This window comes from Pseudomonas syringae, assembly GCF_002157375.1.
GTDB lineage: Bacteria > Pseudomonadota > Gammaproteobacteria > Pseudomonadales > Pseudomonadaceae > Aquipseudomonas > Aquipseudomonas syringae_T.
The window spans coordinates 115343-173013 of sequence record NZ_MTSA01000001.1 but is presented as its reverse complement, the minus strand read 5'-3'; the positions used below and the strand labels follow the sequence as shown (position 1 = coordinate 173013).

General features: G+C 57.7%; 47 protein-coding genes, 1 tRNA gene and 1 riboswitch (2 of these 49 running past the window's edge). Of the genes, 32 read left to right on the top strand and 16 right to left on the bottom strand.

Annotation, left to right across the window (positions count from 1 at the left end; all coding sequences use genetic code 11):
• Both ygfZ and BW686_RS00690 read left to right on the top strand, forming a co-directional pair.
• Nucleotides 1-720, top strand: the 3' portion of a protein-coding gene (ygfZ, locus tag BW686_RS00695; protein WP_179149128.1) for a CAF17-like 4Fe-4S cluster assembly/insertion protein YgfZ. 222 nt of this gene lie to the left of the window's left edge; the window shows 720 of its 942 coding nt (coding positions 223-942); its start codon lies beyond the left edge, outside the window; its stop codon occupies nucleotides 718-720.
• A gap of 114 nt (nucleotides 721-834) precedes the next feature.
• A complete protein-coding gene (locus BW686_RS00690) occupies nucleotides 835-1656 on the top strand; it encodes an HDOD domain-containing protein (RefSeq protein WP_084913754.1) in 822 nt (273 codons plus the stop codon).
• 12 nt (nucleotides 1657-1668) lie between these two features.
• On the opposite strand, the gene BW686_RS00685 is transcribed toward BW686_RS00690, so the two are convergent.
• Entirely contained in the window at nucleotides 1669-3051 is a 1383-nt protein-coding gene (locus tag BW686_RS00685; RefSeq protein ID WP_084913753.1) for a sensor histidine kinase, read from the bottom strand.
• Nucleotides 3044-3715 (bottom strand): response regulator, encoded by a 672-nt coding sequence (locus tag BW686_RS00680; protein ID WP_084913752.1) that lies wholly within the window; start codon nucleotides 3713-3715, stop codon nucleotides 3044-3046. The genes BW686_RS00685 and BW686_RS00680 overlap by 8 nt, the downstream gene beginning before the upstream one ends.
• A 461-nt stretch (nucleotides 3716-4176) precedes the next feature.
• Here BW686_RS00680 and BW686_RS00675 point away from each other — a divergent pair, with 461 nt between their 5' ends.
• The 4 genes from BW686_RS00675 (at nucleotide 4177) to BW686_RS00660 (ending at nucleotide 8224) form a co-directional block, all read left to right on the top strand.
• Nucleotides 4177-5160, top strand: a complete 984-nt coding sequence (locus tag BW686_RS00675; RefSeq protein WP_179149138.1) for a Bug family tripartite tricarboxylate transporter substrate binding protein — start codon at nucleotides 4177-4179, stop codon at nucleotides 5158-5160.
• Nucleotides 5161-5222: 62 nt separating this feature from the next.
• Entirely contained in the window at nucleotides 5223-5681 is a 459-nt protein-coding gene (locus BW686_RS00670) for a tripartite tricarboxylate transporter TctB family protein (RefSeq protein WP_084913750.1), read from the top strand.
• A gap of 1 nt (nucleotide 5682) precedes the next feature.
• Nucleotides 5683-7197, top strand: a complete 1515-nt coding sequence (locus BW686_RS00665) for a tripartite tricarboxylate transporter permease (protein WP_084913749.1) — start codon at nucleotides 5683-5685, stop codon at nucleotides 7195-7197.
• Nucleotides 7190-8224 (top strand): AbrB family transcriptional regulator, encoded by a 1035-nt coding sequence (locus tag BW686_RS00660; protein WP_084913748.1) that lies wholly within the window; start codon nucleotides 7190-7192, stop codon nucleotides 8222-8224. Before BW686_RS00665 ends, BW686_RS00660 begins: the two co-directional genes overlap by 8 nt.
• 29 nt (nucleotides 8225-8253) lie before the next feature.
• Here BW686_RS00660 and ung read toward each other — a convergent pair whose 3' ends face one another.
• Nucleotides 8254-8946, bottom strand: coding sequence for a uracil-DNA glycosylase (gene ung / locus BW686_RS00655; protein WP_084913747.1), 693 nt, complete (start codon nucleotides 8944-8946; stop codon nucleotides 8254-8256).
• A gap of 181 nt (nucleotides 8947-9127) precedes the next feature.
• Nucleotides 9128-9493, bottom strand: coding sequence for a hypothetical protein (locus BW686_RS00650; protein WP_179149127.1), 366 nt, complete (start codon nucleotides 9491-9493; stop codon nucleotides 9128-9130).
• 246 nt (nucleotides 9494-9739) lie between these two features.
• Between BW686_RS00650 and BW686_RS26740 the strand changes: the two genes are divergently transcribed.
• The 14 genes from BW686_RS26740 (at nucleotide 9740) to BW686_RS00580 (ending at nucleotide 27337) form a co-directional block, all read left to right on the top strand.
• The gene (locus BW686_RS26740) at nucleotides 9740-9991 is read left to right on the top strand and encodes a hypothetical protein (RefSeq protein WP_179149126.1); all 252 of its coding nucleotides are present in this window, start codon (nucleotides 9740-9742) and stop codon (nucleotides 9989-9991) included.
• Nucleotides 9985-10087: riboswitch (guanidine-I (ykkC/yxkD leader) on the top strand. Its footprint overlaps the gene before it by 7 nt.
• 63 nt (nucleotides 10088-10150) lie before the next feature.
• Nucleotides 10151-11218 (top strand): putative urea ABC transporter substrate-binding protein, encoded by a 1068-nt coding sequence (locus BW686_RS00640; RefSeq protein WP_084913745.1) that lies wholly within the window; start codon nucleotides 10151-10153, stop codon nucleotides 11216-11218.
• Between the two features lie 27 nt (nucleotides 11219-11245).
• Nucleotides 11246-12061, top strand: coding sequence for an ABC transporter permease (locus BW686_RS00635; protein WP_084913744.1), 816 nt, complete (start codon nucleotides 11246-11248; stop codon nucleotides 12059-12061).
• Nucleotides 12058-12840 (top strand): ABC transporter ATP-binding protein, encoded by a 783-nt coding sequence (locus tag BW686_RS00630; RefSeq protein ID WP_084913743.1) that lies wholly within the window; start codon nucleotides 12058-12060, stop codon nucleotides 12838-12840. The genes BW686_RS00635 and BW686_RS00630 overlap by 4 nt, the downstream gene beginning before the upstream one ends.
• The gene (locus tag BW686_RS00625) at nucleotides 12837-13562 is read left to right on the top strand and encodes an urea amidolyase associated protein UAAP1 (RefSeq protein ID WP_084913742.1); all 726 of its coding nucleotides are present in this window, start codon (nucleotides 12837-12839) and stop codon (nucleotides 13560-13562) included. Before BW686_RS00630 ends, BW686_RS00625 begins: the two co-directional genes overlap by 4 nt.
• An 11-nt stretch (nucleotides 13563-13573) precedes the next feature.
• Nucleotides 13574-14191: an urea amidolyase associated protein UAAP2 gene (locus BW686_RS00620; protein ID WP_084913741.1), complete on the top strand. Its 618-nt coding sequence runs from the start codon at nucleotides 13574-13576 to the stop codon at nucleotides 14189-14191.
• A gap of 109 nt (nucleotides 14192-14300) precedes the next feature.
• Complete coding sequence (locus tag BW686_RS00615; RefSeq protein WP_084913740.1) at nucleotides 14301-18197, top strand: urea carboxylase; 3897 nt, start codon at nucleotides 14301-14303, stop codon at nucleotides 18195-18197.
• 35 nt (nucleotides 18198-18232) lie between these two features.
• Complete coding sequence (gene atzF, locus BW686_RS00610) at nucleotides 18233-20047, top strand: allophanate hydrolase (protein WP_084913739.1); 1815 nt, start codon at nucleotides 18233-18235, stop codon at nucleotides 20045-20047.
• Nucleotides 20048-20188: 141 nt separating this feature from the next.
• On the top strand, nucleotides 20189-23506 hold the full coding sequence (locus tag BW686_RS00605) for a dermonecrotic toxin domain-containing protein (protein WP_084913738.1): 3318 nt from the start codon (nucleotides 20189-20191) through the stop codon (nucleotides 23504-23506).
• 30 nt (nucleotides 23507-23536) lie between these two features.
• The gene (locus BW686_RS00600) at nucleotides 23537-23773 is read left to right on the top strand and encodes a cysteine-rich CWC family protein (RefSeq protein ID WP_084913737.1); all 237 of its coding nucleotides are present in this window, start codon (nucleotides 23537-23539) and stop codon (nucleotides 23771-23773) included.
• 35 nt (nucleotides 23774-23808) lie between these two features.
• Nucleotides 23809-24501 carry a pseudouridine synthase gene (locus BW686_RS00595; protein ID WP_084913736.1) on the top strand — a complete coding sequence of 231 codons (693 nt, stop codon included), beginning with the start codon at nucleotides 23809-23811 and terminating at the stop codon, nucleotides 24499-24501.
• A 295-nt stretch (nucleotides 24502-24796) separates the two neighbouring features.
• Nucleotides 24797-25678 (top strand): alpha/beta fold hydrolase, encoded by an 882-nt coding sequence (locus BW686_RS00590; RefSeq protein WP_084913735.1) that lies wholly within the window; start codon nucleotides 24797-24799, stop codon nucleotides 25676-25678.
• A 251-nt stretch (nucleotides 25679-25929) separates the two neighbouring features.
• Nucleotides 25930-26003 (top strand) — tRNA-Gly (locus BW686_RS00585).
• Between the two features lie 440 nt (nucleotides 26004-26443).
• Nucleotides 26444-27337 (top strand): ribonuclease H1 domain-containing protein, encoded by an 894-nt coding sequence (locus BW686_RS00580; protein WP_084913734.1) that lies wholly within the window; start codon nucleotides 26444-26446, stop codon nucleotides 27335-27337.
• Nucleotides 27338-27555: 218 nt separating this feature from the next.
• On the opposite strand, the gene BW686_RS00575 is transcribed toward BW686_RS00580, so the two are convergent.
• Entirely contained in the window at nucleotides 27556-28857 is a 1302-nt protein-coding gene (locus BW686_RS00575; protein WP_057420172.1) for an FRG domain-containing protein, read from the bottom strand.
• A gap of 147 nt (nucleotides 28858-29004) precedes the next feature.
• A complete protein-coding gene (locus tag BW686_RS00570) occupies nucleotides 29005-31143 on the bottom strand; it encodes an AAA family ATPase (RefSeq protein ID WP_084913733.1) in 2139 nt (712 codons plus the stop codon).
• A 317-nt stretch (nucleotides 31144-31460) separates the two neighbouring features.
• Here BW686_RS00570 and BW686_RS00565 point away from each other — a divergent pair, with 317 nt between their 5' ends.
• Both BW686_RS00565 and BW686_RS00560 read left to right on the top strand, forming a co-directional pair.
• Complete coding sequence (locus BW686_RS00565; RefSeq protein ID WP_084913732.1) at nucleotides 31461-32135, top strand: hypothetical protein; 675 nt, start codon at nucleotides 31461-31463, stop codon at nucleotides 32133-32135.
• Nucleotides 32136-32143: 8 nt separating this feature from the next.
• Nucleotides 32144-33766: a hypothetical protein gene (locus BW686_RS00560; RefSeq protein ID WP_256897914.1), complete on the top strand. Its 1623-nt coding sequence runs from the start codon at nucleotides 32144-32146 to the stop codon at nucleotides 33764-33766.
• Nucleotides 33767-33908: 142 nt separating this feature from the next.
• On the opposite strand, the gene BW686_RS00555 is transcribed toward BW686_RS00560, so the two are convergent.
• Both BW686_RS00555 and BW686_RS00550 read right to left on the bottom strand, forming a co-directional pair.
• The gene (locus BW686_RS00555; protein ID WP_179197219.1) at nucleotides 33909-35279 is read right to left on the bottom strand and encodes a GrpB family protein; all 1371 of its coding nucleotides are present in this window, start codon (nucleotides 35277-35279) and stop codon (nucleotides 33909-33911) included.
• A 333-nt stretch (nucleotides 35280-35612) separates the two neighbouring features.
• Complete coding sequence (locus BW686_RS00550; RefSeq protein WP_084913730.1) at nucleotides 35613-37556, bottom strand: AAA family ATPase; 1944 nt, start codon at nucleotides 37554-37556, stop codon at nucleotides 35613-35615.
• 230 nt (nucleotides 37557-37786) lie between these two features.
• Between BW686_RS00550 and BW686_RS00545 the strand changes: the two genes are divergently transcribed.
• Genes BW686_RS00545 through BW686_RS00530 form a run of 4 tightly spaced genes read left to right on the top strand, consistent with a single transcriptional unit; the run spans nucleotide 37787 to nucleotide 40596 of the window.
• Nucleotides 37787-38128 carry a hypothetical protein gene (locus tag BW686_RS00545; RefSeq protein ID WP_057420033.1) on the top strand — a complete coding sequence of 114 codons (342 nt, stop codon included), beginning with the start codon at nucleotides 37787-37789 and terminating at the stop codon, nucleotides 38126-38128.
• Between the two features lie 2 nt (nucleotides 38129-38130).
• Nucleotides 38131-39333 (top strand): PfkB family carbohydrate kinase, encoded by a 1203-nt coding sequence (locus BW686_RS00540; RefSeq protein WP_057420027.1) that lies wholly within the window; start codon nucleotides 38131-38133, stop codon nucleotides 39331-39333.
• Nucleotides 39330-39932 carry a 7-cyano-7-deazaguanine synthase gene (locus BW686_RS00535; RefSeq protein ID WP_057420028.1) on the top strand — a complete coding sequence of 201 codons (603 nt, stop codon included), beginning with the start codon at nucleotides 39330-39332 and terminating at the stop codon, nucleotides 39930-39932. The genes BW686_RS00540 and BW686_RS00535 overlap by 4 nt, the downstream gene beginning before the upstream one ends.
• Nucleotides 39913-40596, top strand: a complete 684-nt coding sequence (locus tag BW686_RS00530) for a hypothetical protein (RefSeq protein ID WP_057420029.1) — start codon at nucleotides 39913-39915, stop codon at nucleotides 40594-40596. Before BW686_RS00535 ends, BW686_RS00530 begins: the two co-directional genes overlap by 20 nt.
• Here the strand turns inward: BW686_RS00530 and BW686_RS00525 are convergent.
• Nucleotides 40593-41363, bottom strand: a complete 771-nt coding sequence (locus tag BW686_RS00525) for an 8-oxoguanine DNA glycosylase (protein WP_057420030.1) — start codon at nucleotides 41361-41363, stop codon at nucleotides 40593-40595. The genes BW686_RS00530 and BW686_RS00525 overlap by 4 nt on opposite strands.
• The gene (locus BW686_RS00520) at nucleotides 41363-42130 is read right to left on the bottom strand and encodes a DNA adenine methylase (RefSeq protein WP_256897910.1); all 768 of its coding nucleotides are present in this window, start codon (nucleotides 42128-42130) and stop codon (nucleotides 41363-41365) included. The genes BW686_RS00525 and BW686_RS00520 overlap by 1 nt, the downstream gene beginning before the upstream one ends.
• 902 nt (nucleotides 42131-43032) lie before the next feature.
• Here BW686_RS00520 and BW686_RS00515 point away from each other — a divergent pair.
• Nucleotides 43033-44145 (top strand): hypothetical protein, encoded by a 1113-nt coding sequence (locus BW686_RS00515; protein WP_084913729.1) that lies wholly within the window; start codon nucleotides 43033-43035, stop codon nucleotides 44143-44145.
• A 153-nt stretch (nucleotides 44146-44298) separates the two neighbouring features.
• Here the strand turns inward: BW686_RS00515 and BW686_RS00510 are convergent, their stop codons facing one another.
• The 4 genes from BW686_RS00510 to BW686_RS00495 form a co-directional block, all read right to left on the bottom strand.
• The gene (locus BW686_RS00510) at nucleotides 44299-45579 is read right to left on the bottom strand and encodes a pectate lyase family protein (RefSeq protein WP_084913728.1); all 1281 of its coding nucleotides are present in this window, start codon (nucleotides 45577-45579) and stop codon (nucleotides 44299-44301) included.
• Between the two features lie 119 nt (nucleotides 45580-45698).
• Entirely contained in the window at nucleotides 45699-46145 is a 447-nt protein-coding gene (locus BW686_RS00505) for a GNAT family N-acetyltransferase (protein WP_084913727.1), read from the bottom strand.
• A 25-nt stretch (nucleotides 46146-46170) separates the two neighbouring features.
• Entirely contained in the window at nucleotides 46171-47319 is a 1149-nt protein-coding gene (gene yiaY, locus BW686_RS00500) for an L-threonine dehydrogenase (RefSeq protein ID WP_084913726.1), read from the bottom strand.
• A 148-nt stretch (nucleotides 47320-47467) separates the two neighbouring features.
• Entirely contained in the window at nucleotides 47468-48688 is a 1221-nt protein-coding gene (locus tag BW686_RS00495) for a class I SAM-dependent methyltransferase (protein ID WP_084913725.1), read from the bottom strand.
• A gap of 296 nt (nucleotides 48689-48984) precedes the next feature.
• Here BW686_RS00495 and BW686_RS00490 point away from each other — a divergent pair, with 296 nt between their 5' ends.
• Both BW686_RS00490 and BW686_RS00485 read left to right on the top strand, forming a co-directional pair.
• Nucleotides 48985-50205, top strand: a complete 1221-nt coding sequence (locus BW686_RS00490; RefSeq protein ID WP_084913724.1) for an alpha-xenorhabdolysin family binary toxin subunit A — start codon at nucleotides 48985-48987, stop codon at nucleotides 50203-50205.
• A complete protein-coding gene (locus tag BW686_RS00485; RefSeq protein ID WP_084913723.1) occupies nucleotides 50202-51218 on the top strand; it encodes an alpha-xenorhabdolysin family binary toxin subunit B in 1017 nt (338 codons plus the stop codon). Before BW686_RS00490 ends, BW686_RS00485 begins: the two co-directional genes overlap by 4 nt.
• 55 nt (nucleotides 51219-51273) lie before the next feature.
• On the opposite strand, the gene BW686_RS00480 is transcribed toward BW686_RS00485, so the two are convergent.
• Nucleotides 51274-51891: a TPM domain-containing protein gene (locus BW686_RS00480; protein ID WP_084913722.1), complete on the bottom strand. Its 618-nt coding sequence runs from the start codon at nucleotides 51889-51891 to the stop codon at nucleotides 51274-51276.
• A 27-nt stretch (nucleotides 51892-51918) separates the two neighbouring features.
• Nucleotides 51919-52602: a TPM domain-containing protein gene (locus BW686_RS00475; protein ID WP_179149137.1), complete on the bottom strand. Its 684-nt coding sequence runs from the start codon at nucleotides 52600-52602 to the stop codon at nucleotides 51919-51921.
• Nucleotides 52603-52930: 328 nt separating this feature from the next.
• Here BW686_RS00475 and bglX point away from each other — a divergent pair, with 328 nt between their 5' ends.
• The 3 genes from bglX to BW686_RS00460 all read left to right on the top strand — a co-directional run.
• Nucleotides 52931-55228 carry a beta-glucosidase BglX gene (gene bglX / locus BW686_RS00470; RefSeq protein ID WP_084913721.1) on the top strand — a complete coding sequence of 766 codons (2298 nt, stop codon included), beginning with the start codon at nucleotides 52931-52933 and terminating at the stop codon, nucleotides 55226-55228.
• 70 nt (nucleotides 55229-55298) lie between these two features.
• A complete protein-coding gene (locus tag BW686_RS00465) occupies nucleotides 55299-57059 on the top strand; it encodes an ATP-binding protein (RefSeq protein WP_084913720.1) in 1761 nt (586 codons plus the stop codon).
• Between the two features lie 6 nt (nucleotides 57060-57065).
• Nucleotides 57066-57671: the 5' portion of a sigma-54-dependent transcriptional regulator gene (locus tag BW686_RS00460; protein ID WP_084913719.1), read on the top strand. The gene runs 729 nt beyond the window's last position; only the first 606 of its 1335 coding nucleotides appear in the window; it begins with the start codon at nucleotides 57066-57068; its stop codon lies off the right edge, out of view.

Below are 57671 nucleotides of genomic sequence, written 5' to 3'. Positions count from 1 at the left end.
GAGCTGATCGAGCCGCAACTGCTGGACCTTCGCAAATACGCAGTGTTCTCCAAGTCCAGGCTGACCGATGAGCGCGCAGCCTGGGTGCGTTTCGGCCTGCAGGACGGTGATGGCGCACTGGCCAGCCTCGGCCTGGACCTTCCCCAGGAAACCGATACGGTCGTACGGGCTCAAGAGCTGATCGCGATTCGCGTCTCCCCCGCCCGCGCCGAACTCTGGGTGCGCGCCGAGCAGGCCGACAGCGTCCGCTCACGACTGGCTTCGCAACTGGCAGAAGGCCCGCTGAACGACTGGTTACTGGGACAGATCCGCGTCGGTATCGGTCAGGTGTTCGGCAGCACCCGCGAAGAGTTCATCCCGCAGATGATCAACCTGCAGGCGGTCGGCGGTGTCAGCTTCAAGAAGGGCTGCTACACCGGCCAGGAAATCGTGGCGCGCATGCAGTACCTTGGCAAACTCAAGCGCCGGCTTTACCGCCTGACCTTGCAAGGCGATGAAATTCCGGAGCCTGGCACCGCCGTGTTTTCGCCCGTGCATGCCAGCGCCGTAGGCAATGTTGTCATCGCTGCACAGGCCGATCAGGGGATCGAACTGCTCGCCGTGCTGCAGGGCGATGCTGCCGAAGACGGGCGCATACACCTGGGTTCGCCTGAAGGCGCAGCGTTGCAAATGAGTGACTTGCCCTACCAGCTGGACAGCAAACTCGAAACTCTGCGCTGAGCCCGGCGAACACATTCAGGTTCCTACTGTCTCTAGAGCGATCCAGCGAACATGCTGGCGCCCTCCGGGGCGCGCGAACGACGCTGGACACCCCCAACGGCTGCGAGAAGCAACATGAGCAAGATGGCTGACGAGGTGCAGAGAAATTTGATCAAGGCCATCGACAGAGATGCCTTGTTTCTGCCTACCCTGCCGGAAGTAGCACTGAGAATTCGCCTTGCCGCCGAAGACACTGAAATCAGTATTTCGGCCCTGAGCAAAGTCATCGGTAGCGATACAGCCCTTTCCGCACGCCTGATAAAGGTCGCGAACAGCCCACTGCTGCGCCCGAATTTTGAGGTCAGCGACGTCAATACAGCGATACGCCGGCTGGGCGTCAACTACACCTGCAACCTGGCCATCGGCCTGGTGGTCGAGCAGATGTTCCACGCCAAATCCCCCGTTATCGAGCAGAAGATGCGCGATATCTGGAAACAGAGCCTGCAGGTCGCCGGTATCAGCTACGCCCTGTGCCAGCGCTACACCCAGCTCAAACCCGACCAGGCCACGCTCGCCGGGCTGATCCACCTGATCGGTATTCTGCCGATCCTGACTTACGCTGAAGACCATTACGAACTGCTGGCCGATCCGATCAGCCTCAACCATGTGATCGACAGCATTCACCCGGTCATCGGCGAACGCCTGTTGCGCTCATGGGATTTTCCCGAGCCGCTTTCCTGTGTGCCGGGGCAGTTCCAGAATTTCGCACGCATTTCCAGAAGCCCGGACTACACCGATCTGGTCCAGATCGCCACAGTACATATCCACAAGAACACCGAGCACCCCTTCAGCCTGATCGAAATGATCGACCTGCCGGCCTTCAGCCAGCTTGGCCTTGCCAGGGCCGGCGACCTGCTGGATGTTCAGATGGACGAAGCCAAGAGCATGCTCTACTAGGCTCGACCCGCGTCAGGACATGCTGAAACTGACTCGTACCTTGAGGCCTCGCTCGGCGCCGTCATGCAACGTGATTCTAGCCAGATGCGCACGACAGATTTCTCCCACGATAGCCAACCCGAGCCCCGCCCCGCTGCCCTGCTGGCCACGACGGTAGAAGCGCTCGAAAACCCGCTCGCGCTCATCGGGCGGAATGCCAGCCCCGTCATCCTCGACCTCAAGCACGCCGGGCGCATACACCCGCAACACCACGTTGCCGCCGGGGGGCGTGTGGGCCAGCGCGTTATCAATCAGGTTGCTCAGCAATTCGTTCAGCAATGTCGGCTCGCCGCGCAGCCAGACCGGCTCGTCAGCCTCCAGCGCCAATGCGACGCCGCGTGAATGGGCCAGCGGTGCCATGGCCATGCCCAGCTCCCTGGCCAACTGGCTGAGGTCCAGTTGTTGCGCGCCGCCTTCGGCGATGGCCCTGGCACCGTTTTCAATCCGCGCCAGCGACAGCAATTGATTGGCCAGATGCGTGAGTCGGTCCGTGCCCAACGCTGCGGATTCCAGCGTGCTGCGCCACTGTTGCGGATCACGCTCGCGCAAACCCAGCTCGACCCGAGCCTTCAGGGCCGCCAGCGGCGTGCGCAATTCATGGGCCGCATCGGCAATAAACTGCGCCTGACGCTCGAATTGCAGCCGCAGCCGTTCGGTAAAGTGATTGAGTGCGCCCACCAGCGGACGCAACTCATGCTGCACCTCAACCATCGGCAGCGACCGCAGATCGTCAGGCTGACGCTCTTCGACCGCCGTGCGCAAGCGTTCCAGCGGTCGCAGTGCCGCGCTCACCGTGAACCAGACCAACAGCAGCGCGCCGCCTCCCAGCATGCCCAGGCGCAGCAATGTGTCGGCCATCAGGCTGCGTGCCATGCCCTTGCGCGCTTCCTGGGTTTCCGCCACGCGAATTTCGGCAGTGCCGTTCATCCCCGGGTCGGTCACGGGTTTGAGAAGGCTGACCACTCGCACGTCCTGGCCCTGATAAATGCCGTTATAGAACTTGGCCAGTGCGGGATAATCATCCGTGCGCAGGGTGCCGGGAGGCGGTGAAGGCAGGTTCTCATAACCGGAAATCAGCTTCTGGTTGATATCGTTGACCTGGTAATAGATACGTCCTTCGCTGTCGTAGGCAAAGGTGTCCAGCGCCACATAAGGAATGTCGGCGCTCAAGGTCCCGTCGCGCTGGGTCAGGCCGGCGGCGATGGTGCGGGCCGAGGCCAACAGCGTGCGGTCGTAGGCCGTATCGGCCACTTCTCGCCCATTCCAGTAGGCGCTCATGCCGCTGGCCAGCATCAGTACCACCAGCAGCAAGGCCAGATTCCACAGCAACCGCCAGCGCAGGCTGTCGTTAATCATCGCGGCTTTCAAGCAAATACCCCAGGCCCCGGAAGGTCACAATGGCCACAGCATGCCCGTCGAGCTTCTTGCGCAGTCGATGAACATAAATTTCGATGGCGTCAGGGCTGGCCTCTTCATCCAGGCCAAAGACCTGCGCCGCCAGCTGTTCTTTACTCATTACCCTGCCGGGCCGAGCGATCAGCGCTTCCAGCACGGCCTGCTCGCGAGACGTCAGTGTCAGCAGCTCATCGCCGAGCGTAAAACGCCGTGTATCCAGATCGTAGGTCAGCACGCCACAGCGCTGCTGCCGTTCACCGCCCAGCACACTGCGACGCAGCAAGGCCTTGACCCTGGCTTCCAGTTCGGAGAGTTCGAAAGGTTTGGCCAGGTAATCGTCGGCACCCAGATTAAGACCATGAACCCGATCCTTGACGTCGCTGCGAGCGGTGAGCATCAACACCGGAAGGTTTTTGCTGCGCGCCCGCAATCGGGCAAGGACTTCAAAACCGTCCATGCGCGGCAACCCCACATCGAGAATCGCAACCGCATATTCCTCGCTGCTCAGCGCCAGGTCGGCGGCCACGCCATCGTGCAGCACATCAACGGTCAACCCTGCGCCCTTGAGCGCCTGCGCGACACTTTCAGCCAATTGCAGATGATCTTCCACAAGAAGAACACGCATCGCCGTCTCCTGATAGTCACGGTTATTGTCAGGGTTTGTGGCAGCGGAGTTTACAGACAGACCGCCTTCTGTGAAGCCCGGAAACCACTCGCCACCCCACCACTGCGAATTGAAAGGTAGCTGAAAGGTTTGCGAAAGGTTGGTCGTTTAGCATCGCAGTACGGCCCGACAAACGGGTACGTAAAAAACAGGCGCCCGGATGCGTCTGGAAAATAAAAACAATAAATCAGTAAACGGAGTCACCCATGTCTACGCCAGCCCAGGCTCGCCCGTTCGTTGACCGCGTTTTATCCGCCACTTGCGCACTGCAAGCACTCCCACGACAGCCCCCTTCTCGAATCGCCCGCGCCATTCCCTGTACCCATGACGCCTCTCTGTCATTGAACAGTATTTCGCCCTGCGCCTGACAAAAAGCGATTGTTGACAGCTTCTCTCATCCAAAAACAAAAAATCTCTGGAGACTGAACATGAAATTTTCCCTGCGTCAGATAGCGGCCACCGCCGGATGCATGCTGATTGCCAGCCAGTTGCTCGCCGAGCCAAGACGCCCGGAGTGCATCGCGCCAGCGTCGCCAGGCGGCGGATTCGACCTGACCTGCAAGCTGATACAAAGCGCATTGATCAACGAGAAGATCCTGTCCACCCCTATGCGCGTGACGTACATGCCCGGGGGCGTCGGGGCGGTCGCGTATAACGCGGTGGTCGCTCAGCGTCCGGCTGACGCAGGCACGCTGGTCGCGTGGTCCAGCGGTTCGCTGCTCAATCTGGCGCAGGGCAAATTCGGCCGTTTCGATGAAAACGCAGTGCGCTGGCTTGCTGCGGTCGGCACCAGTTACGGCGCTATCGCAGTGAAAAGCGACTCGCCTTATAAAAACCTTGATGACCTGGTTCAGGCGCTCAAAGCCGACCCGAGCAAAGTCGTGATCGGCTCCGGCGGCACGGTCGGCAGTCAGGACTGGATGCAGACCGCCTTGATCGCCAAGGCCGCAGGTATCAACCCACGCGCCTTGCGCTATGTCGCGCTGGAAGGCGGCGGCGAAATCGCCACGGCACTGCTCGGCGGTCATATTCAGGTGGGCAGTACCGATATCTCCGACTCCATGCCGCACATTCTGAGCGGTGACATGCGCCTGCTTGCGGTGTTCGCCGACAAGCGTATCGACGAACCGGAAATGAAAGACATCCCCACCGCCAAAGAGCAGGGCTACGACATCGTCTGGCCGGTGGTGCGTGGTTTCTATCTCGGGCCGAAGGTCAGCGACGAAGACTACAACTGGTGGAAGGCCTCGTTCGACAAGATCCTGGCCTCGGAAGATTTCGCCAAACTGCGTGACCAGCGCGAGCTGTTCCCGTTCGCCATGACCGGTGCGGAGCTGGACACCTACGTCAAGAAGCAGGTAGCCGATTACAAAATGATGGCCAAGGAATTCGGCCTGATTCAGTGATTGAACACACTTGACTGACTTTCAGTTGCGCCTGCACCGCGGGCGCAGCTCAGGAGCTTCTCATGGTCATACAACGCATTTTCGCAGCCACATTATTGCTGGCCTGCGCAGGCCTGGCCCTTATGGCCTGGCCGTATCAGGCACCTTTTTCCTATGAGCCGGTCGGACCACGCGCCTTTCCCTTGCTGATGCTCGGGCTGATGGGCGTCGCCCTGCTTTACCTGTTGATTCGTCCTACCGCCATCGTCCACACCGAAGAGGAACCTGCGCTGGATCGCGAAACACTGGTCAAGATCGGCCTGTGCATCGTCCTGTTGCTGATCTTCGCCGGGCTGTTCGAACCGCTGGGCTTCATCCTCAGCAGCATCCTGATCGGTATTCCCATGGCGCGCCTGTACGGCGGGCGCTGGATGCCCAGCGTGGTGGTGGTGATTCTGATGAGTGTCGGCCTTTACCTGCTGTTCGACAAAGCAATGGATGTCCCCTTGCCTTTGGGCCTGCTTCGCGTTCTGGAGAACTGACATGGATACTTTCAGCTACCTGGGTCAGGGCTTCGGCGTCGCGCTCACCCCGTATAACCTGATCACCGCGCTTTCCGGCACGCTGATCGGCACCGTCGTCGGCCTGTTGCCGGGGCTGGGCCCGATCAACGGCGTGGCCTTGTTGATACCCATCGCGTTTGCCTTGGGCCTGCCGCCCGAGTCAGCGCTGATTCTGCTGGCCGCCGTTTACCTGGGCTGTGAATATGGCGGGCGCATCAGTTCGATCCTGCTGAACATTCCGGGTGAAGCCTCGACAGTCATGACCACGCTGGACGGTTACCCGATGGCCCGCCAGGGGTTGGCCGGGGTTGCGCTGTCGCTGTCGGCGTGGAGCTCGTTCATCGGTGCGTTCATCGCCACCTGCGGCATGGTGCTGTTCGCGCCCCTGCTCGCCAAATGGGCGATTGCTTTCGGTCCGGCGGAATATTTCGTCCTGATGGTGTTTGCGATTGTCTGCCTGGGCGGAATGGCCGGCGACAGGCCACTCAAGACGTTCATTGCTGCGCTGATCGGTTTGTTTCTGTCCGCCGTGGGCATTGACGCCAACAGCGGCGTGTACCGCTTTACCGGCGACAACATTCACCTGACCGACGGCATCCAGTTCGTGGTGCTGGTTCTGGGACTGTTTTCGATCAGCGAAATCCTGTTGCTGCTGGAGAAAACCCATCGCGGCCAGGAAGCGGTCAAAGCCACCGGGCGCATGATGTTCAATTTCAAGGAAGCGGCTTCGGTGTTCGTGGTCAACATTCGCTGCGGGCTGCTGGGCTTTATCCTCGGCGTGCTGCCGGGTGCCGGGGCAACGCTGGCCAGCGCGGTCGCCTACATGACCGAAAAACGCATCGCCGGGGCAACCGGCAAGTTCGGCCAGGGTGACATGCGCGGTCTGGCCGCACCGGAAACCGCCATCGGTGCAACCGCCTGTGGCGCACTGGTGCCGATGCTGACCCTGGGCGTTCCGGGTTCAGGCACCACGGCGGTGATGATCGGCGCGCTGTCGCTGTACAACATCACGCCCGGCCCGATGCTGTTTCAACAGCAGCCGGACATCGTCTGGGGCCTGATCGCGTCGCTGTTCATCGCCAACATCATGCTGGTGATCCTCAACATCCCGATGATCCGCATCTTCACCCGCATCCTCGCCGTGCCGAACTGGGCGCTGGTGCCCGTGATCGCGATCATCACCGGCATCGGTGTGTATGCGGTGCATGCCACCACCTTCGACCTGTTCCTGATGGTCGGCATCGGCATCTTCGGCTACATCCTTCGCAAGCTGGATTTCCCGCTCTCGCCGATCCTGCTCGGTTTCATCCTTGGGGGCCTGATGGAACAGAACCTGCGTCGTGCCTTGTCCATCTCCAACGGCGAACTGGGGATTCTCTGGTCCAGCCCGATCACCCTCGGGGTCTGGGTCGTGACCGTGTTCATGCTGCTGTTCCCGCTGTTCCGTATCTGGCGCAAACGCGCGAAACAGCAAGCTGCCGCGACACATGGCTGATTCGCCTCTGCGCCAATGGTGGGCAACGTCACTGGTCGGCCTGCTGGGCGGATACCTCGCCAGTCAGGTCGGCTGGCCGCTGCCGTGGATGGTTGGCTCGTTGCTGGCAATCATCCTTGTGCGTTGCCTGACACCGTGGCAGTTGGCGCAGATTCCAGGCGGGCGCAAATGCGGTCAGCTGATCATTGGAATCGGTATCGGCCTGCACTTCACGCCGGTGGTCATCGAACAGGTACTGGCTCACTTCGGGCTGATTTTCATCGGTGCGCTGATCACCAGCCTGTCGTGCCTGGTCGGCGTCTGGCTGATGCTGCGCACGGGAGAAGACCGCGCGACCGCGTTTTTTTCCAGCATGCCGGGCGGCTCCGGGGAGATGGTCAACCTTGGCGCACGCAACGGCGCCAGGCTCAGCAGTGTCGCTGCCGCGCAAAGCCTGCGGGTCCTGGCGGTGGTGCTGTGTGTACCGGCGATCTTCAAATACCTGTTGGGTGACGGTGCGCCGGTGTTGCACGCCACCGCGGTCGACTGGCGCTGGCTGGCCTTTCTGCTGCCGTTCGGCGCCGCACTGGCCTGGCTGTGGCAACGTCTCAAGCAGCCCAATCCGTGGCTGTTCGGCCCGCTGTTGCTCAGCGCCGTGGTCAGTGTGGTCTGGGACCTGAGAATCGGCTTGCCCAATGGCGCGAGTCAACTCGGCCAGTTGCTGATCGGCAGCGGGCTGGGTTGCCATTTCAATCGGGAGTTCTTTCGGCGAGCACCGTCGTTTCTGGCGCGCACGCTGCTGGGTACTGCGCTGACGATGCTGATCGCGGCACTGGCGGCTCTGGGCCTCAGCGCCCTCACCCACCTGGACTTGCGCTCATTGACGCTGGGCATGATGCCCGGTGGCATTGCCGAAATGAGCCTGACCGCCGAGGTGCTGCAACTGTCGGTGCCGCTGGTCACGGCCATGCAGGTCATGCGCCTGCTGTTCGTGCTGTTTCTCGCCGAGCCGCTGTATCGACGCTGGAACAAGCGGCTCGCTGACTGAGCGCGTCGGTCAGCATCAGAAGCACTTGGTCAGAGCGCGGGCAGCCGCCAGTCGATCGGTGCCAGACCGTTTTGCTCAAGGTACTTGTTGGCCCGCCCGAAATGACCGTTGCCCAGAAAGCCTTTGTAGGCTGACAGCGGTGAAGGATGGACGGACGTCAGCACCAGATGCTTGGTCGCGTCGACCAGCTTCTGCTTGCTTTGCGCATGAGCGCCCCACAACAGAAACACCAGATGCGGCTGATGCTCGCTGACCACCTGAATGATGCGGTCGGTGAAGTGCTGCCAGCCTTTTCCCGCATGCGAGGCCGCATTGGCGCGCTCCACAGTCAGCGTTGTGTTGAGCAACAGCACGCCCTGATCAGCCCAGGATTGCAGGCAACCGTGATTGGGGATGTCGATGTTCAGGTCACGTTTCAGCTCTTTGTAGATGTTGACCAGCGACGGTGGCGTCGGCACGCCGGGCTGCACCGAAAAGCACAGACCGTGGGCCTGATTCGGACCGTGATACGGGTCTTGACCGAGGATCACGACCTTCACGTTATCCAGCGGCGTCGAGTTCAGCGCATTGAAAATCAGCGGCCCCGGCGGATAGATTTCCTTGCCTGCCCCATGCTCCTGACGCAGAAACTCACGCAACTGCGCCATGTAGGGTTGTTCGAATTCGTCACGCAGGGCCTCTTTCCAGCTTGGCTCAAGCTTGATGCGGTCGTCGCTCGTCATGGTTACATCCGGTAAAAACAATGGGCGGACACTAGGAAAGCTCGGCGGCAAAGTCAATGCCGGTTGCGGTTTGCGCATTCAGGAGGGACGCAGAGCGTCGAGAAAAGCATGCCGACGCAGAGCGTCGGCACGCTAGTCGATAGAGATCAGGATGGTCGATCCAGATACAGGAGCCCTTCAGCTACCGATGACCGCCACGACCGTCGCCGCGTCCGCCTCTTCCGTGATCACGGCCATCGCGCCCGCCTCGTCCGCCGTGGTCATCCCAGCCGCGGTTGCCACGGTCTCCGCGATAGTTACCACGGTAGCCATCGTTCCCGCGGAATCCGTCATTCCTCCAGCCATAGCCCGGTGGACGGCCTGGCTGGTAGTAGCGCGGGACGGGCGGCGGCGCGTAGTAACGCGGTGCCGGGGCGTAATAGCGCGGCTGATTGTAATAGCGCGGTTGAGGCGCCACGTAGATGCGCCGCTCCTGGTAATAAGTGGAGCGGTAGCCGTTGTCATACGCGTAAGCGCCGCCGACGACAGTTGTCGGCTGCGTGTACACATCAGATTCGTAGTATCCAGGGCCTCCGTAGCAACCAGCAAGGAAAAGGGTCAGCAACGTGATAAGCAAGGGTCTTCGATACATGGCGGCCTCCTGGACCGCGATTGGGCACAAACCAGCGACGCTGGTCGGCGTCCGCCAAAGCGGTTGGCGGACGAAAAATCAGACAGCAAAAACGCGTTCTAGTGCCCTGGGTCCAGCAGTGGCAGCGTCTCATACGCCATGCCGATCAGGCCGGAAAAAGCTGTGAAAACAACACTTTCGATGCTGTTCCGGTTTTTTACAAAGATGCTACAAAACATTTCACCACAGCAGTCACTGCTTCGCTTCATCCCGGTGCAGCCCCGCACCAGCACAAGGCAGCTCCAAGCCTGCCGATCCGCTGCAACCTTGCCTGTGCCCCTCAAAACCAACGGTTTCAGCGAGTTGGCACAACTCTCGCTTGATGAGTGGCGTGCAGGAGTCAACACAGGTTCGCGGCACCACAATTTGCAATAGCCGACTAGGGTTCCGGCTTGCCGACAGGCAAGTGGCTGGTCCGAGAGTTGGCGACCTCCAGTAGAGGTTACACGGCGGGACAAAAGCCCGGGAGACAGGGACACCAGTGGTGTCACGTTGCTCCTGGCCGCCTTTTTTCACTACTGGAGATTTCTCAACATGCAAAAGTCTCGTCTTTTCGGCCTGCTCACCGCAGGCCTGCTTGCTGCGTTGAGCCTCTCGGCGAATGCCGCCCAGAAAGATCACTTCAACGTCTGCTGGACTATCTATGCAGGCTGGATGCCTTGGGAATACGCAGGCAGCCAGGGCATTGTCGACAAATGGGCGAAAAAGTACGGCATCAAAATCGATGTCACTCAGCTCAACGACTACGTCGAATCCATCAATCAATACACCGCCGGCCAGTTCGATGGCTGCACCATGACCAACATGGACGCCTTGACCATCCCGGCCGCAGGGGGCGTAGAAAGCACCGCGTTGATCGTCAGCGACTTCTCCAATGGTAACGACGGCATCGTGCTCAAGGGCGAAGGCAAGAAAGTTGCCGACCTGAAAGGCATGGACGTCAATCTGGTCGAGCTCTCGGTGTCTCACTACCTGCTGGCCCGCGCACTGGACACGGCCAGACTCAGCGAGAAAGACCTCAAGGTCGTCAACACCTCGGATGCTGATATCTCTGCCGCCTTCAACACCGATGACGTTCAGGCAGTCACCACCTGGAACCCGATGCTGTCGGACATCAAAGCCAGGCCCGGCGTGACCGAAGTGTTCAACTCCAGTCAGATCCCTGGCGAGATCATGGACATGATGGTCGTCAACACTCAGACCCTGAAAGACAACCCAGCCCTGGGCAAAGCCCTGACCGGCGCATGGTTTGAAGTGGTCGCGCTGATGAATGCCAAAAATGCCCAGAGCAAGGCCGCACTGGAACACATGGCCAAGGCATCGGGCACTGATCTGGCCGGTTTTCAGGCGCAACTGGACACCACCAAGCTGTTCGCCACGCCTAAGGAAGCCCTCGAATTCGCCACCAGCAAACAACTGCCCGAGACCCAACGCAAGGTCGCTGACTTCTCGTTCGCTCACGGCTTGCTGGGCGAAGGCGCGCGGGATGCCAATGCCGTCGGCATGTCGTTCGCCAACGGTGTGATCGTGGGCGACAAAGCCAACCTGAAGCTGCACTTCGACCCCAGCTACGTGCAGATGGCCGCCGACGGCACGCTGTAAATCACGCTCAGTAGAAAGGTCATTGCCATGCGCTTGATAAACCGTCATCCGGATCGCGCCGGTCGCCTGATTCTGGTGATCCTGCCGTTCGCCTTGTTGCTGTTCGCCTATTTCATGGGTTCGGCCACCCGGCTTGCGGAAAACCCCACCGACAAACTGCTGCCCAGTGCGGTGCAGATGGCCGATGCGGTGAAACGCGTGGCATTTACCGCCGACGCCCGAACCGGCGATTACCTGCTGTGGCAAGACTCGGCGTCGAGCCTCAAGCGCCTGGCAATCGGCCTCGGAATCAGCGCATTGCTGGGGCTGTGTCTGGGTATTGCGGCGGGTGCCCTGCCACTGTTCAGTGCGCCGTTGTCGCCCTTGCTGACCGTGCTGTCGATGGTGCCGCCGCTGGCGATCCTGCCGATTCTGTTCATCGTCTTTGGCTTGGGCGAGCTGTCGAAAGTGATGCTGATCGTGATCGGTATCACGCCGATTCTGGCGCGTGACCTGGAACAGCGCGCTCGGGAAATTCCGGTCGAACTGCTGATCAAGGCACAGACGTTGGGTGCCAACACCTGGACGCTGATTCTGCGGGTCATCCTGCCGCAGTTGCTGCCACGTCTGTTGATTGCCCTGCGGTTGGTACTCGGGTCGGCGTGGCTGTTTCTGATTGCGGCCGAAGCCATCGCATCGACTGACGGTCTGGGCTACCGGATTTTTCTGGTGCGGCGCTATCTGGCGATGGACGTGATTCTGCCGTATGTGGTGTGGATCACCCTGCTCGCCTGGCTGATGGACTGGGGCCTGAAAGCCCTGACCCGACGCGCCTTTCCCTGGTACGAAGGAGCCCGCGCATGAGCTTTATCCGTGTGCGCAACGTCTGGCAGCAATACGGCGATCAGGTGGTGCTTGAAGGCTTGAATCTGGACGTCGCCGAAGGTGAGTTCTGCACGCTGGTCGGCGCGTCGGGTTGTGGCAAATCGACCTTCCTGGGTTTGCTGCTGGGTCAGGAAACCCCGAGCCGCGGCCTGATCACACTGGACAGCGAGGCACTGGCCCATGAACCGGATGCCAGCCGGGGCGTGGTCTTCCAGCGCTACTCGGTCTTCCCGCATTTGTCGGTGCTCGACAACGTGGCGCTGGGCCTGGAGCTGCCCCGTGCCGCATGGCTGGGCCGTTTGTTCGGTCAGGCCAAACGCGAGGCTCGCGAGCAGGCCGCGCACCTGCTGAACAAAGTCGGCCTGAGCCACGCGCTGGACAAGTACCCGACGCAGTTGTCCGGCGGCATGCAACAGCGGCTGGCGATTGCCCAGGCGCTGATCATGAAACCCCGCGTTCTGCTGCTGGACGAGCCGTTCGGTGCCCTCGACCCGGGCATCCGCAAGGACATGCACCACCTGCTGCTGGAGCTGTGGCGCGAGACGAAACTGACGGTGTTCATGGTCACCCATGACCTGTCCGAAGGCTTCAACCTCGGCACCCGCCTGCTGGTGTTCGACAAGGTGCGCCATGACCCGCATGAACCCGGCGCGTATGGCGCGCGCATCACTTACGACATCCCCCTCAACAGCGAACGCCGCGCCGAACGCGCCGCCATCGACTCGCTGCTTACCGTTTCAGAGGAGCCCGCTCAATGACTGACTCGACCACGCTGTACCCGGTTTTCGCCGAAGAACGCCTGCCCGGTGGCGGCCATCGCTCGTTCATCCTCAAACGTGGCGAGCTGCTGCGTCTGACTGACCTGCACGGCAATGCCAACGTCAGCCTGACCTTGCTCAACGCGCACGAAAAAACCGAACGGCTGAACCTGCCCGACAGCCTCAAATGCCAGCACACCGCCAGGTTGAGCAAAGGCCACTGCCTGTATTCGGACATGGGGCGCGTGCTGGCCGCCATCGTCACTGACACCTGTGGCTGGAGCGACAGCATTGGCGGCGTGCTCAACGCCCAGGAAGTCGCTGAAAAATACGGCCAGGGTCGCTATCAGGAACTGCGTAACGGTTTCTTCCGCAATGGCGTCGACAACCTGCTGGTCGAGCTGGGCAAGTGGGGGCTGGGGCTGTCGGACCTGCTGATGACGCTCAACCTGTTCAGCCGCGTCGATGTCGACGATACGGGCGCGCTGCATTTCGTGCCGAACAATTCGAAAGCCGGTGACTGTATCGAACTGTATGCGCCGATGGACACGCTGGTGGTCCTGACCGCGCTGCAACACCCGATGGACCCCAACCCGGAATATGCGCCGCAACCGCTCAAGCTCAGCTGGATGAAAGCCGACGCCAGCGTTGCCGAACACTGCCGAACCTCGCGCCCGGAAAACGAGCGCGGTTTCATCAACACCGATCGCCTGTTCGCCTGAGGAGCCCTGTCATGAACTCACACCATCATCATTGCTGCGACGCGACCATCCCGGCCGGCGAGCCGTTTCTGGCCGAAGTGAAGGCCGGGCAGACCGTGCGCATTCTCGATCTGGAAGGCAATCAGGCCGTCGACACGCTGTTTTTCAGCCTCGCCAACCCGCGTGAACGCTACGACGTGCAGCGCACCTTACGCCGTCAAAACAGCGTTTACCTGACCACCGGCAGCGTGCTGTTTTCCAACCTCGGCCAGCCGATGCTGACCCTTGTCGATGACACCTGCGGCCGCCACGACACGCTGGGTGGCGCGTGCGCCCAAGAGAGCAACACCGTGCGTTACGCCCTGGAAAAACGCTACATGCACAGTTGCCGAGACAACTACCTGCGCGCCTGCCTGCATGACGGACGCCTGACCAAAGCCGACATCGGCCCGAACATCAATTTCTTCATGAACGTGCCGGTGACCGCCGAGGGCGGCCTGACCTTCGAAGACGGTATTTCAGCGCCCGGCAAATACGTCGAGTTGCGTGCCGAGATGGACGTGATCGTGCTGATCTCCAACTGCCCGCAACTCAACAACCCCTGCAACGGCTACAACCCGACGCCCGCGCAGCTGCTGATTCGCGACTGACCCGGCACCCGCCCTCAGCAACGGACGACCGTTGCGTAGACAGATCAATAGCGGGACGGCCCGCTTCCCATCACGAAACCGAGCGCGGCTGGGTTTCCGGGGTTATGCCATGTTCGACAAACTGCTGATCGCCAACCGTGGCGCCATTGCCTGCCGCATCCTGCGGACCCTGTACACATTGCAGGTGAAAGGCGTGGCGGTGTATTCCGAAGCCGACGCCGCCAGCCTGCACCTGATGCAGGCCGACGAAGTCCACAGCCTGGGCGAAGGCGGCGCGGCCGGGACGTACCTGGCGGTGGACAAGATCCTCGCCATCGCCCACACCAGCGGCGCCAAAGCCATTCATCCCGGCTACGGCTTTCTCTCTGAAAATGCTGCCTTCGCTCAAGCCTGTGAAGACGCCGGTATCGCTTTTGTCGGCCCGACGCCGGAGCAATTGCGCGTGTTCGGCCTCAAGCACACCGCCCGTGCGCTGGCCCGACAGCACGGCGTGCCGTTGCTGGAAGGCACCGAGCTGCTCGACAGCCTTGAATCGGCCATCGCCGCTGCGCGCGGCATTGGCTATCCGGTCATGCTCAAAAGCACCGCTGGCGGCGGCGGTATCGGCATGCGTGTGTGCCGCAGCGCAGAGGAACTGGCGGACTCGTTCGAAGCGGTAAAACGGCTGGGCCAGAACAACTTCAGCGACGCGGGCGTGTTCATCGAGAAATACATCCAGCGCGCCCGCCACCTGGAAGTCCAGGTGTTCGGTGACGGCCAGGGCGAGGTTTTGGCCCTCGGCGTGCGCGACTGCTCGGTGCAACGCCGCAACCAGAAGGTGCTGGAAGAAACCCCGGCCCCGAACCTGCCGGCCGGCATGGCCGATGAGCTGTGCGCAACGGCGATCAAGCTGGCCAGGGCGGTCAACTACCGCAGCGCCGGAACCGTTGAATTTGTCTTCGACAGCGAAGATCAGCGTTTCTACTTTCTGGAAGTGAACACCCGCCTGCAGGTCGAACACGGTGTGACCGAACAAGTGTGGGGCGTGGATCTGGTCAGCTGGATGGTGCAACTCGCGGCGGGTGATCTGCCGCCGCTCGACCAGTTGCAGGCCCGTCTGAAACCGGTCGGGCATGCGATTCAGGCACGACTGTACGCTGAAGACCCGGGCCGTGACTTTCAACCTTGCCCTGGCCTGCTGACAGCGGTGAGTTTTCCGCCTGCCGATGGCCATGCGCTGCGCATTGATACCTGGGTCGAGGCCGGTTGCGAGATACCGCCGTACTTCGATCCGATGATCGCCAAGCTGATCAGTTGGGCGCCGACCCGTGATCAGGCCAGCACCGGGCTGGCCGCCGCGCTTCATGACACGCGCCTGTATGGTGTGGAGACCAATCGCGATTACCTGCGCCAGATCATCGACGACCAGCCCTTCGCCAGCGGCCAGCCGTGGACCCGCTGCCTGGAAGGCCTAGTGTATCACGCTGATACCTTCGAGGTGTTGAGCGGCGGAACGCAGACCAGCGTGCAGGACTACCCCGGTCGGCTGGGTTACTGGGCGGTCGGTGTGCCACCTTCCGGGCCAATGGACAGCCGCGCCTTGCGTCAGGGTAACCGCCTGCTGGGCAATGCCGAAGGCTGTGCCGCGCTGGAAATCACCATGAGCGGACCGTTGCTGCGCTTCAATACCGATGCAGTGATCGCCGTGACCGGCGCGGTTATCCCGATCACGCTGGACGGCGAGGCCCGCGCCATGAACACCGCGCTGCTGGTGCGTGCAGGTTCAACCCTTGCGCTGGGCACGATGGCCGGTGCCGGCGTGCGCAGTTACCTGTGCGTGCGTGGCGGGCTGGACGTGCCGGATTATCTGGGCAGTAAAAGCACCTTCACCCTCGGCCAGTTCGGCGGGCATGGCGGCCGGGCGTTACGCGCCGGTGATGTGCTGCATATCTCGCCCCTGGCTGATCGCAGTGCGGGCCAGCGGATTGCCGATGAAGCACTCGATACGCTGAACGATGTTCGCCAGATTCGGGTGATCTACGGCCCGCATGCGGCGCCGGAATATTTCACCCAAGCGTACATCGATACCTTTTTTGCGACCGACTGGGAAGTGCATTTCAACTCCAGCCGCACCGGCGTGCGACTGATCGGCCCCAAGCCTGAATGGGTGCGCGCCGACGGTGGCGAGGCCGGTCTGCACCCGTCCAACATTCACGACAATCCGTATGCGATTGGCGCAGTGGATTTCACCGGAGACATGCCGGTCATCCTCGGCCCGGACGGCCCGAGTCTGGGCGGTTTCGTGTGCCCGGTGACCATCATCGAAGCGGACCTGTGGCAACTGGGACAGTTGAAGGCCGGTGACCGGGTGCGGTTTTACCCGGTGAGTGTCGAGGCGTGCCATGCGGCCATGACCTCAACCCTCCCCCAAAGTCCCGTGAATACCTGTGGGAGCGAACTTGTTCGCGAAGGCTATATTCCAGACACAGAAAATGCATCGAATGTACCGGTCCATTCGCGGACAAGTCCGCTCCCACAAGGTTCTGTGAATGCCTGTGGGAGCGAGCTTGCTCGCGAAAGCGATGGTTCAAACGCAGAAAATGCATCAGATGTACCGGCCCATTCGCGGACAAGTCCGCTCCCACAAGGTCCCGTGAGTAACTGTAGGAGCGAACTTGTTCGCGAAAGCGATGGTTCAAACGCAGAAAGTGCATCAGATGTACCGGCCTATTCGCGGACAAGTCCGCTCCCACAGGGTGCCGTGAACTTTTGCCTGCCCAGCCCGATCATTCTGGACATCGGTCAGGACGACAAACGTCTGGTGGCGCGTCTTTCTGGCGATACCCATCTGCTGCTGGAAATAGGCGCGCCGGAGCTGGATCTGGTGCTGCGTCTGCGCGGCCATGCTTTGATGCTCGCGCTGGAAGCCAAGGCGCTGGCAGGGGTGATCGACCTGACGCCGGGCATTCGCTCGCTGCAAGTCCACTACCGCCCGGAGCAACTGCCGCTTCAGCAACTGGTCGACATCATTGCCGGCGAATGGGACGCCGTGTGCGCCGCGAAAGACCTGCAAGTCGCCTCACGCATCGTTCACCTGCCACTGTCCTGGGACGACCCGGCCTGCCAGTTGGCCATCGAGAAATACATGACCACCGTGCGCAAGGACGCGCCGTGGTGCCCGAGCAATCTGGAGTTCATCCGGCGCATCAACGACCTGCCCAACCTCGACGAAGTGCAGCGCACGGTGTTCGACGCCAGTTATCTGGTCATGGGGCTGGGCGATGTGTACCTCGGCGCACCGGTCGCCACGCCGCTGGACCCGCGCCATCGACTGGTGACCACCAAGTACAACCCGGCGCGCACCTGGACCGCCGAAAATTCGGTCGGCATCGGCGGCGCCTACATGTGCGTGTATGGCATGGAAGGCCCCGGCGGCTACCAGTTCGTCGGGCGCACGCTGCAGATGTGGAATCGTTATCGCGAGGTCGCAGCCTTTGAGGGCAAACCGTGGCTGCTGCGCTTCTTCGACCAGATCCGCTTCTACCCCGTCAGTGCCGACGAACTGCTGCGTATCCGCCGCGATTTCCCGCTGGGCCGCTTCGCGCTGAACATCGAGCACAGCACGCTGAACCTGACTGACTATCAGGCGTTCCTGACCCGTGAAGCAGACGGCATCGCGGCCTTTCGCGCGCAACAGCAATCAGCGTTCAACGCCGAACGCGAGCGCTGGATCGCCAATGGCCAGGCGGACTTCCAGAGTGACGAAGGCGCTGCCCCGCACTCCGAGGAACTGCCTCTGCAACCGGGTCAGCAAGGCGTCGACAGCCACATCGCCGGCAACCTCTGGCAGGTGCAAGTGCAACCCGGTGAGCGAGTCGAAGCGGGCGATGTGCTGGTGATCCTGGAGTCGATGAAGATGGAAATCCCGCTGCTCGCGCCTGTCGCTGGCGTGGTTCAGGAAGTCCGTGTGCAACCCGGTTCTGCGATACGCGCAGGGCAGCGGGTGGTGGTGCTGACAGCAGACTGAGCCGATCAACTTTTCAACTTCAATGGAATTTCGTCATGAACGACACACCCCTGCCGAACGACCTTCGTCTGGACACCGTACGCGCCGACTACCAGGCCGGCCATCTGTCGCCGCGCCAGCTGATTCTGGCCCTGCAGAAAAAAGCCGCGGCGCTCAACCCCGTCTATCACCTCTTCATTCACCTGCTCAGCCCGGCTGAACTGGAGCCTTATCTGGCCGCACTGGAAAGCCGTGACCCCAGCGACCTGCCGCTGTATGGCGTGCCTTTCGCGATCAAGGACAACATTGATCTGGCCGGTATTCCGACCACCGCCGCCTGCCCGGAGTACGCCTACACACCAGACCGTTCAGCGACCATCGTCGAACAACTGATCGCACTGGGCGCAGTGCCGATGGGCAAGACCAATCTGGACCAGTTCGCCACAGGCCTGAACGGCAGCCGCTCGCCCTATGGCGCTTGCCCCAACAGTGTTCTCGGCGGCTACCCGTCCGGCGGTTCAAGCTCCGGCTCTTCACTGGCGGTTGCACTGGGGGTCAGCAGTTTCTCGCTGGGTACCGACACCGCAGGCTCGGGGCGAGTGCCCGCAGCGCTGAACAATCTGGTGGGCACGAAGGCCAGCAAGGGCTTGATCTCTACAGCGGGAGTGGTGCCCGCCTGCCGTACGCAAGATTGCGTTTCGTTGTTCACCGCCACGGCCAGAGAAGCCAGCCAGTTGCTGGGGCTGGTCGCCAGGCTTGACCCGCGCGACGCGTACAGCCGTCACAACCCGCAATGGAACAATGCGTCGGCATTTGGCGCGCCCCGGCCGTTCCGCTTTGGCGTTCCACGGGCTGAAGACCTCGCGTTTTTTGGTTGCACCGAAGGGCCGCAGCTGTTCAGCGATGCCATTGATGACCTCACGGCAATGGGCGGCGAGTCGGTTACAGTAGACCTGACGCCTTTTCTGGAAGCGGCGCGGTTGCTGTACGAAGGCCCTTGGGTGGCCGAGCGCTACAGCGTTGTCGGGCAATTGATGGAGAACAATCCCGATTCGGTACTCCCGGTCATTCGCGATGTACTGGCCAACGCGCCCAGCGTCAGCGGGGTCGACACCTTCCGTGCGCAATACCGTCTGCAAGCGCTCAAAGTCCTGTGTGATCAGGCGCTGGAAGGGCTGGATTGCGTGGTGACACCCAGTATCGGACGCCCGGTAACGTCGGCAGAACTGATGGCCGAGCCGGTGTTGCGTAACTCGGAGCTGGGTTATTACACCAACTTCGTCAACCTGCTCGACTACGCGGCCATCGCCGTGCCCAGCGCGTTCATGAGCAACGGTCTGCCGTGGGGCGTCACGCTGTTCGGACGGGCATTGACCGACCAGTCTCTGCTCAGCCTTGCCGATGCATTCCAGCGGCAGACCGCCCTGCCCTTGATTGGCGGCGCCCCCCCTCAGTTGCCCGCACCGACCACAAGCGCTCGCAACGATATGGCCCGGCTGGTGGTCTGCGGCGCGCACCTGGACGGCCTGGCGTTGAACTGGCAGCTCAAACAACGCGGTGCCCGCTTGCTGGAAACCACACACAGCTCTGCCGACTATCAATTGTTCGCCTTGGCCGGCGGACCGCCATTCAGGCCCGGCATGGTGCGAGTGGCCGAGCATGGCGTGGCGATTGCGGTTGAAGTCTGGGAGCTGCCGAGCGCCGAACTGGGTTCGTTCCTGACCGGCATTCCGGCCCCTCTCGGCCTGGGTAAAGTGCAACTGGCTGATGGTCGCTGGGAAAGCGGCTTCATTTGCGAAGCCTATGGGCTTGAAGGCGCTCGCGATATCAGCCATCTGGGCGGCTGGCGCGCCTACCTGCAACAGCAATGACCGAACGGGCGGCAGGCGCGTGCAGGCCGCCCTGCTGCCTCCGTCCGGCTTCGCAACATGTCGGTTTCACAACATATAGTTAAGACACGCAGGGCCTCGCTTCCCGGCATAGTGAGTATCCACTCACTTCGATCCGCCGTCATGAATCATCTCTGGAGTCCATTTCGCCAGGACACGCTGTTTCAATCCTCACCTGTCTGGCTGGAGCAGCCCGGCATTCTGATGCCGTGGCAGGGCAATCCAAGGCATGACACGCTCAATGCTTCGGCGCCTTTTGCGCTGCCTGCACTTCTTCTGCCGCTCCGTGAAAGTACGCCACCTTTGACGGACGAACACGAGCCGGAGGACCTGGCTAAAGGTATCGAGCGTCAATTAAAGGCGCTGCGCAAAAGCCCGGGTTTCAAACTGATTGCCGACTCGGCGCTGTTCCTGAAAGCCTGCCAGCTGGACATGGATGCCCCACCGACCCGGCACCACTTTGTTCAGCAAAAGCTGGCTTCGATGCTGACGCAAAAGACCGGCCTGGCCCTGAACCCTGATCAACTGCAGATCACCTTCAGCACCGGGGCACAGCAGGAACATGACAGCGTCCGCCTTTCGTTGACCGATGTGGCACTGGCGACATTCGACCCACCTTATTTTCTGGCCCTCTATCGTAGCCAGGTCACGGACATCTCAATGCCCGACGACGCGCCCTCCATCAGCACAGCCAAGGTGCTGAAGTGGATCATCGAGACACCCTGGTCAAGCGATTACAGTGCGGCACTCAACGATTTTCGGAACCGTCATGGTGAAACCTGTCGAGCGCTCTCACGACTGGGATTGCTGGACAGCCTGGCCCGCCAGTTCGCTCGGGGACGCATCAGCCGGGACGGCTATGTGCTGACACTGGACGCACTGGGGCTGAGTGCGTTTCCGGTTGATGCCGAGGCTTTGGCACACACCGGAAGAGGCGAAAAATCCGAAGTCAGAATGCTGTCTCTCGACGGCCAACGGGTGCCGGGTATTTTTCAGGTCAGATCGAAAACCACCTCTCACTGTTTTATTCATGTGCTGGGCGCCCAGCGCAATGCAGTCGAATACATCAGCGACGATCCACGCAGAATGCGCGACCGTCTGGTGGCCGCCATGAACGCTTCAGGGCTTTACGGCCCATTGCTGCATGCGCTCGAGCCAGACGCTGAAAGCGTGGCCGATGCACCGCTGATCGACGGGGATGTGTTTACCGAACTGACACGAGCACAGGCCTCTTTCGCCGACACCCTGCTCTGTGGCGACCACTACGACAGTATCGACTGGCTCAGGCCCATCACGCGCGGTCTCACCCTGGCCGGGGCGGTTGACCTCTGGCAGGCCGAACCCGAGCTGCTGGATCAGATTCCCGTCCCCGCCACAATGGCCGCCCAGATCATGGGGGTTTATCTGTATGAACATCATGGCCTGACGCTCAACCCTGATCATGTGTTCATCGCCTATCAGCGCGGCCGGCTGATCAGCCCGCTGGGCGGCCCACGCACACCGGCGACCTACACTCATTCTCCCGACGAAAAGCCGCTCAGCCTGAGTGAAGCGCTGATGAACAACTACCGGGTCGATTATCCGGCGGGCTACATTGATCACGACGGCAGCACAGCGGTCTTCCTCGACACCACTGGCCTGGGTAATAGCGCGCAAGGCCAGGTGCTGGCTATCGACCCGCAGGCACTCGAGGACTACATCAAGGCATTCGACTTCCTGAACTGGATGACGCGGCACTTAAACGACTTCTGGCACCAGCAGAAAACGGCCATCGAACAGGCCTTCAGATCGACCTTCGTCGCTCAGGCGTTGATCTGCCTGAAGCAGGGCAGCCTCACCCGGGACGGTTTTGACCGGGTGGTGCAAACCATTACAACGAACGCCGAGACCCACTGGCGGGCGCTGGGATTTTTCGTTCAGGGTTCACTGATCGACGGCATGGAGCACCAATACACCGGGCTGCTGATGCTGGATCAGCCGGCCAAGCCGACAGTGCTCTATCAGGCAGGCCATCAACGGGCATTCGTCGAGTTCGCCGACGCCCCGGCGCTCGAGCGCTACCTGAATCAGAACACCGCAGACCCCGAATGGCGACGTGCCGTTCTGCGTTACGTACCCGCTCGACATCATTCACGCCTGGAGTACCTGTTCAAGCTGTGGGGCGGGGCTCAGGCCCCGGATCAGCCTGTCTCCCTGCTGCGCCCCTGGACCGATGCGCTGTTCAACCCCGACACGCGACACGCCCTGCACCACTCGTTGTGCAAAAAAGAACTGGAAGGTTCGCCCTTTGTTTACCTGCATCAACTCCTGAAACAGAACACGCAGGATGACGCAGACGATCAACTCGTGACCTCGGCACACGTCTCGCTGGCCTACTGGACAGCCCGCCTGCAGCACCTGCAATCCCTGCTGATGCCCATGTCACTGCTGCTGACACCGGCCTTTATCGCCTCGCTGGCAGCAGAAATCGGCATCACGTCGTTGAGCATTGCGTCTGCACAGTTGCCGGGCAGCCGACAGACGGAAAAAAATCAGGCGCTGCTGTCCACCTTGTCGCTGGGCCTCATGCAACTCGGCCCGCAAACGCCAAGGCTGTTGCGCACATTCCGCAAGCTCGCCAAACCTGCCGTTCACAAAGCACGGGCCGCACTCAGGTCGCGTGCCGTGTCGCGAAGCATCACGCCCTTGCGTCTGGGGCCAATAAAGCCGCGCCAGACACGGCTTGAAAAGTTCTTTCACACCGACGCACTGCTCAAACGCTGGACCCTGAACGGCGGGGCTTTGCCGAACCTTGTACCGGTGCATGCCTGGAAACTGGGTCGACGGTTTTTACTGTGGACGTCTGACAGAGGTCAGGCACGGACGCTGGTGGTCAGCACCCACGGCTATTACACCCCGTGGACTGCCACCGTGAAAATCCCCAACGGCACCGAGCTTCGGACATACGCGCCTCATGGCTATGAATTGACGGACCCCGGCCTGCATCGTGTCGTCAACAAGAATGCCAGACCCTTCGCACTCTCCAGCACCGCTGCAAACACATTGATGCAACCGCCGCCGCTTGAACCGTTGCTCATCACGGACAAACTCATGGCCGGCACCTCGCTGCCAGGCCGGCTGAAGAACTACAATTTGTCCAAGTTCCAGACCACCCGTGACGAGCCTTATGACGAGATCGCCCGCGTGGTGCGAAACTCGAACGCCTCGCCGCTCCGAGGCTGGCTGCCACCGACGCCAATGGATGTATTGACGGTCCGCAAGCGTTTCGGCATGACGCCCCCGTCGTTGGCCGATCTGTTCAAAAGTCTGTCGGCGCAGGGCATCCATTACGACCGAATATTGCTGGTTCACTGCCGCTGTGCAGCGATATCGGCGGTATTGCGCCGCGCTCCGGTCTATCATGCTCCGACAGCCAGCCCCGCGATTAACCGACTGGCCTGAACCGATCATCGAACACGGCGCCTGACCCGCATGACAACAGCTCAGACCGATACCCTGCTATGCCCCGTGTGCGGCTTCAGCAATCAGTGCAGCCTGGCCGATCCACGCACAGTGGATCAGCCCTGCTGGTGCTTTTCCGAACGCATCGACCCGGCATTGCTTGCCGCACTGCCCGACGCGGTGCGCAACAAAGCCTGCCTGTGCCCGCGCTGCGCAGGGATCATGGACGCAACGCCTGATCAAGCGACCCGTCCGATCACAGAGTAAGATGCGCGTCTCATCTGCCATGCACCGCCATCCTCATGCGCCTTGATCGCTTCCTCAGCAACCTGCCCCGCTTCAATCGCAAGAGCGTACGTCTGGCGCTGGCCAGCGGCAGGGTGCAAGTGGACGGCCGTACCACCACGGACCCGCATCACGAAGTGCGGGAGTTCAGTTGCGTCGCGTTCGACACGGAAATTATCCAGGCAGGCAAAGCCGCGCGTTACTTCATGCTGCACAAGCCGCCCGGCTGTGTGAGCGCAACGGCCGATGCGCAGCACACGACCGTGCTTGATTGGCTGGACGAACCTGACAAACATGAACTGCATATCGCCGGTCGACTGGACTTCAACACCACCGGGCTGATGCTGATCACCAATGACGGGCAATGGTCGCGACGGCTGACTCAGCCACAAACCAAAATGCCCAAAATGTATTACGTCGAGACCGAACAACTTATCGACGAACGCTATGCGCTGACGTTTGCCGAAGGGCTGTACTTCTCGTTCGAGAACATCACCACGCAACCCGCGCAACTGACGGTGCTGGGGCCACGCAGCGCGCACTTGAGCATCATCGAAGGTCGTTACCATCAAGTGAAACGGATGTTCGGCCACTTCGACAACAAAGTGTTGCGGCTGCACCGGGAAAGCATCGGCGCGCTGGTCCTGGACCCGGCGCTGGCACCCGGCAGCTACCGTGCGCTGCATGCAGCGGAAATCGACCTGTTCTGACGCCCGTGACCGTCTGGCGGATTGAGAACACAAGGCACGAACGGCACTTGCGGGTTGCCGGATCGGCTGCTTGACTCAAAACGTCGGTCCTTATGCGGCCGCCAGCCAACACACTATTCCAAGAAAACTTTTGTCGCACACAGCCTCCGGCTCGCGACACATTGCCCGCCAATAACAATACCTGTCGAACAGCTTGTCGGATCGACCTGGGCCTTTAATCGGCTATCGCCTGCCTGTCACGAAACCCGTGCAACGTCGTTTGCACGCATACCTGTTTACGCCAGGAGTTACACCTATGTCGCCAGAAAAAGCAGTGCTGGACATACAAGGACAGTTTCGGGTTTACACCGAGTTCTATCGCACCGACCCCGCCGCAAAGACCATCATTCTGGTCAACGGCTCACTGGCCACCACCGCCTCATTTGCCCAGACCGTTCGCAGCCTTCACCCGACGTTCAACGTGGTGCTTTACGACCAGCCCTATTCAGGCCAATCCAAGCCCCACAACCTGCATGGCGCGCCGCTGACGCGAGAAGAGGAAGGCCAGCTTCTGCTGGAACTGATTGACCACTTCAACGCCGAGCACGTGTTGTCCTTTTCCTGGGGCGGCGCAGCCACGCTGGTGGCGCTGGCACATCAACCAAGACGTATCGAAAGCGCGGTCATCAGCTCGTTTTCCCCGGTCATCAACGACCCCATGCGCAACTACCTGGATCAAGGCCTCACCCACTTGAGGGCACACAGCCGCTACGACATGGGGCACCTGATCAACAACACCCTCGGCAAACACCTGCCGTCGCTGTTCAAGCGCTTCAACTATCGCCACGTCAGCAGCCTTGACGGTCATGAGTATGACCAGATGCACTATCACTTCAGCCAGGTTCTGGAACTTGATCCAGACAACTACCTGACCGCAGGCCAACGCATCAAGGCACCGGTGCTGTTCATCAACGGCGTCTGGGACGAATACACCTCCGCGAACGACGCCGCACAGTTCTCCAGGTACCTGCAACAGTGCAGCTTCGCCACCATCCCGGCCGCGGGCCACTTTCTGGACATGGAGCATAAAGCAGCCTGCAGTGACTCGAAGCAAGTGCTGATGGATTTCCTGAAACCGGGAGAGCCCGAATACAGCCTCTACAAACGGGTTCACGAGCATCGTGCTTTCGCGTTCTGAAACCACAGAAGAACCACCGCCGGGGCATGAACGTCAGGGTCTGGCGGGTGGTTTTTTTGAAACAATCACGGGGAAAAGCGCTGCGGGAAGAAATTAGCGCTTCAAATCAAGGCAGGGTTCTGGTACAAAGTCAGCCGCTCAAAGCAGGTCCCAGAGCGGGTATAGTTTAGTGGTAAAACGAAAGCTTCCCAAGCTTTAGTTGAGGGTTCTTATTGGACACGCCGCTTTGGTGCATGGTAGAAACGCGTAATGCGGGTATAGTTTAGTGGTAAAATGAAAGCTTCCCAAGCTTTAGTTGAGGGTTCGATTCCCTCTACCCGCTCCACCTTCTAGCCAATGATTCCGGGCGTTCCAGGCAGTTTTTCCCTACCGCCTAGGCCTGTCGAGACCTCCTCGCAGCGCCCCCATCAGCCTCCCCAAAAAGCCCCGAAAATTTGGTGCACCGTCGATTCCCCCAGTACGGCGTCTTACCTGACCCACTTCCGCCTCAGCTCACTCAATAAAACCCTAAAGTCTGATCCGCCGACATACCTCCTGAGCTTGAACGGTGCACACCTATCTGTGCCTGAAAACCAAGCCACCACCATCGTTTCTTTCTCCATAAGCCAAGCATTCGCAATGCCAAACCTGCCAAGGCGTTGGCGGCGCTTTCAGATGGCGATACGATCAACGTCGAGCGCACTATTGAAGCGCTCAAGTGAGGTTGATTGCTCTCGTCCCCCCTCGTCAATAGGCCGATCAGGTGATTCAGGAAGGTTGCACAGGATGGCGAAGAAACCCAAATTCTACGCAGTCGTCAAAGGACGGAAACTAGGGATCTTCAATACCTGGGACGGTGGAGCTCGCTTGTCGATTGAGCGGTTTCCGGAAGCGAAGCACCAGTCGTTCGCCACGCTCGAACTCGCTGTCGAGTGGTATCGCCAACACAGCCCTACACCTGGTTCAAACCACTCCCCGGTCACCCATTTCAGCACTGAAGGCTTTGAGAAACAGCCGACAGCCGTGCCACGGCAGACGGCGTTGGACGGTATCGGTGCAAAGCGATATGTCATTTACTTGATCATCGATCCTGACACCGAAGAGCCTTTCTACGTCGGACTTACAACCGATCTCGAAAGGCGAAAGCAAGCCCACCTCGGACGCGCTCGACACAATACCAAGCGGGCGGCAGCCAAAATCGCTGAGATCCTCGATGCCGGCATGTCCCCCATTTTCAAAGTCGTAGAATCCTGTGATTCGGAAGAACACGCGTTGGCTGCAGAAACGCGGTGGGTCGAGCAATGCACGGGCCTAAGTTACATCGTCCGGAATCGCTGGAGGGAACACCAAGATATCCAGGCGGTTCTGTTGAAGCCGAAGCTGGACTTGAACCAGATCATCGGTGACGGCCCCGTTTTACTCGGCCCTTACCCTTACGAGTCCCGATTCGAACTTAAGAAGAGACTGAGCACTTTCTTGATGAAGTTCTCATCAGGCGTGATCGACCATCCAATGGCTATGGAAAAGCTCAAGCTGATCTGGTCGACCACCAGCCATACCGGGAAAGTGAGCGAATTTCGCATTGTGAGCGGTTCGTCCAGTCATCAGCTGGAAGCAGTGCTCGTGTCAGGAAGTACAGTGGCCTTCGACTACGGTCGCGCGATTGACCGCCTTCCTTGAGCCCTGGGCAATACCAAGCAGCCGGGCCACCAGGCCACCAGCATTTTAGGGCCGAACGAGCAGCCAAAGCGCGCAGATGATTTACAGCGCCAAAAGCGTCTAGTAATACAAATGCCTTGTAGCGCGGGGCATCAGTCGAGGCATCCCACGAGTATCCCTGCCACCTCGATACGGTTCCGAGTTTTCGGGGACAGTGATTAGCCCGCTGACGAGCTCAATCAGACACGAGCCTGGAAGGCAAATTTTTGAGCAATGTACTTCGCCGAACTCTCTATATACGGAAACACCGTACTCTCATTGATGTTCAGGCGATCCAACTCCTTCAACACATTCCTCTTGTTCGTTATCGCTATGCGATGAAGCGTAATATCTTCCGTACCCTCTTCATCCAGCACCGCTTCATCCCCGAACAGCAGAAACGCGCCGGACTGAAATGAGATCCTGCTGTTGGTGTGCTTTCCTTTCACACACAGAACGGATCGAAGATGCTCAGGCTCCAGCCTGGGCTCAAAGAATGGCTTTTCCTCTTTGATGAAATGAAGCAACTGCCGTAGTGGCCGCTGACTATTGAAATCTTCCAGGCCGGCAGCATCGAATGAGATAGAGTCTCTGACGCTCTTGGACAGACGGGAGAGGTTAGCAATACAGCTTGCAGTATCTGAATCAAAGTATTTGATATGATCGGCGTCCATAGAGAGGACTATGACCTCTCCGTCTTCATCGAGGTTACTCTTGCAGCAAAAGTACAAGCCGATCAACGGGTTCGATGTGATATCGAGCAGTCTCGTTGGCAACGAGTAATGCTGCATGCGTACGAGGCGATCGAGCGTATAAATATCTCCGCTGAAATCCACTGAATTGGAAACCAGAAGCTCCCGGTACATCCGATCTTCAGTGTCCCGGTGAACAAAATTCCCGTGTGGATCTTTGCGAAATATTGATGGTTCCAACCGATATTTTTTGCTATTGGAGTGGCCCCGATAAAAAACCTCACGCCCACCATGATTGAGTTGAAATACCTGCTCAATAAAAGCTCCGACGCTGTCAGCATGGATCTGGGGTGGCGTGGTCGCGGGCAGGTCTTCCTTCGTCACCTTGGAGCGGATCAACCCGTCAGGTACTAGCTGGGCTTGATGGAGGACGTCCAGCAGATCCTCGTCCTTAACTGCCCAGTGCGTCCGATTGATTTCCCAATCGCGGATATCGAGAGCCGCTTGCAGAGGCTTGATCTGCGCGAATTCAATGGGGCCAATACGATCGTCGATGGTTGGTCGAATGAGCAAAGTCTTGCCGTTGTTGCGAAGTTTTACCTCCAACCTCCCCACTCTCAGGGATTGACGGGTGCCTTCATAAGCGAATAAGCACGGAAGCTCCATCAGCGCCGCAAGCTGAGGCTCTTTCAGTTCCTTAAAGCTCGCAGCGATGTCATCGCTTGTGTACTCCAGGAAGCGACTCTTATCGTATTCATAACCAGGCTGATCCCACGCACCATCCTGAGAAGTCACAAGAAAATTATACATTCGAATTTAGATCTTCCTGGCAAGGTTAGTGACAATGTAGCAACTGATAGAGGAGTCCAGCTCAAATTTCTATGTGGCGTTTCTGACAGCGCCTAGCTTTTTGCGGCCAAGCTGTTCACACCTCTGCTGGCGGGCCAGTTCGGGTGATTAGCTCATCATCTTGTCATAGTGCTCCTCAAACCCTGTTCTCACGAACACCTGTCTGAACCGCTCGACGTAATGCGCCGGCTCAATCTCACCAAAATCCGTGAGATTGACCGCATCGGCATGGGACTCGCGGTTGACGTATCGATATAGGGCCTTGAAATCTGCATCCTCATCGGCGAGTGTCGCCAGTGCCGCCTGCAGCTCATTCTGGCGATGTACGAAGGTGAAATAGTACTCCAGGATATTTCGCATCATGTTCGGAATGACGGTAGCGGAGGTACGCCCTGCCTGGGCGTCCTTGATGCCCTGCCAAAATGATTGGTAGTCATTCTGTACGTCATTGGCCTTCATCGGAGTGATGACGCTGTGTGCCGCCTTGGTGATCCGGAACAACGAGAACTCATCTGATTTTTTGAAATGCTTGAGCATCTCGTGAAAGAAGAACAGGTTGTGCGTCAGGATGAAGACCTGCTTGAAGCGCTCTTTCGGGCTGAGTACTCGCCGGTGGATCATGGAGGCGATGTCGTAAATGTAGTTATGAGAAAGGCTTGATATGGGATCGTCGATGACGATGATACGCTCGCTTTTCAGCTTGGAACCGTTTTCATCGAGCTCGCCGTTACAGACTTCAAGAAAGTATAGGAAGGAGATCAACGTCTTCTCACCCTCGCTGAGCGTCTTGAACACGCCGGCCTGCTGGTCGGGCCTTTGCAGCTTGTAACGAGGAAGCTCACCCTCCTCTCTGACAACCAGAAAGCCCTTGAGCCCTAGCACAGCCAACGACGTGTTGATGCTGTCGATGGACTGGTCGATGTTCGTGATCTTGGCTTTGCTCAGAGCAATAGCATCCCGGTGAACCTGAGCCTTTATGCGGATCTCGTCAGCCAGCTTTCGCTTCTCCTCCTTTTTAACACCAAGCTCGCTATGTACCTTTCTCGCGGACGTGATGACCGTGTCGCAGCTCGCTCGAAAGCAGTTCCAGAAACGCGTTTTGATGTTCTCCAGGTGGGTTTTCTTGTCTTTTACCTTGAGGTTGAAGGCATCAATCTTCTGCTGATCTTCCGCGATCAAGGCGTTGATTCCGCTGAGCAGAGCCTCGGTCGACTCCAGCGTGATAACCATCGATGGACTCGCCAATTTGGCAGCCAGCTCTTGAATGTTTTGGGTGAATAATGCGTCCAACCTTGCCAGAAGTGCCTGGTACTCAGGAGCCCGATACTCCGCACGCTGGGACTGGCCTTTCAATCGAGCGACACCGCCGTCGTATCGGTTTTTCAGAGCTTTCAGCTGAGAGACCCGCTGCTCGTACGTTTTGTCGAACACCTTCCGGATTTCATCGTAGAAACCAGCTGCCAGGGTTTGCTGGCAAAACGGACACTGCTCGCGTTCGTGAAACTCAAGGGCATGCTTGACCCAGTCCGAGTTACCCAGATCAGTAATCAACGCGGAAAGGTACGAGTCGCCGGATCCGGAAATGACTTCGGAAAGCAGGGGGCTGGTTTCAACCTCGCTTTCTGCAAATCTGAGAGTAGGTATCGCAGGGAGCTCGGTATCTCCCGCAGACTGCAACTGCTCCGCCTCAGTTGCCAACGCGGTGAAATCCTCACTCGATGTCACAAGCGCAATATCACGTAGTTTGTCGCCGAGGCGCTCTTTGGTATTGGGCCCAACGAGGCAATACCGGAGAGGGCCGGTTTCGAAAGGTTTTTTTAGGGCCCATAGCTGATCCAGCATGTCCGCTTTTTTGGCTTTCTGAGAGTCGCCAAAAGCGTTCCCTGCCGCCACCTCGGCCTGATGTTCAGTCAACACCTGTTTGAGGGCCAGCTCGGCAGCCTCCAGCTCTTTCTCTGCCTCGATATTGCCTTCATTGAGCGTGAAGATGCCGGCCTGCGAACTGGCCTGGAAGTTGGCCTCCATGAAGGTATGGTTGTACACCAACACCTCACGCTCCGCTAAAGCAGGCTGAGTCTGGCATTGGTGATACAGCAAATCAGCAGGGTCTTGGAGGTAGTTCCCAATGGTGGTTTTGCCCGTGCCATTGTGCCCATAGAACATGTTCACTTTCGTGAGTGGGCCGACCTGGGAGTTGAGCTCGGGCGAGTAGCTCGATACGCCGCGCAGTATGAGATTCTTGATCACGTCGCTGTCCTTAGCTGCCAGAAACTAACACGTCCGTATCCTATTACTGACACGCCCAAGAGGAAAGACCGCCTTCCTGGCCTCACGCCAAAGCCACTACTGCAAGTAAATGCCTCCCCGTTGCCACAGCATCAGCGCAGTGTCAGATCGGGAGGTTGATGAAGCTTTAGCAGCGTGATACCGTCGAGCTTCGATTTATCTGAATCGAGCGGTCGGTCAGCAAAGCCTTTGCGCATCAGGTGTTTCTCCCTTCTTTTCGCACGCACTTCGACGATAGTCAGCGGAAAGCCGACACCCTGACGTATTGGAGAATTGCCATGCGCCTTCCGATCTATGCCCAAGATTTGCTGCCCAATGCAGCCTTCAAGAAGCTCGCCAAAAGCCTCAAAAACAGGTGGCCAGTCCAGCCCTCTATCCAGCAAACGCTAGCCAACGAAATCCTTTCTAAAGGCTTGGGGTATCTGGACTATTACGAGCTCAGAAGTTCGTCCCTAAACTGCCCTCCTGAAACGCCGACACCTTCCGAAAGAGACGCGCGCGCCGGGATTGTGGCTGCACTTGCTTCTGCTCTCCAATCCGCCAATGAGATATCCGTCACTCTTAGCCGCCTGGAAGCTTTCGTAGAAACACTTCCGTTGACAGCCTTGACCGCCTTCAAAATGGCGGCTTCAAGCGCCACATCATCGCTAATCACCAAGCCGTTAACGCTCGACCCGACACCAGGTCAAGTCTGCCCAGTGAATCTTACCTGCCCTGCAAAGACAACTCCGATGTACACAGATCCAATGATAAGAACGGAAATACCCACCCCTTTCGGGCGTCCCGAGAACTCGATTAGCCAGAAGGAGATTGAGGCACTCAGGCAGGTTGTCAAACGCACAAGTAGTCTGCGCGACCATAGTATTTTTCTTCTGTTGGAGTCTGGGCTGCGAGCAAATGAAATCCTCAGCAGTGAGGTACCCCATGTCCGCAATTTTGAACCCAGCTCGTAGAAGCTGCCTTGGCCGAACGGCGCAGCGTGCGACAACTGCTTGAGCATGAGAGTCGCTTCGTCCTTGGAAAGTATCTCGGCGATGCCCAGACGGCCCAGCTGCAATTCGCGTGGGAAGACTACATGGCCTTCCAGGCATCGGTGTTCGAAGTGATGCGTCAAGGATTTCTTCAGGCCACTGCAGAGCGGATGATGATAACTCTGCCGGTGGACGCCAGTGCCCTCCTGGCCACCCCCCTCGTGGCACTGCCGTTTCTTGAGGCCGATGACGTTTCAGCGGTGCTATCCGGCTTCGAGCAGAATCCGGGCTTAGAGCATGCCGTAAGGCTGCTGCGGTATCTGGAAGCGCTGTCTCTGGCAGGCAATACCGTTGTTGAGGTCGCTTCAATTTATGGGGGTGGTAATGTTGACGGGGGTGGGGTTGCTGGGCGTCTTAGGGCTGGAGGGAGGTTGGATGAAGTGCTTGAGGCCGTTCGCGAATGTGAGCGCCATGGCTGGGTCGTCGCGACGGATGGTCTGATTCAACTCCAAAGTAACTATTGCCTGCAGAACGCGGTACGTCACCATCTGACCAGGATATGCGGCCCTTTTCACCCAGCCTACAGCCAGCTTGAGATTGAACATGCTTTCAGCCGCCTGAGTGCATTCACTCCAGATCTCTTTGCTCACGACATGCTCGACGAAGTTTCACTGGCCCTTAACTCGCGAGTGGTGCTTGTGCGTTATGACGATATCAAGGCAGCCTTCGAATTCACCCAACAGTACTGTGCTGTCTCTGAGCTCCTGACGAACACCGTTCCGACATCAGTGACAGCTGCCAGAGCCAGGTGTGTAACTTATGAGGATGAATTGGGTGTTACCCATGTTCCGTTTTACGAAATCACCGACGGCGCCCACGGGCAGGCGGTCGTTATCCACCAGTTCAATCAACTGCCTTTGTTTGAGATATTTCAACTGTTGGCAAAGCTGGGAAATTTAGTAAATCTGGTTGCTCTGATCGATACCACCCTGCCGGCTAGTGCTGCCGTTGAGCAGATGTCTCGTTACTTCCCAACAGCCGATGTCCGAGTGCGCCAACAAGGTGCGTTGCCGATCCAGCGTTGCTGTCAGGAGCTTTCCGAGATTGAGGCGCGGATCGATGTAGAGGATGTTCAGCGCATTGCAGTGATATGTGACTGTCCAGATATTTCGCTATTGCTTAACCGGCGGTACAGCTCGATTCCAGCAGATACGAAAGTGCCAAAAAAGGGGGATCTGATTCGGCTCTCACCACGTGGACTCCGGCACCAGGATGACGCCCTGATTCGCGTTATGAATGTCAAGCCAAGTGAGCTTTTTGTATTACAGTCGCAGACATATCGGACGATCAAAGCCGACGAGTTTGCAAGGTACTCGTGGGCTGCGGGGTTTGCACTGAGCCCCCATGAAGCGCTCGGCGTCGCCCTCCCACCAGTGTTGATCTTCACCTCCGTCAAGCACGGGGTAGGCGAAACGGTAGCGGGGCCAGCGTTCGTCAGAAACTTGCAAGCGCAAGGAGTTCGTGTGATTGAACATTGTGTGTATGAGATTGAGGGGTATCCGAGGGTTGCGAGCGCTGGGACTTTGCAGCGGATCGTGCCGCTGGTTGAATGACACCTTTGAGTAGAGGCTTACCACACTGAGGCAAAACACCTCGTACCTGGCTGAGTTCAACTATGGCTTCCAAGTTACCGGCTGGCTCAACGTGATGCCGTGAATTCCATACACAGAACCAATACCGCCCCACAACAGCTCATCAGTAAGAGCGGCGACCTTCAATTTCTTTCGCAGCACCAGCTCGTTTCATCTCTTTATAAATTGCCCACCGCAGGCTCAGCTTATTCGTTCTAGACTTGAGAAAAAAACTAAGCGGAGATGGAGAGTTCTCGATCACAGCATTGTAGTCAGAGGCTAATAGCAAAATATCCGCATCCGGATAGCCTCTCAGAGCAGAGATCTCTACTCTATGAAATATTTCATCTAAAGAAGTTGCTGATTTTTTATATGCGAAATACAACCCAAGCATATCGGACGAAATAAAGAACAACATTACAGCAATGAGAGCCCTATTAAATGCTATCAGGTCATTAGGAGGGGCAAGCACGATAGCAGCGATACTCCCTACAAAGGAGCACAATAAAGAGCCCCACAGAAATTTACTCATCAATCCGGCACTGGCATGATGGAGATCACCAGTCCAAAATGCAGACTCCTCAATAATCTCTGCCAACCTTTGATAGCCTGGAAATTCACGACTGGCGAAACGACTTTCCTCTAAGTTCCAGTCAGCACCTGATAGCGGAAGAATAAACTTTCTAAGAATTCGCTGCTGTTCTTCTAGAGATGGTTTTTTGCCTAAGCCACTCATAAATAATACTACTCGCCGGGCTTGATCTCCCGCTGCACGATGCTTTTGTTGAGACTGGCTTAGCATTAACCATGCAGCCAGAAACCCAAATCCCATGAGTGCTATTAACAAAAGCAGCCAGCCTTGATCAACATACACTGAGAATGCTGCAGTAAGAGCCATAGACAACTGTAGCCACATCATAGATCTACCGTAGCGATCGGCCTTGTCGAGCTCTAAGTTTTGGTGTGTAAGTAGTTTATTTATGCTAAACTTAGGTGCTAGTTTTTTCAATGCTTTTTCGATAAACTCCTTTTTACCCAGAGCATAGGAATCAATATCATTTTTATAAATTTTGGCCAAACCTTCCTTGAGCCTCGCGTAATCGCAAGCGAGTTTATCGTTTATACGCAACTCATCTCTAAAATTTATCATATCATTCTCCCAGGTACTTTGGGGCTTGCAAATATGAATATGATAACCAATGCTATCAGGGGACGAATAGTTAACTAAAAAATAACGCGGGGTATCCAAATCACTCTCTCCGACTTGGTAACCTAGATCTCGAATATTATTCACTACGTCTCCAGACGCTTTCCAGTCCTGTAGAGATATTAAAATATCAATTATAGGTTTTGCGGACAGCCCAGGTACTGATGTTGATCCTACATGATGAATGAAAAACGAGAGATCATGCAATCTGTCCCTTATTACTTGAGCCTCCTTAGCAAAAGCTTTTCCCCAATCAACTGAATGCTCGCTAATCTCTACACTTTTCATTTTATTTACTTGCATAATCGAAAGGTACGCACCTAGTTAAAGCTAGCCTGCGCGGATCTTCAAGCGCAGAGTCAACTCTAATCCCAAATGCTAACATAGTAGCCCAAAGCCACCCTTGAGTCTATTTTAAGGGGATTAATGTATCGAAAGGCGACACTTAGGTCAGGGTACGGCATAGCCAATATACTTTTCATAAAGCGGCGGCCTACAGGGGGGAGGCGTTACCAGATCGGTCGACCAACCATCTCTGGCAAAAACCAGATTTCACTCCACGCAAAAATTTTTTGTTGTTCGAAACGAATCCGGCTTCTTTCAAATGAGCTCAGTGTGCATTCAAGTCGAATCTGCGCGCATTGAGGCAGAATCCGTCTCTACTGTCGGAATCGGAACGAATTCAGCTGAGAAACTCTTGAATTGGTGACCTAAAAACCCCAGCACCTTCTGCAGGTTCGCAAGCCCCTCATCTGAGAAAATGACGCCAGCCGGATCGCCCTTATAGTAATGCTCGGCCAAGAGGAGGCCGTATTGGCTCTTCGATGGACGCGAGCTTATATTCAGGCTGCGCTTGGCAATCTCTTGGCTTTCATTGCCCAATACGCCTTCCAGAGCCTTGCTAGCAAATCCCGGATCAATGTCTGCGTAGGTAATAACAACCTGGTCTGACAGTACCCATTGTTCACGATACCGATCACGCGCCTGACGACCTTCCAGATCATCATCAAGTAGGACGATAAAATGTTCTCCGCGCCCCAACAGCAAGCTGATCAAGGGGCCCGCGGCGCTCGACCCAACGCCTGGGATGATGTTGAATTCCAGATCGCTGCTCAAGGTTAACGACGCGGCCTTGAGGGCATAGTAATCAGATATGCCTTCAACAATGAGGCAAGGTTTGTCGCCCACGATCTCTGGCACCACGTATTGCAGACGATCAATGACGGGCTGGAAGTAGTGATGTCGGGTGCCCTGCATCGCGAGGAATTGCTTGTACTTAACGGCGTTGATTTCCGCCGGCAGGAACTCCAGCTCATATCCGTCAGAATCGTCGCTACGAGCGGCTCGGTTTTCGATGATGTAGGCGCTGGATAGCCAACGCGGATCGACCATGTGATGGCTGTGCGTTGAGTAGATGATCTTGTCGCCGGCACTCGTCATTAGCGCAAAATAGCTCAGTAATTCCACCTGGGCGCGGGAATGGAGGTTGGCTGCTGGCTCGTCAAAGGCGTAGATCATCTGGCGCTTATCATCCGCTGACTTGAACCTCGTCAACAGCAAAAATGTGAAGAACCAACGAAAGCCAACAGAACGTTCGCTGATCTGGTAGTCGGAATCACCACTGCTGACCATAAAGCTGACCATGACCGAAGGCTTTTCACCATCGGAAATCGACCATTTCAATTCAATTCTCTTGGCGGTGGTATCTCGTGAAAACACACGCCTCCAACCGCCGATGACCTCAGTGGAGAGCACGCCCGACATTCGTTTGAAAACCGCGTCAACTCGGCTCCCCTCCTCGCTTCGGCGAAAGTCCTCAATCCAATTTCCCTTGGCCTGATCTCGAAACTGCCTCAAGACCTTGTTGACGTTCTCTTCGACGTCATAGCCCGCGAACCGGATGATTCGTTCTACGATCTCGCGATAATGCCGTGTTTCGTACTTCTCGCCAGGGCGATGAACCAGCAAAATTTCCTCTGGGACGTGGATCAGGAAGGTGGGGAAGTAAGCCACCGTTGGGATCTTGCTCGCGATCAAGTCGGCGGCTATTACCCAGAGGTTCTCTGATACTGAGTCTGGCTGGGCATAGATCTCATAATCCGGAGTGCCCGGCAGTCTTGTTTTGAGATCAAACCCCAAGCTTCCGCTGCTCGACTGCGCCTCGCTGTTCTTAAAACGAATCGCCTTAATGATTTTGAACGGTGCTGACAAAGCCGCCGTATCCACCTCCACACCCAGGCTTTCTCCAGTGGCGGAGATCTCTTCGACCTCAGATGTGTCGAGCACGACAGTGGCAGCGATCGAGACTTCCCCAGTGAATCCCCCTTTTTGGCTCACGGGAATGAATGAAAACTCATCCTTATTCTCAGGGCTAAAAAAATAAAGGCTGGAGACAGATCTATCGCTGCTCACGAATTGTGAGATAGCTTCAAGGATGGTGGTCTTTCCACTCTCATTTAGTCCAATCAGCGTAACGACCGGACTATCGATCCTCCCTGCAAGCTCGATCTTAGTTTTGACAATACCTTTGTAATTCTCAATTTCAAAATCCAGGATCTTCGACATCAGCACACACTACCCTGTGTAAGCACGAATCTGAGCTAAACCGGGGTGTTGATCAAGCCGGCGAGCTGGCGCCCTGTCGGAGTTTCCAGGCCATTTTCAACTATTGGCAAATTGGATCCGAGAGGGGTAAAGTGCCAGCACTCTAGCATCAAGCGGGAAGCTGTCAACAGAATGAGCTAGAACGCGAAGCAAGCACTGCGCTGGTTCACATAGGGATGGTGGGGAACGGAATGTCAGGTACAGATGGGAAGCTTTTTCGCGATTACACCTCGGGAAGTCCGACTGAAACAGCATGCGACATGCTGTATCTGCAGACCCAGCTTGCATCTCCTAAACCAGATGTTGTCGATCAGATAAACATTGATGACGTTTTGGATATTGGCCTGAGCAACCTGAATGGCCAGCTCGTTGCCGTCGCGCTATGGCAAGGCCAAGTTGCGGGCGGCATTGCGTCTCCGAGAGTACTTCGGCTCATCGCATGCATCGAAAGCGGTACCAGTTATAGAGCGGCTGTAGTCGACAAAAACGGGGCTCAAGTTGTCCTGAGAATTTCACCGATCAAGGAGGGCTGATCGTGATCACGATAGCAGGTGGAATCTACTATGAGCAGTGCATGCATCCCATGTGGCAAGAGTTGTTTGGTTCGGGTGGCAGGGCTGCTACTGCGATAGCTCGGCTGGGCGGTATGGCAAAATTACACACATATGCCGATGAAACTGCGAAGGCGATTTTCCTCCAGCGAGCCGCGCTCGAAGGATTTGAGATGGATGTGATGGCGACCAAAGAAAGCCCTCATTTCCGCTATACCCATGGCCTTAGCAAACCGGCAATCTACCCGATCCCTGAAACTATGCCACCGCTGAGCGTGAACGCTGACAAGGTGGTTCGCTTTGGCTATTTGGAAGGTGATTGCATTGTCCATGCTGAAAGCGCGGTTTACGACCCACAAACTTCGAAGGATCCGCTACCTTTCAATCATAACGGCTCAAGCGCTAAGCACCTTGCTCTGATCCTTAACAGAAGCGAAGCAGAAGCTTTGCATGGCAGTACAGAGCTCAGTTCAGCTGACATGGCTGCTGCCTTGGCGCGATCGCAGCAAGCCGAAATTGTCATCATAAAAATGGGCCCACTGGGTGCGCTGTTACATCATGACGACCAAACGCACCTCATCCCGCCTTTCGTCACACCGCACGTATGGAAGATTGGATCTGGGGATGTGTTCGTTGCAAGCTTCGCTTTTTTCTGGCTGGAGCAAGAACTCTCCCCCTTGGACGCAGCAACTCAAGCGTCTCGCGCTACCGCTTATTACTGCAAGACCATGGGCTTTGGCTCTCAAGTAGAACTCGCTCGCTATGCTCCTGCACCTGCCGTTTTCAAGCAGACCTCGAAGCCAGCACCACTGGTTTACTTGGCAGGCCCGTTCTTCTCGTTGGCACAGATGTGGCTGGTTGAGGAAGCGCGAGGTCTACTTCTCGATATGGGCCTGCGAGTGTTTTCTCCCGTGCATGATGTTGGACTGGGGCGAGCCGAAGAGGTCGTCCAGAAGGATATCGATGCGATCCATGCCTGCGATCTGATGCTTGCCATAGGGGACGGCCTAGACGCTGGGACGATATACGAGATCGGCTATGCTCGCGCCCTGAAGAAGCCGGTAGTGGTGTATGTGGAAAATGAGTCTGAGGAAAGCCAGAAGATGATGGAGGGGAGTGACTGCGTCATGTCGAATGATTTCGTCACCGCGATCTACCAAACATTCTGGCAAACGACCGAGCTATGAAACGAGCCCTTCTGCTATCAGGTGGCATGGACTCCCTCGCCATCGCCTGGTGGCTACACCCAGAAGTCGGCATCACCCTGAATTACGGCCAACTCGCAGCAGAAGCAGAAATCTCAGCTTCTTCAGCGATCTGTAAGCAGCTCCAGATTGAGCACCATGTCATTTCCATTGATTGCCGCTCCGTGGGCTCTGGTGACATGGCGGGAGGTCGGGCGGATGCTCATGCGCCGGCAAGTGATTGGTGGCCGTATCGAAACCAGATGCTCGTCACCTTGGCGTCGATGAAAGCTATCAGTCTGGGCGTCAAAACGCTCTATCTGGGAACGGTGAAATCTGACGGATCGCACCGCGACGGTACACCTGAATTTGTCGAGGCTATCAATCAGCTCATGGTTATTCAGGAGGGTGAAATGACGGTTGAAGCACCGGCCATTGGATTAAGTACCACTGAGCTAGTGCGGGTCGCCGGCGTGCCATCTTCCGTACTGGCTTGGGCTCACAGTTGCCATAAATCCAACGTGGCATGCGGCAACTGTCGAGGCTGCAACAAGTACTTTGAAGTCTGGCACGAGCTGGAACATGAGCAAGATCATTCTTGATAGCCCCATCGTCAGTGCAGTCCCAGGCTATTACGAACCCTTCGTATGGACTGAGGCCCAGTTTCATCCACTTAAGCAACCAGTAGCCCGAGCCGATGCAGGGCTTCTCCACTTGCTTGAACGCAGACGGTCGAAGCGCTCGTTCAACGCATTGAGCAAAACAGAGCTTAGTGAACTGCTATGGCGCTGTGCGCGTACGCAGGCAGTTGCTGACTCCGAATACGGGTTCGAGCTGGAACGTCGCCCTGCTTTGTCCGCAGGCGCCATTCATCCCATCCACATCCTGGTCGATCACCATGCGACGGGCAGCTGGCAACGCTATGACAGCCGCCGCCACGGATTTCATGACATCCCAGGTTCGTCTGAGCTCTTCGCGAAGATGAATCAGCAGTGCGAGGCCACATTGGCCATCGGGGAAGGCACACGGTTGTTATTGGTCGCAGAGCCGGGCAAGACGTTTGCGAAATACCAACAAGGTGAGAGCCTGATCTGGCGTGATGCAGGTGTGTTACTGGCGATCATGGCAATGGTTGCTGAGGCTCTCGGCTGCACCTTTTGCCCGCTGGGTGTCACGGGAGAGCCGTGGGCCAGCCAGCTGGCACCCATTGGAATTCTCAGCGGAGTAGGAGTCGCCTTGATCGGTGGATCAGACAAGCCCGATTAAGCGGCTTTCTTCCCAGTGTGCCCCATCAGGCCATGCACGAGATCTGTAGCCGACATCATCTGGTACCACATCAGGGCGTCGAGTTTTGATGGCCGAACGCCGATGGCATTACTCAGGGCAAGAAACTCCTGCTCCAGTTTGAGGTAGTGACGCTCTACAGTCAGGCCTACGGAGAAGAATCCAGCTAGCGCGCCAGCTCTGAGAATATGGATGTCGAGAATGGCCACGTCATCGGCATCCAGCCAGTTTCGCGCAATCCACGACGCCGTTTTGTATCCGATGCCTGGCAGCCTGAGCAGCCAGTCCCTAAGTGCTCTACCAGAGTGAGTAGGGATATTGCCTCCCTCCAGTGAGACCAGGGCCGCATGCAGATACCGTGCTTTCTGTTTTGCAAACCGATAGCGAATGGCCCGGCTACCAACACTCAAGGGCGCGCTCAGCCACTCCAGAATCTGAGTCTCAGACGGAGCACTACCTTCGAAGACCCCGAGAGCCCGAAGATGAGCAAACGCCGCAAGCCCCACCTGTGACGGAATACCGTGACCACCTAGAAGGCACGCCCCCACCTCTTCCACGAGCGAATCACCGAGGTGGTAGTTGAGTGGCTCGGGCTCTTGATCATTCGCCCACGCTTGATAAGCCCAGTATGCGGGAGAGGGAAAAGCCTCAATTAAGCCCCACGTTACACCAGGCAAGACTTCACTTTGAGCGTCAGGGAACTCCCGGCTGTAAATTTGAGAATCTATGAAAACCACGCCGCTCTGCATCACACGGCCTCCTGGGTGGAGCCATAGGCCTGCGAAATCCAGCGCATGAAGTCGTTGCGCTCAAGAGGATCCATAGCTCTTACACGGTCACGAAGGCGCGCCTGGCGTCGGGCAATGGTCTGACGTTCACGGAACGTGTCGCCCAAGTAACGACTGTCGTGCAGTTCTTCAGGGGCAGCGTAGTTCATCCATACGCATTCTTCCCTGAGATCGACGTGCGTTTTGGCCATGAATGTAACCTTCCTCCATCCGTGGAGCACCTCGTTGTACAGCAGGCTGTCGTACCCGGAAATCATGACCTTACATGGCACGCTGCGCAGTGTTTGGAGCAGCGACTCGTGCTGGGTCTGGTCATACTCGAATCGATAGATTTTGGGACGACGTCGTGTTTGAGTTAGGTACGGTGGATCAGCATAGATCAGCTCATTCCCTTGGTAAGGGAATGAGCTTAGATAACTCGTAGCATCGTCCTGTACGAGCTCCAGACGATCTCGGGCTTGGCTAGACCAAGCCCCCTGAACGGCAGGATCAAGGTCAATCCCAATGTTGCGAGCTGCAGGTTTCTTGTGGCGCATGACCGCGCCCGCACCTAGGTGCGATTCGATGTACGTCTGATGCGGGGGCATCAAATTAATCAAGCGCTGGTAGCACTTGCCCTTCCCACCTGGATATTTCATGGGACAATCATCGTCAGATGTGACGATGATGTCAATGCGCCTAAACCAAGATGGCAACCTCTGAGCTTGGAAACCATCGGCAAAACTCATTGATCTACGACCGCATACGAACTCTCCAATCACCCATCGGGTGATAGCCGAGGTATTAGATGGGCGTCGAGATGCCGCTTCGGCCCAGCCATCGGTACAGACCCAAGATGCCCTTTTAATACGTCCTCTTTGAAGCCTTTGGCGTTATCCTCCAAATTTGCAAAAAATCGACCCCCTTATGCAGCCTCAGAAAAAACGGCGTTAGTCAGATCGAAGCTCCGACATCAACGAAGCATTTCAATCGACTTACGGAGGTAGGTATGGATGAAGTGATGAAAAGAAAGATAGGCGTGCTCCTGCTGGCTGAGGGTTCAGCGGCTAGGTTCGAGCGTAATCTCCATCGGATGAGGCGCGAAAACTTTACGATTGCTTCATGCACCATGGTGCACCGTAGTGATATCGAAGGATCGCCAGCGTTTACTGAGGTTCCAGATAGTTTGAGGACTACACGAATACACGCTTCAAAGGATCTTTGACCAATAAGGGTTCGATTCCCTCTACCCGCTCCATTTTTGCGTCGCACTTCTCGTTCCACATCCCTCTCATTGTGTTGCCTTCATCCTGAGGATAAGCCCCTCAAGGACGAAAAGGCGCGGTGGTTGATAACTGCTGGCGATTGCCGGTGATTACAGCAGTGTGTCCAGCGTAAAAATGCAGCCCACAGCGGCACCGATACTCCTACCTCTATTCATTCTCTGATTTCAGCACTGGGTTGCCACGATAAAAGGCAGGCTCGACTGTTTCTATTGCCCGGTTTAACGACGGCCACGGGTTTGTCGATCTATCGCTGTGCAATATTGATATGACATTATCGGCGCCCTGAACCTCCTGACTCTCGCCCACTGACGTTGTTAACGCTGAACACCACTCGCGTCTTAAAACACTCCGTAAAGGCACCAAGAATGTTTGACTTCAGCCTGCTTCTGAAAAGCCCTTCCGCGCAAACCGGACCTGTGTGCCTGCTAGCGGCTTTGACCCTGTGCGCACCTTTTTCAACTGTCTGTGCGGCAGACACCCAGGTCAAACCCGCGGAGACAAGCGCGATAAAAGACCGCACCCACATGAACGACATTCCTCCACGGCTCCAGTGGACAGCGAACTACGGCTATTGCGGTGAGACAGCGCTTATCAGTGCCGGGCTTTACTACGGCCAATACGTATCCCAGTTCGATGCTCGCGCCATTGCCAGCCCAAACACTCACCAATCCAGGCGAGGAAGCCAGCTGCTCTTGGGCGCAAATGATGAGGCCGCCGCGGCTAAAATGCGCCTGAACGCCGTCGAGTGGGACAGCGTTACCACGCCGAACGCGAATACATTCCTGGCATGGGTCAAGGGCAATGTACTGTCCGGCCATCCGGTCATCATCGGCGTTTACGAAAATCTTTCCCGATTCGAAGATTCCGACGATGAAAACGCAGGCGATGACGAGTACGACCATATCGTGCCCGTCATCGGTGTTTCGTCCCAAAAAACGAAAGCTCATCCCGCTGTCTATAACGCCGACGACGTGATTACATTCAGCGATAACGGTCTTTGGTCGCCCGACGGGAAACCGGCTTATCTTTACCGCTTCAGGTTCGATGCATTTCAGGCAAACCGTCAAACGGCTAACGACCCGTCCCGCCCTGTGTATTCGCTGCCTCGCGGTAGGAAAAACTATGGCGTGGCCATTACCGGGGTTATCGACCGGGACGGCAAGACGCTGCCGGTTCGTCTCACGACCGACGTAAACGAAGAAAGGCCCGTCATGGGCGAAGGTTCTGACACTCGTCCTGCTTCCGCACAGGTGAACTTGACTGTCACGGTGTCGGGGCTCAAGCCTGGCGTGCCGTATACCCTGTACCGCTACGATAGCTTCGACAAAGTGCCTGAATCAGCTTTTAACGGGAACGCATCGATGGCGGACAAACAGTGGAAAATCAACATTGAAGCGGGATCGACTTACGTGCTGAAAGAAACAATACGTTCAGACCAGGTGGCGGCCTATCGTGCTGTTCCGGTTACGGCCCCGTGAGCCCGCTACGCAAGGCAAGACGAACAGCGTAAACCGTCTTGCCTTCGCACCTCTTCCGCAGCCACTCTCCGAACGGAATGACCGCGATCTGTGGCCTTGTTATCGGACGTCAGGGGGACACAAACCCACTGAGCGTCATCTCTCTGAACGCCTTTATCTCGTGACACCCACAGCGACCTTCCCAACCCCCGCCGCCTCCGGCACCTTTTCCCTGGCCTCTTCCGCCGTCATCGGCACCACCAGATACTGTCGATAACCCCTGAAAGCCTCCAGTGCAGAAGCATCCTGAGGGCGATAGTCTTCGCCGCTTACCCGTTGCTGGTTTGCAACACACGCTCTGCCGATCACGCTCGTGCAAGCATCATTTACAGCAAGAGAAATGGGTTCGAACAGGGCAAATGCGGTGCCCGGTTGGTCCACGTCGTTGAACAGCGGATGAGTTACGTTTTCGAAGTCGTTGCCTTCCACCAACACGTGCGAGGACGGGGTTCGGGACATGATTGCGCCTTGGTAGGTCATGCGCTGGAAGACGTTATTGACCACTTGCGCCCGGATTTCTGCATTGTTCATGCCCCCGGAATGCGGCGCTCTGCCGGATGTGTCGTGCAGGTAATTTCTCGCTATCGTCAGCGTGTCCTGGCTGCCAAGGAACAGCCACACCCAGTAATGATGCCCGTCGCAGGTCGATGAGTAAGGGGTTCGGCCATCGAATTCGTTGCTCGATATCGTGACATGTGAAGCAGCACCCCACCCCGTCACGATCATTTGCCGTCCGATGCGCGCAAAGGTGTTGTGGTCGATCCAGACGCCATCAGCCTTGTCGAGGGTGAGCGCGTCTCCGCCCCACACGACGCTTGGGTTGATATCGGAAAGTGTCAGGTTGCGGACAATTACGTTATGCGCGCCGTCACCGATGAACAGCCCGGCGCCCTTGATGCCTGCCTTGCCTCCCGTCCCGATCAGCGTCTTGTTCGAACCGACTTTCAGTGGCTTGAGCCCGGCATTGTCGTAGGTCACCATGATTGGCGGCCTTGATTGGCAGAACCCGTTGGCACCATTGAGTGCCAGTTGTTCTCCGCCATGCGGACAGGGTTTGACGATGCAGCCAGGCTCAGTGGTTTCGGCGCGCCCGTTGGAAACGACGCTCCCACGAAAGTCGAAAAGATGGTCCAGCACAACGACCCGCGGGGCCTCATCAGTGCAGGCACCGCGCGAGTTGTAAGACGCACAGAGCGCCGACCGAAGGTCATCAAGCGTAGCGGGATGCACCGCTGTCGCGGAGCCGCCACCGGTGACGTCTTTGGCGAAGCCTTGTGGTCTGTCCGCGGCCTGCGAACACAGTGGGCCGGAAAGAATCAGCAGCAAGGCAACGGTGAATTGCCAAAGGCCACGTCTCTGAACGCTGCCTTTCACCAGGCAAGGCCAAGGCCTCATGAACAGGTCATCCAGGCATATTCGCGGGGATCGCGAAGACTGCCTGAATGCTAAACGGGCAGCAGCCTGCATGCCGCGTGTTCTGTAGCTTTCGTCAGCCTTCGTTCAGGCGCCCGCACTCACGAGATCGTCAGCTCCATCTTGACGCTGTCGATGCCACGGCCATGTCCATCGACCTCCACGGAGGTGACGGCGAACCCGATAGTCGAGTAAAAGCCCTGAACACGCTGGCTGGTATTGATATAGGCACGAGTGACACCCGGTAAGGACTTCATGACGTCCAGCCGGGCCTGAGTCAGAAACCTGCCGAGTCCGCCGCCGTGGCGGTCATTCTTGACCATGCCCCAGGTAAGCTCGGCCACTGACGGGTCTGACAGCACCAGGTATCCACCGCACGCGACCACCTCGCCATCACGTTCCACCACGAAATAATGCCCCAGCGGCGCCATGAGGAAGCTGGAAAATCGCTCCCGTTCAATGGGGTCGAAATAATGCGGAACATTACTGTCGAAGATAGCCAGGCAGAGGTCCCGGTCTGCAAGGGTGTAGGGCCGAAGCGTGTCCATGTGCGAGCCTGTGTTGTGCGATTGATCAGAGTGCCTGACGGAATATAGCCTGAATCTGATCGAGGTCCGCCGGACGCGGATTGGTCAGGCCACAGGCATCTTTCAACGCATTGGCAGCCAGCATCGGAAAATCCTCTTCCTTGACGCCCAACGCGGTCAACCCCGCAGGAATATCGACAGCGGCGGACAGGCGGCGAATGGCCTCGATGGCTGCCTGCGCCCCCTCTTCCGGGGAGAGGCCGCGAATATTGCTGCCCATTGCATGCGCAATGTCGGTCAGGCGTGCAGCGCTGACGCTGGCGTTGAAACACTGCACATGCGGCAGCAACACGGCATTGCATACGCCATGAGGCAAATCATAGAAGCCGCCCAGTTGATGCGCCATCGCGTGTACGTAGCCCAGCGATGCATTGTTGAAGGCCATGCCGGCAAGAAACTGTGCGTAGGCCATGTTCTCGCGGGCCGTGATGTTCGTCCCGTCGCAGACGGCGTCGTGCAGGTTGTTGGCAATCAGCGCCACGGCCTGTAGCGCGCAGGCGTCAGTGATCGGGTTGGCGGCGGTCGACACATAAGCTTCGATGGCGTGGGTCAGCGCGTCCATGCCGGTGGCTGCCGTCAGCGATTTCGGCATCGCGACCACCATGTTCGGGTCGTTTACCGACAAGAGCGGCGTGACGTTGCGGTCGATAATGGCCATTTTTACGTGCCTGGCTTCGTCGGTGATGATGCAGAAGCGAGTCATCTCGCTGGCAGTTCCGGCGGTGGTGTTGATTGCAATCAGTGGCAACTGAGGTTTTTCAGAGCGATCAACGCCTTCATAGTCGCTGATATGCCCGCCGTTACTGGCGCAGAGGGCGATGCCTTTGGCGCAATCGTGGGGCGAACCACCGCCCAGAGAAATCACGAAATCGCACTGCTGCGCGTTCAGCAAGGCCAGCCCGTTTTCGACGTTCGCAATGGTCGGGTTGGGTCTGGCACCGTCGTACACCACCGAGTCGATGCCCTGCTCCACCAGCAGTCCGGCGACCTGGCTGGCGACCCCGGCCTTGGCCAGCCCGGCGTCAGTGACGATCAGGGCCTTGCGAAAGCCGTATTTTCGTATGGCTCGCATCGCTTCATCAATACAACCAGTGCCGATGATGTTCACAGCGGGAATGAAAAAAGTGCTGATCATGATGGGCCCTCGTGGGCGGCCGGACGCTAAGGAATAGCTCAAGCATCCGCCTTGTGCGAGGTGCAACCATTGACCCAGAGCAACAAACTGCCATGTATCAAGCCGTTGGTCGCAGCCGGTGCAGACTGCGAAAACCGGGTCGTTGTCTTCAGCCCAGAAAACCATCCGCCTGAAGCAGGGTTTCCAGGCATTGCTCGGAAATGCCGTAAAAAGCCTTGAGTTCCTGAATGCGCGCCAGCAAGCGGCTCGGGTTAACCGGTTCGGCGCGTTTGACGGCCAGGATCATCTTGTTCTTGTTGGTGTGCTCCAGCGAGATGAACTCGAACACCTTGGTTTCATATCCGCATGCTTCCAGCAGCAGGGCACGCAGACTGTCGGTAACCATTTCGGCCTGCTGCCCCATGTGCAGACCGTATTGCAGCATCGGCTTCAACAGCGCAGGGCTCTGAATCTGCAGGCGAATCTGCTTGTGACAGCACGGCGAACACATGATGATCGATGCGCCTGAACGAATGCCCATGTGAATGGCATAGTCCGTCGCGATGTCACAGGCGTGCAGCGCGATCATCACGTCCAGTGCGCTGGGCGCAACGGTGCGCACATCGCCATGCTGGAACGTCAGGCCTGGGTGTTCGAGACCGGCTGCAGCCTTGTTGCACAGCGTGACCATGTCCTCACGCAGCTCGACACCGGTCACGTGGCCTTGGGCTTGCAAGGTGTTGCACAGGTAATCATGGATGGCGAAGGTCAGGTAGCCCTTGCCCGAACCGAAGTCTGACACCTTGATCGGCTGATCGAGCTGGAGCGGCGACGCGCTCAGTGCATGGGAGAACACTTCGATGAACTTGTTGATCTGTTTCCATTTACGTGACATGGCCGGAATCAGCTCGTGCTGTCGGTTGGTCACGCCCAGGTCGGTCAGAAACGGCCGGGTCAGCTCCAGGTAGCGTTTTTTCTCGCGATCGTGCCCGGTTGAAGGTGCCTCGCGCGCCTGCTGGGGCTTGCTCTTGAACAGCGTGGTCTTGCCCTTCTTGCTGAATTCCAGTTGCACTTCGTCGGTCAGCGACAGCAGGTGAGCGTTTTTGAACGACTCGGGGACAAGCCCGGCGATCACGTTCACGGCGTCGACCAGCGGAAAGTTCTTGGTGATATCGCGGGTTTTATAGCGGTACACGAATGTCAGGCATGGCTGCTCCTTGACCGTCAGCGGCTTGATGATGACCCGCTGCAACTCGGCCTCGCTGCCCACGTATTTGGCCAGCACCAGCTTGATCAGCGAATTCTGCGACAGGCTGGTGTCCAGCAAGCCAAGGAACTGCGCGCGGTGATCGCCCGAAGCGGTAAGTGGAGCGGACGTAATGACTGACATTGAACGATGTGCCTCAAGCGTCCCTGCCGGGACTTGAAAAATCAGGCCGGTATTTTAGGCGCGTCAGCGCTTCAGGGTCACCCCTATTTTTAAATGACTACACCGACTGTCGCCACGGGCCTACACACCACGATGAAACACACACTCAGTAAAAGATTGCGGGTCAAAAAACACCGTACCTTACTTGTACCGCGCTTAAACATCTTTATAGTTGCCCTGACCGATTAAGTACCGTCGGCCGGACATATCCAGAGTTTTTTGCTCTGTTAAAACAACTCGCACAAGGAACGTGCATTATGTTGAGTCACGCAGCACTTTTAGAAAACGAAGACATCGCCCGGGTCACGTTAAAGCCCGTGGAGTACTTGAACGTTATTGCCAACGACGAAGAAAACGGCGGCCGCAGTGCGGCCCTTATTGTGAGCCATGAAGATATCCTCAGCCTGAAACGCTATGAACGGCACAGCCTGAATCTGCCCACCTCACTCACGCGTGTCGAAGAGCAACTGGGTTTCACGAAAAGTGGCATTCCCGGCCTGGAGCCGAAAGACATGCTGGCCACTTACACGGCCATCAACCGCCACGGCAAAAGCTGGGTGCGTATCGAAGACCTCATCAAGCTGAGCGGGGTCACGATCGACCTGTTTGCTACGCAGTTCTCGAATCAGGGCCAGCAGCTCATCCATTATATTGAAAAAATGGATTTCGCCCGACAACTTGATCTGACTGTTGCCGATCTGATCATTGAGGACGTCCGCGAGAAATCGCCCGCCCCACTGAGCAAAACCGATCAGAGGGCATGCGTTACGCTGGCCGAGTTCCTGAAAACCCTTGCGAGCCAGATAGCCATTCATCAGCAGGCTGCCGAGCAACTGGCCCGACAGATAGATACCTTCAGCACCGTGCTGAGCGTTGAACTTATTCCCGGCATCAATGACAAGGTAAAACTGGCACAACGCTCGGACCTGGACCAGCAAATCAAGGACCTGGAAAAAGATATCGACCAACTGACATTCGATATCGAGCAGAAGAACAAAGAGTATAAAGCCGCTGTTAACAAGGCCGTCTCGGGCCTTATCGGAGGCCCTATCGGGCTTGCCATCACCGGGGGCATATTTGGCAGTCAGGCGGAAAAAATACGCAAACTGAAAAATAAAATGATCGCTGAAAAAGGGCAAAAAATTAAGTTACTCAATGAAAAGCGTCCTTTGGCCGCGGCGGTGTGCAGCCTGCAATTGATCTTCGAAGACATGAACATTCGCATGGTGGATGCTCACAAGAGCGCGACCAACCTGAAAGACCTCTGGAACATACTGGCCGCGTACATCAACACGTCCGTCAATGAACTGGCCGCGATCAAGGACGACCAGGCCTTGCTGATTTTTGCCATGCAGTTTCAGGGCGTCGTGACACCGTGGCTGGAGATAAAAGGCTTGACCACCAAGTTGTTAAAGGTTTTTGAAAGTGCGTTGGATCAATTTAAACGCGAACTGCAATCCGGCAGCAAAGGGAAATGATCATGCGTACTGACACCCTCGTTGAGGCACAGGTCCTCACGCCTCCCGACACGCAAACCATGGAAGCGGCTCGCCGGCATATTCATACCCAGGCCATCGCGCTGAAACTCGACTTTCTGCCCGCCATGAAAGAAAAAATGCTGCCTCTTCAAGCGGCCGTCCACAGGGCTGACACGTTATACCGCGAAAAACTGGCCGCCGTTTCTGTCCAGTTGAACAGCGTCAACCTGCAGCCACTGGACCAGAAACAGCATTTGATCGAAGCGGATCAACGACTGACCGACAAACAGAAACAGCAAGCGATCAGCCTGCTGGAAGGGGAACGCAGTCGTCTGATTTCGACACTGACGACGGTTGTGCGCAGCAGCGCCCAGGCCATTGCCGAAAGCAGCGATGATGTGCAGCAGATCAACCTGAAGCTGGACGGCAATCGGTTGCAGGAAACACTGCAGGGGCAAATCGACACCCTCACCCAGCGGGTGGCCACGCTGGAGAGCACAATGACCGTGATCCTCGAAGACCGGCGCCTGCTTGACGAAACCATCAAGGCACTCGAAAAGCATAACCTGGCCGATCAATTCAAGGATGCACTGCCCTCTGCGGAAGAACTGAGCCTGATCAACATGCCATCGCCAGAACTGGCACTGGTAAACGCAGGTATCGCCAGACTGGGCAAACTCCTTGATCAGGTCAGCGGCGCCCTGACTTACTTTGACCTGACCAAAGAGCGCGACCGGCTGAGGCTGCGCTATAACGCCCTGCTCGCCGAGTCCCGCACGGGCACGCAAGACACGAAAGTACTGGCCGGCAAACTGGATGAGTTGAACGGGCTTGCCAGCGTCGACCAGAGCAAAACGCTTTGGGTGCAAGAAGCGAGAAAGGTTTATCAGTCGCTGTACAGCTTTCTGGACACTTGCCTGTCGCCCGATCAATCATCGGCTTCGATCAGCCAGCATGTCGAGCAACTGAAGACGTACGTGAAATCGTTCTACGGTATCAAACGCACCCTTTGACACCTCTGTGTTCAAGAAGGCAGGCGTCGACCCCATCGACGCCTGTCTTCTGCTTTTACCGCAACACCACCAGACGGTTGGGCAGTTCGTTCCGGCCGTGGGTCACGGGTACATGATCGGCGAGCAGTTCGCCACAGGCATGAATACAGCCCAGAAACCCTTGCAGAATCTGACCGTCCCTTACCTGCTGGGTGAAGACATCGACCATTGCCTTCCAGGTGTCGTCATGCAAACGGCTGGCGATTCCGTGATCGACCAGAATTTCGACGTAACGCTCGGCTTCGCTGACAAAGACCAGAATGCCGGTTCCGTCGTGGGTCTTGTGCAGGTTCTGTTCGAGAAACTGGCGGCGTGCAAGGTTCCCGGCCCGCCAGCGCCTGACGGATACCGGCACCAGCAAGGCAGTCACTTTAGGCACACGGCACACCAGCGCCACCACAATGAACGTGCTCATTTGAGCGAGCATCAGTTCGTCCGCGCTCAACCACTGCAGGCAGTAATTGATTGTCCCCGGCAGCAGCAGACCGATCAGCCCGGCCCAGATGAGCGGCATGTACGCGTAATCATCGGCACGCGCGGCCAGCACGGTGACCAGCTCGGCATCCGTACGCTGTTCAACACGATCAATCGCTTCAGCGACCTGCTTCTGTTCGTCTCTGTTCAACAACGCCATGGTTCCCTCATTTCCGAATCAATCCGATTACCAGTTGCCTGAAGCACCGCCGCCGCCGAAGCGTCCGCCACTGCGCTCGGCGGCCCTGTCCCGTACAGGCCGGGCTGCGGCGCCACGCCTGATACTGATGACAACAATCCCCAATACGATGAGCGTCAAGATGATTGCGATCAGCCAGACCTGATCATCATTGGCCTGTTCGTTGTGAACAGTCATCTGTCCAGTCGGCTCAGGATAATCCGGTATCTGGCCGCCCAGCGCGGCAATCACTGCCTGAGCGCCGCGCTCTACACCGGCAGCCAGACGGCTGTCGTCGAATTCGGGGGTCATCAGCATGTCGATGATCAGCGATGTCTGGGCATCATTGAGGCGAGCCTTCAGCGCAGCCCCCACCTCTATGAACACTTTGCGTTTGTCGCGATCGATCAGCAGCAGAACACTCTTGTCTTCGCCATGCAGCCCCAGGCCCCAGGCATCGCCCAGCCGCGCGCCAAACTCTTCGATGGTCGCACCTTGCAGGTCCGCCAGCGTCACGACCACCACCCGCTCTCCGGTGCTCTGCTCATGGGCGCGCAGCAACCTCGCCAAGCGCACCGTGGTCCGGCTGTCGAGCATCTGTGCCGCATCCACCACACTGCCGGTCATCGGTGGAAAGACCAGTGGTGGCTCGTCCGCCCCGGCACTACAGACCCCTCCCAACAGCATCACCATGTACAACATCAACTGTGAAACACACTTCAAAATCGGACCTCCGGTACTTTTTGAATCTGTTGAAACGACACGCCTTAGCCAAAACACACGTTCCCCGGCATAATCCGTCACTGACTCCGGCCACCGGTCGATGATCAGTCAGACAGGGTTTGTACAAAAATCAATCAAACTGCCATTTTCGTACATACCTTGGGAAACTTCGGACACTGAAGCGGATAGACACTATCCTTGCGTCCTGCCCGAACCATAACGCCAAAGGTCCATAACCCAAAAACGGGCTGTCGGATATTAAACGCGAGTCGTCGACAAAAGCCTTGAGAAATCATTCATGAATAAGCTGTGTTTATTAGGTTTGCTGGTCGGTATGGCCAGCCAGTCAGTGATGGCCCAGAATCCGGCCGCTGCTGACAATACAACGCTTCAAGCCAAAAATGCCTTCATTGGCAAACTGATGAAACAAATGACTCTGGACGAAAAGATCGGCCAGCTGCGTTTGATCAGTATCAGTTCCGAAATGCCACAGCCGCAAATTCTCAAGGAAATTGCCGCCGGAAGAATCGGTGGCACGTTCAACTCCATTACCCGCTCGGAAAACCGTCCGTTGCAGGAAGCCGCTGTCGCCAAGAGCCGGCTGAAAATTCCGATGTTCTTCGCCTACGACGTGATTCACGGGCACCGCACGATTTTCCCGATCAGTCTGGGTATGGCCGCCAGCTGGGACATGGACGCCATCGCGACGATGGGCCGGGTCTCTGCCAAAGAAGCCAGTGCCGACAGTATCGACATGACGTTCGCGCCCATGGTCGATATTTCCCGCGACCCGCGCTGGGGCCGCAGTTCCGAAGGGTTCGGTGAAGACACTTATCTGGTGTCGCGAATTTCCGACGTGATGGTCAGGTCCTTTCAGGGCAAGAACGTTGCCGCCAACGACAGCATCATGGCAGCGGTCAAGCATTTCGCCCTGTACGGGGCTGTTGAAGGCGGACGTGACTACAACACCGTGGACATGAGCATGACGCGCATGTACCAGGATTACCTGCCGCCCTACAAGGCAGGCATCGATGCCGGCGCTGGCGGCGTGATGGTCGCCCTCAACTCGATCAACGGCGTTCCGTCCACCTCCAACAAATGGCTGATGCAGGACCTGCTGCGCAAGGATTGGGGTTTCAAGGGCGTGACCATCAGTGACCACGGCGCGATCAAGGAGCTGATCGAGCACGGCGTGGCCAAGGACTTCCGCGAAGCCGCCAAGCTGTCGATCAAGGCAGGCATCGACCTGAGCATGAACGATGTCGCCTATGGCGAACAGTTGCCCGGGCTGGTGAAGGACGGCGAGGTTTCCATGAAGGAAATCGACAGCGCCGTGCGTGAAGTACTGGGTGCCAAGTACGACATGGGCCTGTTCGCATCGCCTTATGGTCGTATCGGCGTGGCTGCCGATGATCCGGCCGACACGTACTCCGACGACCGCCTGCACCGTGCCGAAGCCCGCGATGTCGCGCGCAAGACGCTGGTGTTGCTGAAAAACCAGAACGACACGCTGCCCTTGAAGAAACAAGGCACCATCGCGGTCATTGGCGGGCTGGCACAAAGTCACCTCGACATGCTCGGCAGCTGGTCGGCTGCCGGCCGTCCCAACCAGTCGGTCACCGTGTATGAGGGCCTGGCCAATGCAGTCGGCGACAAAGCCAAGCTGCTTTATGCCCGCGGTGCCAACGTCAGTGACAACGAACACGTGCTCACCTACCTGAACTTCATCGAGAAGGAAGTAGAGATCGACCCGCGCCCTGCGCAGGAAATGATCGACGAGGCGGTCAAGGTCGCCGAACAGTCCGATGTCATCGTTGCCGTGGTGGGCGAGTCGCGCGGCATGTCGCATGAATCGGCCAGCCGCAGCAGCCTGAACATTCCGGGCAAGCAACGTGATCTGATCAAGGCGCTCAAGGCCACTGGCAAACCGCTGGTACTGGTGCTGATGAACGGCCGGCCGCTGGTTCTGGTCGACGAGCAGGAACAGGCCGATGCCATGCTGGAAACCTGGTTCCCGGGTACCGAAGGCGGCAATGCCGTGGCTGACGTGCTGTTTGGCGACTACAACCCGTCGGGCAAACTGGCCATGTCGTTCCCGCGTTCGATCGGTCAGTTGCCGATCTATTACGCGCATTTGAACACTGGCCGCCCTTACCACGAAGGCAGCCCGGGCAACTACACCTCGCACTACTTCGAAGAGCCCAATGGCCCGCTGTTCCCGTTCGGTTATGGCTTGAGCTACACGCAGTTCGACGTCTCGGACGTCAAGCTGTCGGATGCCAACATGCCGCGCAAAGGGAAGATCACCGCCAGCGTGACCGTGAAAAACACCGGCAAGGTCGCGGGCGCGACCATTGTGCAGCTGTACTTGCACGATGTAGCGGCTTCGATCAGCCGTCCGGTCAAGGAACTGAAGAACTTCGACAAAGTGATGCTTGAGCCTGGAGAAGAAAAAGTCGTGACCTTCACCCTCAGTGAAGACGACTTGAAGTTCTATAACACCGAGCTCAAGTACGCTGCGGAACCCGGCGAATTCAAGGTCATGATCGGCCTCGACTCGCAGGCCGTGAAAGAAGCGACCTTCAACCTGTTGTAATGCCCGTCCATGACGCGTTTGCGAGTGCCCACTTGCAAACGCGTCAGCGGAGTCCGATCAGGCCACAACGATGACGCTCAAGCTTCGCTTCTGGCGGCTTTCCCTGTACGTGCTGCTGATTCTCGCCTGCGCCGCGCTGTCGGCAGGCCTCGCGATGCGTCAGGCACAGCGTCATGCCTTGTCGGAAGATGCCGTTCGTGCCGGCGGGCAACTGGCACTTTACGCCAACACCCTGCATACCCTGATCGAACGCTATCGCGCCCTGCCCTCGGTTCTGGCGCTGGACCCGGAAATCCGTGCAGCATTGAGCGGTCCGGTGACCGATGACGTGCAGCACGCGCTCAACCTCAAGCTGGAAAAGATCAACGCCGCCGCCCATTCATCGACCCTTGAACTGCTCGACAGGCACGGGTTGGCAATCGGCGCGAGCAACTGGCGCACACCCAGCAGCTATGTCGGTCATAACTACGGCTTTCGCCCCTACTTCCTGCAAACCCGCGCCAAAGGCACCGGACGCTTTTACGCAGTGGGCGTGACCACGGGCATTCCGGGGTACTTCCTGTCCAGCGCAGTCACCAACGACACGGGCGCCTTCATGGGCGCTATGGTGGTGAAGCTGGAGTTTCCGAACCTTGAGCAGGAATGGGGTCAAGGCGACGACCTGCTGCTGGTCAGCGACGACAAAGGCATTGTGTTCATCGCCAACAAACCCGGCTGGCGCTACCGCGAACTGCTGCCTATCTCCGTTGAAGACCGCGCAGACCTGCAGCGCACGCGCCAGTACGACAAAAAACCGCTGTCGCCCCTGCGCAGTCGGGTTCTTGACCGATTTGCCGAAAACAGCCACCTGAGCCGGGTCGAAGGACCGGACGGCACGGCGGATTACCTCTGGCAGTCGTTGCCGCTGCATGACGAAAACTGGACCTTGCACCTGCTGCGCAAACCTCAGGCCTCAAGCGAGGACGTTCGCAACGCCGGGCTGGCCGCCGCAGGGATCTGGCTGGCGCTGGTGTTTCTGAGCCTGTTTCTGTATCAGCGCTGGCGACTTGCCCGGTTGCGCGAACGCAGCCGCGACGAGCTGGAGCGTCAGGTGCAGGAACGCACCCGAGACTTGCAGACGGCGCAGGACGGGCTGGTGCAGTCGGCCAAGCTGGCCGCGCTGGGGCAGATGTCGGCAGCGCTGGCCCACGAAATCAATCAGCCGCTGACCGCGCAGCGCATGCAACTGGCAACCGTTCGGCTGCTTCTGGATCAAGGCCGGATTGATGAGGCCTGCAAAGCCTTGGTGCCGGTGGATCAACAGCTGACGCGCATGGCCGCGCTGACCGGCCATCTGAAGACCTTCGCGCGCAAGAGTCCCAGCGGTTTGCGTGAAAGGCTGGACCTGTCCACCGTCGTTGACCAGGCATTGCTGCTGCTCGACCCGCGCTTGCGCGAGGAGCATATTGACTGCGTACTGCACCTGGCACGCCCGGCGTGGGTGCGCGGCGATGCCATCCGTCTGGAGCAGGTGCTGATCAACCTGTTGCGCAACGCGCTGGATGCCATGCGCACCCGCCCCTCCAGGCGCCTTGAGGTGCGCATCGACGCCACCCCTCATGGCCAGTGGCGGCTGAGCGTCAGCGACAGCGGCACAGGCATCGCGCCGGACGACCTTGGCAATATTTTCGATCCGTTCTTCACCACCAAACCCGTCGGCGATGGTCTGGGCCTGGGCCTGGCGGTGTCCTACGCGATCATTCACGAACTGGGCGGGCAACTGACGGCGGAAAACCATGCCGATGGCGCGGTGTTCTGGTTCAGCCTGCCCAATGACGTTCTGGAGACCTGACCCGCCATGTTGAACTCGGTCATCGTGGTAGACGATGAACCACCCATTCGGCAAGCCGTCGAGCAATGGCTGACGTTGTCGGGTTTCGAGGTGCAAGTCTTCGCGCGCGCAGAAGATTGCCTGGCGCAGATGCCGGAACATTTTCCTGGCGTGGTGCTGAGCGACGTACGGATGCCCGGCATGGGCGGTCTGGAGCTGCTGACCCGGCTGCAAGGTCTGGACAGGGGTTTGCCGGTTGTCCTTCTGACCGGCCACGGCGATGTGCCGATGGCTGTCGAGGCGATGCGTGAAGGTGCCTACGACTTTCTGGAAAAACCCTTCAGCCCGGAAACCCTGATCAGCAACCTGCGCCGCGCGCTGGAGAAGCGCCAACTGGTGCTGGAAAATCGCCGCCTGCATGAGCAGGCCGATGTCCGCACCCGGCTGGATGCCACGCTGCTGGGGGTATCCCCAAGCCTGCAAACACTGCGTCGTCAGGTGCTGGAGCTGTCGCAACTGCCGGTCAACGTGATTATTCGGGGGGAAACCGGCAGCGGCAAAGAGCTGGTTGCCCGCTGCCTGCACGATTTCGGGCCGCGTGCCGGCAAACCGTTCGTTGCCCTCAACTGTGCG

Coding starts and splice junctions, on each gene's coding strand:
- BW686_RS00690 (WP_084913754.1), top strand. CDS start 835: ATGAGCAAGATGGCTGACGAGGTGCAGAGAAATTTGATCAAGGCCATC.
- BW686_RS00685 (WP_084913753.1), bottom strand. CDS start 3,051: ATGATTAACGACAGCCTGCGCTGGCGGTTGCTGTGGAATCTGGCCTTG.
- BW686_RS00680 (WP_084913752.1), bottom strand. CDS start 3,715: ATGCGTGTTCTTCTTGTGGAAGATCATCTGCAATTGGCTGAAAGTGTC.
- BW686_RS00670 (WP_084913750.1), top strand. CDS start 5,223: ATGGTCATACAACGCATTTTCGCAGCCACATTATTGCTGGCCTGCGCA.
- BW686_RS00665 (WP_084913749.1), top strand. CDS start 5,683: ATGGATACTTTCAGCTACCTGGGTCAGGGCTTCGGCGTCGCGCTCACC.
- BW686_RS00660 (WP_084913748.1), top strand. CDS start 7,190: ATGGCTGATTCGCCTCTGCGCCAATGGTGGGCAACGTCACTGGTCGGC.
- ung (WP_084913747.1), bottom strand. CDS start 8,946: ATGACGAGCGACGACCGCATCAAGCTTGAGCCAAGCTGGAAAGAGGCC.
- BW686_RS00640 (WP_084913745.1), top strand. CDS start 10,151: ATGCAAAAGTCTCGTCTTTTCGGCCTGCTCACCGCAGGCCTGCTTGCT.
- BW686_RS00635 (WP_084913744.1), top strand. CDS start 11,246: ATGCGCTTGATAAACCGTCATCCGGATCGCGCCGGTCGCCTGATTCTG.
- BW686_RS00630 (WP_084913743.1), top strand. CDS start 12,058: ATGAGCTTTATCCGTGTGCGCAACGTCTGGCAGCAATACGGCGATCAG.
- BW686_RS00625 (WP_084913742.1), top strand. CDS start 12,837: ATGACTGACTCGACCACGCTGTACCCGGTTTTCGCCGAAGAACGCCTG.
- BW686_RS00620 (WP_084913741.1), top strand. CDS start 13,574: ATGAACTCACACCATCATCATTGCTGCGACGCGACCATCCCGGCCGGC.
- BW686_RS00615 (WP_084913740.1), top strand. CDS start 14,301: ATGTTCGACAAACTGCTGATCGCCAACCGTGGCGCCATTGCCTGCCGC.
- atzF (WP_084913739.1), top strand. CDS start 18,233: ATGAACGACACACCCCTGCCGAACGACCTTCGTCTGGACACCGTACGC.
- BW686_RS00605 (WP_084913738.1), top strand. CDS start 20,189: ATGAATCATCTCTGGAGTCCATTTCGCCAGGACACGCTGTTTCAATCC.
- BW686_RS00600 (WP_084913737.1), top strand. CDS start 23,537: ATGACAACAGCTCAGACCGATACCCTGCTATGCCCCGTGTGCGGCTTC.
- BW686_RS00595 (WP_084913736.1), top strand. CDS start 23,809: ATGCGCCTTGATCGCTTCCTCAGCAACCTGCCCCGCTTCAATCGCAAG.
- BW686_RS00590 (WP_084913735.1), top strand. CDS start 24,797: ATGTCGCCAGAAAAAGCAGTGCTGGACATACAAGGACAGTTTCGGGTT.
- BW686_RS00580 (WP_084913734.1), top strand. CDS start 26,444: ATGGCGAAGAAACCCAAATTCTACGCAGTCGTCAAAGGACGGAAACTA.
- BW686_RS00575 (WP_057420172.1), bottom strand. CDS start 28,857: ATGTATAATTTTCTTGTGACTTCTCAGGATGGTGCGTGGGATCAGCCT.
- BW686_RS00565 (WP_084913732.1), top strand. CDS start 31,461: ATGCGCCTTCCGATCTATGCCCAAGATTTGCTGCCCAATGCAGCCTTC.
- BW686_RS00555 (WP_179197219.1), bottom strand. CDS start 35,279: ATGAAAAGTGTAGAGATTAGCGAGCATTCAGTTGATTGGGGAAAAGCT.
- BW686_RS00550 (WP_084913730.1), bottom strand. CDS start 37,556: ATGTCGAAGATCCTGGATTTTGAAATTGAGAATTACAAAGGTATTGTC.
- BW686_RS00545 (WP_057420033.1), top strand. CDS start 37,787: ATGTCAGGTACAGATGGGAAGCTTTTTCGCGATTACACCTCGGGAAGT.
- BW686_RS00535 (WP_057420028.1), top strand. CDS start 39,330: ATGAAACGAGCCCTTCTGCTATCAGGTGGCATGGACTCCCTCGCCATC.
- BW686_RS00530 (WP_057420029.1), top strand. CDS start 39,913: ATGAGCAAGATCATTCTTGATAGCCCCATCGTCAGTGCAGTCCCAGGC.
- BW686_RS00525 (WP_057420030.1), bottom strand. CDS start 41,363: ATGCAGAGCGGCGTGGTTTTCATAGATTCTCAAATTTACAGCCGGGAG.
- BW686_RS00520 (WP_256897910.1), bottom strand. CDS start 42,130: ATGAGTTTTGCCGATGGTTTCCAAGCTCAGAGGTTGCCATCTTGGTTT.
- BW686_RS00515 (WP_084913729.1), top strand. CDS start 43,033: ATGTTTGACTTCAGCCTGCTTCTGAAAAGCCCTTCCGCGCAAACCGGA.
- BW686_RS00510 (WP_084913728.1), bottom strand. CDS start 45,579: ATGAGGCCTTGGCCTTGCCTGGTGAAAGGCAGCGTTCAGAGACGTGGC.
- BW686_RS00505 (WP_084913727.1), bottom strand. CDS start 46,145: ATGGACACGCTTCGGCCCTACACCCTTGCAGACCGGGACCTCTGCCTG.
- yiaY (WP_084913726.1), bottom strand. CDS start 47,319: ATGATCAGCACTTTTTTCATTCCCGCTGTGAACATCATCGGCACTGGT.
- BW686_RS00495 (WP_084913725.1), bottom strand. CDS start 48,688: ATGTCAGTCATTACGTCCGCTCCACTTACCGCTTCGGGCGATCACCGC.
- BW686_RS00490 (WP_084913724.1), top strand. CDS start 48,985: ATGTTGAGTCACGCAGCACTTTTAGAAAACGAAGACATCGCCCGGGTC.
- BW686_RS00485 (WP_084913723.1), top strand. CDS start 50,202: ATGATCATGCGTACTGACACCCTCGTTGAGGCACAGGTCCTCACGCCT.
- BW686_RS00480 (WP_084913722.1), bottom strand. CDS start 51,891: ATGGCGTTGTTGAACAGAGACGAACAGAAGCAGGTCGCTGAAGCGATT.
- BW686_RS00475 (WP_179149137.1), bottom strand. CDS start 52,602: ATGGTGATGCTGTTGGGAGGGGTCTGTAGTGCCGGGGCGGACGAGCCA.
- bglX (WP_084913721.1), top strand. CDS start 52,931: ATGAATAAGCTGTGTTTATTAGGTTTGCTGGTCGGTATGGCCAGCCAG.
- BW686_RS00465 (WP_084913720.1), top strand. CDS start 55,299: ATGACGCTCAAGCTTCGCTTCTGGCGGCTTTCCCTGTACGTGCTGCTG.